This is a genomic window from Paenibacillus solani (genome assembly GCF_050475945.1).
Taxonomy (GTDB): Bacteria; Bacillota; Bacilli; order Paenibacillales; family Paenibacillaceae; genus Paenibacillus_AQ; species Paenibacillus_AQ solani_A.
The window spans coordinates 1-57,671 of the sequence record NZ_JBCMXJ010000021.1 but is presented as its reverse complement, the minus strand read 5'-3'; the positions used below and the strand labels follow the sequence as shown (position 1 = coordinate 57,671).

Below are 57,671 nucleotides of genomic sequence, written 5' to 3'. Positions count from 1 at the left end.
CTCGATCACAGCGGTGTGGATGCTGAAGTGAACTCGGATGTGGTTGAGCTTCTTGCAACCACCTTCATGGAGCTTCGAACCGGAATAACCCGCGAAGGCTACAAGCTGGAGAGTCCACAGGCGACACTCAGCACCGCTGAAGCGGTATCCGTGTATGTCCAAAGCGCCATGACTTCTTACTATTACGAGAATGAACATATAGCTCTGAGCAGGCTTGTCCAGAATATGCTCGGCACGATCGCCAAGGAGAATGACAAGGATCTGACGATTTTAAAGTCCTATTTCTCCAAGGTTGTCAAAGAACGTGCGAAGCAAGACGAGGTATGGCAGGCTTACTATGAGGAAAAACAATGGATCGGTTAGAGCAATTCGTGCCCGGGAATGCCTCCCAGAATGAAGGAGTTTCGGAATTCGAAAAAGCTAGTATACAGGATCGCGTTATGGGAATGAGCTCTGGTTGGAGCATGGATCCATCGGGGGAACTACGCCACATTTTTGAGGAAGAAGTCATGAACTTCAAGAAGGGCATCGTCTATTTTCCCGTGCGCCATCACAGCCCGGCTTGCTCCTATCATGTTATGAACGTGATAGAGACCTATAAACCGGAGATTATTTTAATAGAAGGACCTGAAAGTGCAACTCCGCTTATCGACATTCTGGCAGACCAAGCTACCGAGCCGCCTGTAAGTTTATACTGCACCTATGAACAGGGTGGAGAGCGATCGGCTTATTATTATCCGCTGCTAAGTTACTCTCCGGAGTATGCAGCTTTAAAGCTGGGAACAGAGCGGCAGATTCCCATTCGTTTCATTGACTTGGATTACCGTCACCATAGACGGATAGAAGAACGGCAAGGTGAAGCTTCTCTACAAGATGAAACCCTGCTGGCCGGATCTGAATTCATGAAGCGGTTATGCGATACATTTCATTGTCGCAGCTTTCATGAATTATGGGAGAAGTTGTTTGAGATCCCCGGGAGCATTTCAACAACCAAGGTATTCGCTCGGAACGTATTCACGTACTGCACATTATCCAGACTGTGCTACTCCCATCATGAGCTGGCGCTTTCCGGGGACGTTGAGCGTGAGGAGCACATGAGAATGCGAATCGCTGAAGCTTCCCGTGACTACAAAAGAGTGCTGGTTATTACAGGCGGATTTCACACCTATGCGCTTCTCCAAAAGATAGACTGGAAAGCCGATCCTTTAAGTCATCTGTCAATACCGAGGAAGCAGACCGCAACGCCACAACAACCGAATCCGTTACAAAAAGAGAACGTGATGACCAAAGAAACCGTGGAGAGCGATCCAGCCGTTACTGACCATCAAGTATATCCCATGGTATATACATTTGCTGAAGCCGATCGTTTAAACGGCTATGCCAGCGGCATGCCTTATGTGAATTATTATCAGATGGTCTGGAATGAAATACAGAAACGTAGCACTCATCCTTACCTTAGGGCAGGACTCTCTTTCCTGGCACAACTCACCCGGCGCCTGCGTAATCGGAATGAGGCAGTGTCAACAAGTGATGCAATCGAGGCTTACCGAATGATTCAAGGGCTTGCGGATCTGCGAGGCAAACGGGAAGGCGGCGTCTTCGAGCTGCTGGATGCTTCACTTTCATCGTTTGTCAAAGGGGAGCATACATTAGCCTCTGACGAGCCGCTCGAACAGCTTGCTCGGATGCTGACGGGTGACAAAATCGGGTCTGTAGCTCCTAACCGCCTCAGCATTCCGATTGTGGAGGACTTCAAGAAACGCAGTGCGGCGTTTAAATTGAATCTCAAGGTTACGGCCAAGCATCAAAAAACGCTGGATCTTTATGCCAAGCCGCAGCATCGGCGGCTCAGCCAGTGGTTTCACTGCGTAAGCTTTCTCGTTCCAGACTTCGCCGTCCGGCAAACGGGGCCGGATTGGGTAGCTTTTAAGGATATGAGTCTTGTCAGAGAATCGTGGAGCTACTCCTATTCCTCCCGCATTGAGGCTCGTTGGATCGAATGCTCGATTTATGGCGGCACGGTCCAGGAAGCAGCTGTGCGAAAAATCGAGCAAGCGGCTGCTGAAATTCCCGAGCATCACAGTGAGAAAATGGTGGAATTGCTGTTACAGGCATGCCTCATGGGTCTTGAAGACATGGTTCATCGGCTCTTTGACGGGGTAAAAGCCGCCTTGCTGCTGGATGGAAGCTTCTTGTCCCTATGCAGGACGCTGAATGTGCTGAACCGGATGCAGCAGCATACGCGACTTCTGGGTCTATCACCAGACATTCGTCTACCGGAGCTGATTCATGAAGCCTTCGATCAGGCCGTTCGCCAGATGCTGCAGCTTAGCCATACGCATCCGGATGAGCATGCTCTAATCACACAGTCACTCAAGCTGTTATTTATGCTATCGACGGCATCCGGCGGTGGATATGACCGGGACACTTTTCGCCTGCATCTGGATGAGCTTTTGGCAGATAACAGCTTGCCGGCCCAACTTGAAGGAAGCTGTACTGCCATCTCGGTAGGCCTTGGCAATCGAAGTAAAGAAGAGATCGTATTGCGAGCCAAGGGTTATATGCGTGGAACTCCCGAGAAGATGAGGAAGACGGCATCTTACCTGCACGGTGTCTTTGCGGTGGCGCGTGACGCCCTCCTGTATGATGACACGCTGTTAATGGAATTAAATCATCTAATCGCTGAGCTGCCCTATGAAGATTTCATCAGTATGGTGCCTGAGCTTCGGCTTGCTTTCACCTATTTCAGTCCAATGGAAGCAGATATGGTTGCAGAGCGGGTTGCGAAGATGCTTGAAACGGTTGTCGAAGAGCTCGATAGGCCGCCGGTGGATGAACAGCTTCTGCAGTCAGCGAGAAGAATGGACCAAGCTTTACGGGAGGAGTTTGCCAAGTGGAGCCTGACATGAATCGATCCGTCCAAGAAAATCTGAACCGTTGGCGCCTGATCCTGGGCAAGTCGGCTGATGAGGGCTTGTCCACAACAGGTCATTATTCCTCTGAGGGTTTTGAATATGCCGAAGCCGATGAGATTCTGGATTATTTATATAACCGGGAATATAGCGAAGAACAGGGATACCGGCAAAGAGCAGGAGGCCGTGGTGCCACACAGCTTACCGTACCGAAGTGGCTGCACCAAATGCGCACCTTGTTCCCTAAGCAAACCGCCGAGATACTGGAAAAGCAAGCGCTTGATCGTTATGGGCTGTCCGAGCTATTAACAGATAAGAAGCTGCTTGAATCGCTTGAGCCCAACATGAATCTGCTTAAAAACATCATGCAATTTAAAGGCCGAATGAAAGGTGCTGTGCTTAAGAGTGCCAAGGAGATCGTTCGGAAAGTGGTGGAAGATATACAAAGACAGCTGGAATCCAATGTTCGGATGACCATCAATGGCAAACGAAACCATTATTCCAGCAGTACCGTCAAGTCTCTGCGTAACCTGAATATCAAGAAAACCATCACCCGAAATTTGAAGCACTATGACAAGGCGAGATCACGATTTGTTATTGATCGGCTATATTTTGACGGCAATGTGCAGTCCTACAATCCATGGGAAGTTATTATCGGGGTAGATGAGAGCGGCAGTATGCTGGATTCTGTCATCTACAGCTCTGTGATGGCCAGCATTTTTTATAAAATTAACGCACTGCGTACCCGGCTGTTTATCTTTGACACCCAGGTCGTTGACCTCAGCGACAGACTGGATGATCCGGTTGATCTACTGATGAGTGTACAGCTCGGTGGCGGCACCCATATTACGAAGGCTCTTCGTTATGGAGAAACCATCATCGAGAACCCCGGGAGAACGATGTTTATTCTGGTGAGTGATTTGGAAGAAGGATATCCCATTCAGCAGATGTATCGAGCTTGTAAGGATATTATCGATTCGGGAGCCAAATTGTTCGTTCTAACGGCCTTGAACTTTGAAGGGGAAGCGGTATACAACCGGCAGGCTGCACAGACACTCGCTAATATGGGAGCTCACGTGGCAGCCATTACACCGAATGAACTGGCTGATTGGATCGCGGATACGATACGTTAAGAAACAAGATGCATGGCAGGTAAGTCCGCTTGAAACGATGGATGACAATGTATAGAAGAGAGAGGGATGTTTATGAACATGATTACAGAAGATCGCACATTAGAGACGCTGGTAGACCGCTTTGCCAATGCCTGTGCCGACGATTATTCCCTTGCGGAGAACCGGAGCCGGCAAATCACCGATTACGTCATGGGACGCACGGATCAGTTTCCTGAGCTCATGGCAAAATCTAATCATTATTCTTACCGTACGTTGGAGATGCTCACAAAGTTGTCTAAGAAGGACTCGGGAGATGTCTTTTTCCGGGCAGCGGCTGTAGTGTTGAGAACTCAGTTGGATTATAACCCTCGCCATTACTGGTATATGCGTCCATTCCCGGTCACGCTGGGGGAAGAAGCGAAAGCCTTCGGTTTGGGAGGTAAAAGCGTCCATGGACATCATCGAATTCCAGCTGCCGCATCTCGTCTTGAACAGATCCGGAAATTTGCAGGTGACGAACCAATTCTGGGGGAGATTCAGTATACACTTCGACTGTGCAAGTTTAACTCCAAAAATGTAGGTTCGGTGTACGAAATCGTAACAATGATGCTGTTGGTCAAATCGTATTCACTGATTGTTCCAAATGTGCTGGACGACATAAAGGATACAGCCAAAATGCCTGAGCTGCTGCAGGCTGTACTGGCTGGCGATGGAAGCCTGGTTCAAAGAATTCTTCCCAAGCTAGTGGAACCGCTAATCCGGCAAACAACATTATCACTCAAGGATCATAACTCCGCACTCGATTTAGATTCCGATTACATACAGAAACGACGGGAAGAGGTGATAACCAGACATTTCACGAAGCAGCCTGATGTTTCAGGCGAAAAGCTCACTAGAGAGCAATTTCAGGAGACCTTTCTTGCGATTCATGCGGCGTTCTTGTTCTCGGTCAATCAGCATGGCGGGAAGGCTCGTCTCCTTAGCGAACCCGATGAGATCGGAAGCGAGCTGCTGGAAGCTGTTAGAATGCTGCATGAAGTGTACCCGCTTGAGGTTCGCGAGTATCTGTTATCGATAGATGGACACACGAAGAAAAGGGATGAACTGCTTCGTGGCATCGTACCCGTGGAAGAGCCCTTCGAGCTGATTGAGCTGCTGCGGACGGAATTGAATATGCATCAAGTGTCATGGAGTACACTCCAGGCTGCTGTTCTGTCACAGCCAGCGGAAGCGGTTCGTGCCTTCGAACTGATTCAGAATCCATATATACGAGCTTATCTCCGCATAATGTTGGACGGTCAACAGTCTCTTCTGAAGGAAGGAACACCCTCAGTAGAGCAAACCGTCTTCGATGTACTCAGGGATAAGCGCTACGGCGGCCGGTACGGATTGATGTGGGCCCGGTACCTGGAGGGTGAACTGACGCTGCAGGCATTCTGGGAAGATGAGCAGAACAAGAAGTTATTTCAGCAGAACAATCAGGATCCTAAGCGGAAGCATCTACTGATTGCTACTAGTTTTCTTCCGGTTGAATCATCTGCATACCGGCGGCTTGCGATCCTGTTGACGGCCAAAGAGGAAATCACAACCGACCTCCTCTTTGTGCTATACAATGCAAATGTGTTCGACGGAATGGCGATGCTGAAGGCATACGAACAAGACTTTGAGGTGAATACGAAGCAGCTGCTGAATTCCTTATTCAAGCTGAATGGCATTCATTATTACTATACACATGTGATTCCGGAGGAAGCTTATCGCACATTAATCCGCAATTATATGCAAGATGCGTTAGCCCTGTACAAGGACCTGCCTCTTGAATCGCGTCTAACTATTTTGGAGGTGGCTTTCAAGGAAATAGAATCTGACTCTATCCAGCTATTATCCGATGCGATCCGGGCTGGACTACAGGATACATCCAAGAAAGCCCGCGCGGCGGCAACGGCGAAATTCAATGAGGATCCAGAGCGGAATACGGAGTTATACATGCATATCTACCGGACCGAGAAGAAAGCATCCATTAAAGAGCTTGTGCTGCACGCCATTCGCAGTCTGCCAAACAGCAAGGAGCTGTATCCGCAGCTTCTCACGAAGGAGAAGACAGCAAGCTTGAAGACGATGATCCAGGTGCTTCTCGATACGGCGGATCAGCGTCCGGAAGAAGCGCATGCTGCGATAGCTGATCTAACCGACGCGAAGACATTAGGGCGACTTGGCTGGTTATCCATGGATGACTTGCCTAACCTGATTGGTCATGACGGGGAGACACTCGATTCACGCATTAAGCTGTATATCCTGGTTCAGGCGATGGATTACAACTCTGGACCCAATGAGCGTCTGAACGAGGTTCGATCTTATGCAAATGATGAGTCTCTTGCCCAATTTGCTGCGGAATTGATCCAATTATGGATTCAAAGTGAGGCTCCTGCCAAGGAGAAGTGGGTACTTTATATCGGAGCGTTGTTCGGAGATCGGCGGCTGTTAGACCTGTTGGGACCGCAGATCAAGTATTGGACAGAGAATAGTCGCGGCGCTATTGCGGCAGAGACGGTAAAGATGCTGTCTTACCTGCGTGAGCCGGCTGCCTTGATGTTAATTGATAAAATGATGCGGACAATTAAGAATCGCCAAGTCAGAGGTGCAGCTGAGGAAGCACTCGAGCTCGCGGCAGAAACGCAGGGACTGACCTCCGAACAGTTGGCGGATAAGCTGATTACCACGCTTGGATTTAATGACCGTGGCGAGCAGACGTTTGATTATGGGGAACGCTCCTTCCTCGTCAAGGTAAAAGGAGATTTGCAGCTGATCGTGCTAAATGAAGAGACTGGGAAAACACTTAAAAGCCTTCCGGCTCCCGGTCAGAAGGATGATCCGGAATTGGCCGCGCAGTCAAAGGCGAGGTTTACTCAACTCAAAAAGGACTTGAAAACCATGGTTTCCCTGCAAGAGCAGCGTTTGGAAGAGTCATTGTCCAAACAGCGCTTATGGACGGCTGAAGAATGGAAGGAACTCTTCGTTAACAATGTCATTATGCAGAAATTTGCACTGGGACTGATCTGGGGCGTGTATAAGCAGGGGGAATTGGTAGACACTTTCCGATACATGGAAGACGGTACGTTCAATACCATGGATGAAGAGGAATTTACCTTGGAAGGTAATGCGATGGTCGGCTTAGTTCATCCCCTGGAGCTTGCACAACCGGCATTAGAAGGTTGGAAATCACAACTGGAGGATTACGAAATTGAGCAGCCTTTCCCTCAGTTGGATCGGGAAACTCATCTGATTACTGAACAAGATGAGAATACCAAAGTCTATGAAAGCTTGCCTGAGGGAGAATACTCACCAACCGCTTTCCCGAAAGCTCTGGAAAAATACGGATGGGTGAAGGGAATGGCGATGGATGCTGGATTCTATTATGAGTTATATAAAGATTACGGTGAACTGATTGCAGAATTGCGCTTTAGTGGAACGAGTATTTCTTACTACGAAGGCATGGAAGATATTACGCTCGAATCCTTGTCTTTCTATGTCAATAAAAAAAGTAAATATCATTATTATGACGTAAATCAGTCATTAACTCTTAAAGACGTGCCTAGCCGTGTGTTCAGTGAGACTCTCCATGATATTTTACGAGCAGCAGGTCGCTGACATGTCCATCCATAGGTCTGATGATGCCTTTCAAGATTTTATTGAAAAATGTACAGAGGATTACCTGATTCGGTTTGCCAACAAGGGGCTATATAAGCGAGCCCATAAAGAAATCGATCAGGGTATGGAGGTAGTCTACACTTTTAGTGAGCAATCGGTGGAGGCGGTTTTAAGTGAGGGAACGATATGCGTATTGGAAAATACGCTCGATCGCTTTTCTTGCTCCTGTCCCTCTGACAACCTCTGCAAGCATGTATTAATCGCGATCCTGTATTATCAGAAGAATAACTTGCAAAAGACAGCAGGCGAGAGGGTATCCACAACGGAATCTGAAGAAGACAGTCGGCAGCACCAAGGCTCGGATTCTTCGTCATTCACTCCAGGAGCTTCCCATCCTCATGAAGCTGAATTAGCGGGGAGCGGTGGAGGAAATGATAGACAAGAATCGGTAATCGAACCGTTCCCGGCTCGATTTGATTGGCTGTTAAATACGGATTTATCCATACTTCTTCGACCATTTGATTCGGCTGTCATCGAAGAAGCTCGGTTCCAGCTTCGATACCATGAGGAGCTGGAAATCAAGGAGGATACTTTGTTGACGGTACGTCTGGTCCGCAAGCAGGCAGAGGTATCGTTCTCGGAAGAGCCGGAAGTCGGAAGAGCATTATGCAATGTCAAGCAGCAGGCGGGTGATCTGCTAAGAGTCGAGGCTTTATTAAGATACCGCGCATACAAGGGGTTGCAGGATGAGATAATCCTTGCGGAAAGAGCGGCACAAGTCAAGTTTTCTTTGCCTGCTGTCAGGGAATGCCGAAAGCTGATCCGCGAGATATTGCGAATCGGGATCGCCCGTCTGCCTCAGTCGTATGCAACTCAGCTGGAGACCATGGCAGCAGCCGCACACAGCGGCAATCTTCCCGAGATTGAACGGAGCCTGCGCGGTATTCTTGGAGAATTGAATCTCTTCTGGGAGAGGCATGTCCGTTTCTCCATGTCGATGCTGCTGGATCGGCTGACCCGCCTGCTGTTAAGTCTGGAGCTATTGGCTAAGGAGAAGCTCCCTGTCGTCCAACAAGCACAGCTTATCGGCAAATTCCGTTCGAAGTTCTACAGAACCTCTCATCTCCATTTGTATGGGTTGGGCGCTGAACCTTGGGAAAGCCGCTCGGGATACCGCGGAATTACTTATTATTGCTATTGCTTCGACGATCAACAGATCTATACCTATAGTGATATTCGCCCGATGTATTATAACGACAACCAGTTCTCTTATTCTAGTCAATACACATCAACGTCTCCCTGGCTGTCCGGCCTTTCTTTGCGTCAATTCTCAGGTTCAGAAATGAATTTCGAGGGGATGAAAGTTAATGAAGAACGCCGTCTTTCTGCCAGCGAAGGAGCGAAGCTGATGCTGCTTTCTAGAAGAGCGGTAGAGGAGGTAGACTTCGGTAGTCTTATCCAACATGAAATCGACGCAGATCATAGGATTTTATGTCAGCCATCTCTATTCTCGGCTCCCTCGTCACCACTTGCGATGATTCGCCTATCTGAACTGATTGGCACGATGTATGATCAGCGTAATCAAAGTTTGCTGATATCAGCCCGTCTGGAACCAGACCGCACCATTGAGCTTACAGTTCCGTATAAGGCTGAGTGGGCAACCGCCGTTTCTAAGCTTGAGCAGGGCAGATTCCAGACGGGGGAGCGCCCCTTTTTCATGCTGGTTCGCGTGGAGAAGGATCATATGGAGCCGATCAGTTTCCTGCAGGGTCAGGATGTGATCAGTATAAAGCTGGATTTGTGATGCTAGGATAGATGAAGTTCGTGTACTCCAAAAACAGCTTTATTCGAGTCATTCGGTGGAAGGAGGTTGCGAGTGGATCAGGTGCAAGTATTGTTGAATCAGACGCATAGCTGGGCGGTCAAACACCTGCTTCGGGGATTACAGCAGCTTACGTTGGAAGATTTGGACGAACTGGAACATATAGCGGGCGAAGCCTTGCAGCTACAGTTAGCTTTTATGTCCGAGCTGATGGAACATTTTATCGAGGCTGCTCGCCAGGTTGTGCTTGGCGGGGATGAGGAGGAGGCTATGCTCTTCCACTATGCTCGTCTCGTTCAGTATTTGGAGCAAAGCGGCGCCTTAAAGAAAGAAGCATATGAGAACACATAAGATGAGTTATGGATAGGTTCACGGCTAAAGTGCGGTCAGATTTCTGGCACACAATCTTCAATACGACAATAAATCGGATAACCACAGCAGATCTAAAGATCGGTTGTGGTTATTTATGTTTGTTACGCCTATATGGTCAAAGTGATATTGACTTAACAACCATTGATTTTATGCCGATATATAAAATATTAGTAACAGATTGAATGAGGGACCATGAGGGTCCACTCTATACAGGTTGGAGGATACGGTCATGAGCAGCATAACGGAACAAAATACGCAGCAAGAATTGATAAGAGCCTTTGTACAGGTAGCGCCATTGTTAAAAAATCTGACGAATGATGATATCACTATTGGCATTTATGACACAGAGAAGCTGATCATTAACTTTCCGGGTAATACGTTCTCTTTGAATGTCAGTCCGGGTGACCCGCTAATGGAAGGAGATATCGTGACTGAGGCAATCCGGCATAATAAGACTCTATCGGCTGTCGTTCCGAAAGAGCTGTTCGGTTTTCCACTTGCTGCACGTGCGATCCCGCTCCATGATGAGCAAGGCAGAGTCATTGGCGGCGTAGGCATGGGGACGAGTCTTGAAAGAGCAAATAAGCTGTTCGAGATGGCTGAAGGTTTCTCTGCCATTGTCGAACAGACTACAGCGTCCGTCGGGGATATCAGTCAATCCATCACTCATCTTACAGAGCGTATGACTGAAGTAACCGACCAGATGAAGGATGTTAGCACGAGCGCACAGCAGATTGATCAGATTTCTATGGTTGTCAAAGAGATTTCCGAACAGAGCAACTTGCTAGGTCTTAATGCGGCCATTGAAGCGGCAAGAGCTGGTGAAGTGGGGAGAGGTTTCTCCGTTGTTGCTGATGAGATTCGGAAGCTGGCCACTGTCTCAAAAGAAAACGTGGATCGGATTAATGACGTCACGAAGAATATTCAGCAGCTGTTATTGCGTTTAAACCATACCTTTACCGATATTCACAAGCTGACGGATGTCCAATCAGGAACGATTGAGGAATTCTCTGCCACGATCCAAGAGATTAATGCAAAAGCAGAGGAATTAGCGCAGGTAGCTGAGCAAACCCTTTTATCAAAAGAACACGATAAACAGTAAGCGATCAGGCACAGACAAATCTACATAATTATATCTAAGCGAACAAGCAGGGGAGAAATACGTATATACGTATTTCTCTTTTTTATAGGCCATGATGACAATTTACCTTTCCTAGGTTTTGAGTATCGCGTTTTTCACCTGGTTCAAGAAGCCTGGCAACTTTCACGCTCGTTCCTCCCGTCTAAAAAATTCATGCGCGCCATATCATTTTTGTAGTAAAATAAAACTCGTGGCTTTTTATAATAGAATAGGGCCTGCGACTTTAGCGGAAGAGGAGTTAAGAAGCAAGTGAAAAAGTTATATTCAAAATGGTTCGGAAGCTATTGGAGTCCCTATCTGGTAATGGCCCTTGCGGGTATTCTCAGTGCTGTCTATTTCGGGATTACCCATACGGTATGGGCCGTTACCGGTGAGTTCACTCGTCTGGGAGGGCATATACTCGAATTCATGGGAGTAGATGTATCGGATTGGGCGTATTTTGGCCTTGTCCATATGGACGGCACGACCTGGACGCGGACAGACGGATGGATTGTGTGGGGCATGTTTATCGGAGCTCTCATCACCATTCTGCTGAGCAGCAATTTCAAAATCCGAAAGCCGAGACAGAAGCGCCGGTATGTCCAGGGTTTTGTCGGTGGCATCATTGCGGGCTTTGGAGCTCGGCTGGCTCTGGGCTGCAATCTGGCAGCCTTTTTTACCGGTGTGCCGCAGTTTTCCCTTCATGCCTGGATCTTCATCGTGGCTACGGGCGCAGGTACTTATCTGGGCGCGAAGCTGGTCAATACAAGATGGTGGAAAGGCAAGCCTGTACTAAAAATGGGCGGTACTCTGTCAGCTGTTAAGTCAGGCAAAAGTCGGCAGCCTCTCGTGGGAGCAATTCTAGGTCTCGCCTACATTGCACTGATTGTATATTTCTATATCACTGGTCATACGATGCTGGGAACAGCCGCCTTATTCGGAGCTGCATTCGGTATCTTGATCGAACGAGGGCAAATCTGTTTCACCTCAGCGTTTCGCGATCTGTGGATCAGCGGCCGCGCAACAATGACCAAAGCGATTATTCTCGGGATGGCCATCAGCTCTGTCGCTACACTGATCATTATTCTGGTGTACGGTCTGGATCCGATTACGAAAATAGCTGCACCGAGCACTTTTGTTGGCGGACTGCTGTTCGGACTGGGAATCGTCATGGCCGGGGGCTGCGAAACCGGTATGATGTACCGGCTGATGGAGGGGCAAATTGTCTTCTTGCCTGTGTTTATTGGAAACATCCTGGGCGCTACTGCTCTGGCATATGCATGGGATCACTTGGGCGTATATAATTTTCTTGTGAAGAGTGGATCGCCAATCAACCTGATTACCACCATGGGACCAGCAGCTGCTCTGATTGTTACACTACTTGTCCTTGGGGGCGGATTCGCTATTGCCGCTTACTGGCAAAAAAACTACCGCTTTGGCGTAGGATTCAAGAAGGGGGAAACAACCAATGTCCGTTGATTTTACACTGGATCTCCGGGGTGAATCTTGTCCATACCCGGTTATTTACACACTCGAAACACTGCGCGAACTGAAGAAGGGACAAACACTCCAGGTCATATCAGATTGTCCTTCTGCTTTTCGAAACGTACCTGAAGAAGTGGTTAAGCACGGCTATACCATGGCTCAAGAACCGTTCAAGGATGGCCAGGAATTTAGCCTGTTCATCCAGGTGTAACGACAAGAAGCCTTGCCGAAGTGTCTGAGAACTATAGTTATTGTTTATATCTGTATGAAGCCGCCATTATGGCGGCTTTTCTGTTTTATATAAGGATGTTATTTCGTCGCATGTTAGAATGACTGTGAATTGCTAAATTTTCATTTTCATGTGTGTAATGATGAGTAAACCTTTGAGTGATTTACTTCCCGGCAAGGTTCTTACCATAAACCCCATTATGCCTTCCTCGTTCTACTCCATGGCCTGCCGCATATATTTTTATGACTATGCATATGCGAGAGGAGGCCATCCTTGATGAGTGATCCCTTGTATGAACACCGATTTTGGCTGCAAATTCTTGGCGACCACTGTCGATTTATTTATACAGCACTGTCACCAAAGGAGAAAGAGGATATTGCCATAGTAGAACGATTAAAGGATCGATTTGATATGCTGCTTGATCAGTCCCGTCGGCCGGATGCAGCCGCTATACTCCCGGAGCTGAATAAAGAAGCCAATGAAGTTACACTTGAATTGCGACAATTCAAGCTAAGTCTGTTGGAACGTCAGCTTGTCGGCCAAATTGATCTGTTGTTGACACCATCCTTCGTGAATCATATGGTGAATGAACTGGAGGAGTACCTTCGTATTCTGAAGTCCTTGCTGGAAGGCAAGGGAGTTCCTGTGTTCCACTCATTGCATCATGATTTACTCTGGTTGCAGGATGCTTACGGTCATGCGGCATCTATTGCAGCTGATCTAGATTTTGCCGAAAAACCATTGGTTGCAAAGAGTATGGCATTCCAAAAGGATTTTGAAGGCTTTTATTTGAAAGCAGTGGAAATGACAGGTTACTTGCGGACTCAACTAAAAGACTTTCCTGCGCTGCACAAATTCCATGCTGACGTGGATTTGGAAATGAAGGTATTTATGCATTTCCTATCGGAGCTTGAGGAGTTTGATCTGCTGGGGGAGGTTCTGAGCCGGATTAATCCCCTAATGCCGGATCATATGTATCGTGAAGAATGCTATTATTTGTCCAAGTTGGCATCATTGGGGGAAGTCCAAAATCCGCAATGCGACCCGACAAAACCTAGAGTCATGGGGTAAAAAAAATATGTTGTACGGATTAATAGCATGATGTGTTTTTGATTAGATAAAGCAGGTGTCCGAACACCACAGACCCGATATTAGCTCACTTCATTCAACACTGTAACTACGTTAGAAAAGGTATAAAGAATCAGGATCTTGCTCCCAGTGGAGACAAGATCCTGATTCTTTATCGTTCAGCTAATACATTCGTGAATATAATATCTTTTAGTTAGTGTTTTGTTCCATCGATTTATCCGGTAAAATAACTCTGGGAATGAGACGAATGTAACTCGACTTCAACAATGGTCTGCGTGACAATGCTTATTTGGGGTGCTACGATTATTTATTATAGACTCGTATAGTTTTAAAAATTTAAGATTTATAATCTGATATCAATTTGTGGTAAATTATTTAATGTAGTGAAACAGAGGTGAATCATAGGTGAAGCAAGTGTTGGTAATTAAGAATGAACGGTCTTTAGCAAAGAAAATCGTAAGCGGTCTAAAGCAAGAAGGCAATTTCATTCTGACACTTCACAATGAAAACAAAAGTTTAAATATAGTATATGAGCAAGATTGGGATATTATCGTATTGGATTGGGATTCATTGAGTATATCTGGACCAGAAATATGCAGACAAATACGAACTGTTAAAACAACGCCGATCATCATTGTTACCGACAATGTGTCCAGTAAGGATTGTATAGCAGGATTACAAGCTGGAGCAGATGATTACATAAGAAAACCATTTGTGAAAGAAGAATTAGTAGCAAGGATCAAAGTAATTTTAAGAAGAGCGGATGGCATCCAGCCAAACGAGACTTATTTTTTTCGGTTTAAAGATCTTTTCGTTGATGCCTCCAGCGATACTGTGACAAAAGGCGGCGAAAATCTCTCACTCACTAAGCGCGAGTCTGACTTACTTATATTTTTAATCAAGAATAAAAATAAAATATTGAGCCGTGAAATGCTTTTGAACCAGGTTTGGGGATTTGACACAGCAGTAAATCCAAATGTTGTGGATTTGTATATTGGCTACCTAAGAAGAAAGCTAAAGTGCGAGGCGAAAGACAGGTATATCCAAACCGTACATGGCAGGGGCTATTCAATGATTGAATAGCAGAAATAAGATAATAGGTAAATCACAATTTGTCACAGTAATCCATATTAACATAATCAAAAAACACGAGTAAAACAATCTCATCCCGTTTTGCTCGTGTTTTTTTTGTTCTATTAAATCCGATAATCAAAAATGTAGGGGGGATATTCGACATCCCTCACAAGATTTTCACATAATTAATGACTATACTAATCCACAGAAGGTTCAAATGAAAATGATTATCATTAGCGATTGAGGTGGATAGCAATTACTATCAATGCAATCAATAGATTTCATCATTTTCGAAATAAAACAGATTATAAGGAGCTTAAGTATGAAAAAAACTAGGTTTTTAAAGTTAGTTGGTATTCTGGCAGTTTTGGCTTTGATGTTAGTAGCTTGTTCAGATTCAAGTAAGGAAAGTAATGAAACCAAGGGAAGTGAAGAGAGTGCTAAGCCTGCGACGGTTGAAATCACCGATGCCCATGGAACTGTTACTGTTCCTGTAAATCCAAAGAATGTAGTTTCTTTGGATAGTAGAACTTTTGAAACTTTAGCAGATTGGGATATTAAATTAGCAGCTGCTCCAAAGGATGTAATGCCTGCGGATTCACCCTATGTAAGTGATGATTCCGTTCAAAATATTGGAAATCACCGTGAACCCAATCTTGAAGTTTTGGCAGCAGCAGACCCTGAGCTTGTAATTATTGGTCAAAGATTTGCTAAGTATTATGATGAGGTAAAAAAATTAGTGCCAAATGCAGCTGTTATTGATCTGAATTTTGATGTCTCTGAGGAAGCAGATAAACCAGGGGAAAACTTAGTAAAAGGATTTAAGGATGCTACAATTACTTTAGGACAAATATTTGATAAAAATGAAGAAGCTAAACAATTGGTGGCTGATTTCGATAAAGCGATTGAAGATGCTAAGGCTGCCTACAATGGAACGGATACAATTATGGGTGTTGAAGTTTCTGGTGGAAATATTGGTTTCTCAGCTCCTCATTTTGGACGTGTTTGGGGACCTATGTATGACATTTTTGGATGGAAACCAGCTTTAGAAATTGAAAATGCTACTTCAGATCATAAAGGTGATGAAATTTCTGTTGAAGCTATTGCACAAAGTAATCCTGATTGGCTTCTCGTACTAGATCGTGATGCAGCAGTATCTTCTGAAACGGATGCCGTTCCTGCTCAGGATGTTATTGATAATTCACCTGCTCTTAAAAATGTAACTGCTGTTACTAAAGGACAGATTGTTTATGCACCAAATGACACTTACACAAATGAATCAATCCAAACTTTTATTGAGATATTTGAAAACCTTGCAAAAACTTTAGCTAAGTAGTTTAAAGGAGCATAACCATAGTGTCGAAAAATGTAATTGCCGGGGTTGAGAATAATTCTCAACCCCAGCTTTATAACCACAATAAGATATGGACAAAATCTTTTATATTAGCGATTATCGTTGTTTTTATTTTAGGCATTATATCCCTGTTTACTGGAGTTTATGATATACGCGGACAAGTGGATGGAATGGATATGTTTTTCATCACTCGCGTTCCAAGAACAGCTGCCCTAATGCTTACTGGAGCCGCTATGTCCATGGCTGGGCTTGTCATGCAACTTATTACACAGAATCGCTTAGTTGAACCTACGACAACAGGAACCATTGAATGGGCGGGTTTAGGACTACTTGTTGTTTACTTATTATTTCCTGCACCAACGTTAGTTCTAAGAATGACTGGGGCAATCATTTTTTCTTTTATAGGAACGATGATTTTCTTTTTGTTTCTAAGAAGAGTTAAACTTCGTTCGTCTTTAATTGTTCCGATTATTGGACTGATGCTTGGAGCAGTCATCTCTGCAGTTTCCACTTTTGTTGGGCTCCTCTTTCAAATGACGCAAAATATTGAAACTTGGTTTGTAGGTTCTTTTGCGGCAGTTCAAGTGGGAAGATATGAATATCTATGGTTTATCGTTATCGTTACTTTTCTTATTTTTATTTTTGCTAACAGATTAACTTTAGCTGGACTAGGGGAAGATGTGGCGACAAGTCTTGGTGTAAATTACAATAGGATTGTTCTTTTGGGTACAGGTCTTATTTCTATTGCCGTTGGAATTGTTGCTGCTGTTATTGGAAACTTACCTTTTCTAGGTTTAATCGTACCAAACATTGTTTCCATGTTTAGGGGAGATGATCTGAGAAGTAATCTGCCTTGGGTATGTGTGTTAGGAATGGGTACGATAACGGTTTGTGACATCATTTCTCGAACAATCATAATGCCTTTTGAAGTACCTGTTTCTTTAATACTTGGAACAGTGGGAGCAGTCGTATTTATTTCTATTTTATTGAGACGAAGAAAACCAAGGAGGCTAAGATGAGCGCGTTGGAATCTAGAGTTAATGAAAATGTCGAAATCGATTCTAGCCTCCAAAATAAAAAGAGATCAGCTAGAGCTTTTCGTTCTAAGAAAGATGAAAAACGATATTGGATTTTGCTGATAACATTGATTGTTTTGGGCATCTTTTCTTCATATGGACTCTTAGTTTATAACAATCCAGTTCCAATAGATTCACCTTCTTTTATTCCTGTAGTTAAGAGAAGGATAGTAGCTGTTGTTGCCATGATTATTGCTGCGATTTGTCAGAGCTTGTCAACCGTTGCTTTCCAATCGATTACAAGTAATAGGATTATAACACCTTCACTTTTAGGTTTTGAATCACTTTACTCTACAATACATACGAGTACAATATTTTTCTTTGGTGCTGGTGCATTGATCAATTTTACGGGTACTGGACCATTTCTATTTCAAGTTGCGGTTATGGTCTTAATGAGTTTGATCCTATATGGATGGTTGCTTTCCGGAAAGTATGGGAATTTGCAGCTTATGCTGCTGGTTGGAATTATTATTGGAACTGGGCTGAATTCGGTGTCAACTTTTATGAGAAGACTTCTTGCGCCTTCTGAGTTTGATATTTTACAGGCAAAATTGTTTGGTTCTGTGAATAATGCAGATCCTCAATATTTTCCTATTGTCATTCCAATGGTAATCATTGTAGCATTATTACTTCTTGCTTATTCTAAGAAATTAAATGCTTTATCACTTGGAAAGGATGTCTCTACTGCTTTTGGAGTTAAGTATCAATCTAGTATAATTTATACGCTTATATTAGTTGCTATTTTGATGTCAATTTCAACAGCGTTAATTGGACCACTAACTTTCTACGGATTTTTAGTTGCAACTTTGACTTATCAAGCAGCGCCAACTTATGATCACAGATTTATTTTTCCTATGGCCCTTGCTATAGGATTTTTGATCATAACGAGTGCATACTTTTTTATGTATCATGTATTCCATGCTCAAGGTGTAGTTTCTGTTATTATCGAACTATTCGGTGGAATCATATTCTTAATCGTAATTTTAAGGAAGAGGGCCTTATGATAAAGATTGATAATGTTAGAAAGTTGTATACGGATGAAGTAAAAATAGGACCTTTGAATATTGAAATACCAAAGGCTGGTCTTACTTCTTTAATTGGACCCAATGGTGCTGGAAAGTCTACAACACTTTTGATGATTGGAAGACTTTTGGATATGGATGAAGGCCAAATTAAGGTAGCAAATATGGATGTTTCTGAATCTAAATCAAAAGACTTAGCGAAAATTTTAACTATTTTGCGACAAGAAAATCATTTTGTAACGAGGCTTACGATTAGACAACTGGTTGGATTTGGACGTTTTCCTTATTCCAAGGGAAGATTAACCAAAGAGGATGAGACTATTATTTCTAAATATATCGATTTTTTAGAATTGACTGATTTAGAAAATAGATATTTAGATGAGCTTTCTGGTGGTCAAAGGCAAAGGGCATATGTAGCCATGGTGTTGTGCCAAGAGACTGAATATGTACTTTTGGATGAGCCTCTGAACAATCTGGATGTTGCTCGTTCTGTTCAAATGATGGAGCACTTAAGGCAAGCTGCAAATGAATTTGGAAGAACCATTCTGACGGTTATGCATGATATAAATTTTGCAGCTAAATATTCAGATAGAATCTGTGCTATGAAAGATGGACAAATCGCCGCTTTTGGAACAGTAGAAGAGGTTATGCAACCAGAAGTTTTGACAGATATTTTTGAAACAAAAATAGAAATTATCGAAGGTCCTTATGGGCCAATCGCTGTTTATTAGTTACAAAATATTTTTAAAAAGCATCTCAAAAAATGATTATGCAAAAAAACTAATAAATAATTAAATTCTTTACTGTAGCTTATAAAGATCATAATAGTTATTCTAGTTGAAGCTGCTGTTTGTATTTTACAGACAGCAGCTTTTCAAATGCCATTACCTTGGTAATGATTGAAAGTATGTCCCTAGCTCTTAATTCCGAGAATGAAGGCGACTTCTTTTAGGGAATCATACATGCTATAATAAGTACGCCAAACACGTATTTTGCGCCCTTTCTGTTTTAAACGATTTATATAGTGATACATAGGTCATTATTCATTAGATTTTTCGTGACAAATTACATTTTCATCCAATTAAAGATAGACGGCATCATAGAAAGACGAGGGATGGCATAAATGAATAAATATGATATTGATGAAATGTATTCTGAACCTATTCAAGCCTTCACGATATGGATGAAGCAGTCGGGTTATACTGAAGCAACAAGAAAAGAATATATGCGAGAGGTTTATGATTATCTCATGTCACTGGATGAACTGCCTGTTCAGCAGGCGGGGAAATTGCATGTGGTTGGTTTTCTTGTATCCAAGCAAGCATCGGCTGGCGATAAAACGAGGAATCGAACCTTATCCGCAATCCGCTCGTTTTATGCTTCGTTGATCGATTTTGAACTCGTGACCAGAAACCCTGCACTTGAAGTTAAGAAATCGAAGACAGAGAAGAATAAAATACCGGTCTATCTAGAAGAGCAGGAGCTTCAGAAAGCATTATCCTATGTAGAAGGACGTTATCGAAATCGGAATTTAGCCATTTTCCTCCTGATGGGATACTGTGGACTCAGGGTGGGTGAGGTTCACCGGTTAAACTTGTCTAATTTTAAGAAAGAGAAAGGTACGCTGGAAGTTTTGGGCAAAGGGCGAAAGTGGAACGAGATCCCGCTGCCGGCTTTAGTTGGAGAATATCTTGAGAAGGTGCAGGAAGAACGCATCCAACCGTACAGCTCGAAGGAAGAAGCTTTCTTCGTCTCCCAGAAAGGAAGAAGGCTCTCCATCCGTCAAATTCAAAAAATTACGGCTCAGGTCTTTGATGGATTCAAACAGGATCATCCCCATATGACCGACTTGAAGTTGTCTTGTCATAAGCTTCGCCATTCCTTCGCGACCATGCTGCTGAATAACAATGTCGATATCCGCGTAGCGAAGGAGCTGTTAGGCCATGCATCGATCGAAACCACGATGATCTATACGCATATCAACGATGAACAGAAGCGCAGCGCCATGACAACAATTGAGGTGCCGAGGATCTAACGGGATACTTATTCTGTTGAGAGATTAGCAGAAGAAATTCTTACTAAGATTTATCTTAGATATATTTATGCTCTCAGAAGAGAAACAGTATGGTTTCACGGAATAGTTACGTAATACTGGCACGTCCATTTGCTGCTTTGAATCGATACAAGTTTCTAGAGGTACATGAATTGGCTTTCAATATTGCAAGCTTTCAGATTGATAACTTGCTCGGTGGATGATATAAACCGAAACTGTAGACAGTAGATATTGATTTTATTGCAAATAAATACAAAAAAAACTAACTTTTTGTGCCTTATAGGTTTTTATAATATGAGAACCTAAATAAAGGACACAAGGAGATGGAATAACATGAAGGCCAAATTTATAGTTAGTATTATAGCCGTCGGCATGATAGCATCAGCTTTAAGTTACGCGAGTGCAAATAATGCATCAAAATTGCCCGAGAATCCAAGGAGCGAAGCAATTGCTGTAGTAGAAAGATATTTTACAGATTTACAAACCGGTAATTTTGAAGATGCAATAAAAATCTCTGATAATCATATATATAAAGATGAAAAAACTGCGTTGGAAAAAACAATCTTATATAATACTCATAATCATGTAAAAGATTTCGAGATTACTTCAGTAGATGACACCGACCCTAGAAGTGTCAAAGTCTCCGTGAAATTAGAAGAAACGGCAAATGGTGAGCTTCCCCCTGTAATATATGACGTGAATTTCAAAAACGGTAAATATAAATTGCAAATAAAAACTGTGATTATTGATATGAACCCTTCCTCCCCAACTTATAAACAAGTTGAATATAATAAGAATGTGAAATATGGGGACTAGGAATTATAGGATGGTATCGAGCAGTTAAAATTGTTAATAATATTCATAGCCAGAATCCGGGACCCTACTGGTCGGGCGATGGAGGGCATGGTTGTTTGAATAGCTAAATTATGATATGAATATGTATTCGCCATCAATATAAGCCGCCGTTTTCGGCGGCTTTTTGTGTGGGAGAAACCTATCAAATTCAGTATTTGTGCAGGAAAGTACATAGGTGCCGTTGAATATAACGGAATGCAGGTGAATAGAGATATACCAAAACCGCAGGAGGAGAACAACCATATGAAGTCGATTTCTGTTCAAAGTCTTACGGACATGTTTCATTTGGAAGTGCTCGCAGGAACCGATGGGATGGAACGCAAGATTACCCGCCATCAGACGCATAGGCCGGGACTTGAGTTCGTCGGGTACTTCGATTTCTTTCCTATGGAGCGAGTTCAAGTGCTTGGCCGTAAGGAGATTACCTATTTATTGACGCTCAGCGTGGAAGAACGCATGCTGCATATAGGAAATATCGTTAAATATCATCCGCCATGCTTCATCGTCACGTCGGGTCAGCAGGAAATACCCTATCTGACGCTGTTTTGTAATCAGGAGGGCATTCCACTTCTGCGCACAACGGAGACAACAACGGAGTTTATTGCCAAGCTAAACAGTTATTTAGTGAAGGCGTTGGCGCCCGAGATGTCGATTCATGCGGTATGTGTGAATGTATCCGGTATAGGGATCTTGCTTAGAGGCAAATCGGGTATTGGCAAAAGTGAGACAGCGCATACGCTCATCCGAAGAGGGCATCGGTTTGTTGCCGACGATATCGTCGTTCTCAAGAAACTGGGGCCGGCGACGCTTCTGGGAACTCATAATGAGATCACCCGTGAATTCCTGGCTCTGCGGAGCATTGGGCTGATCAATGTGGTTCGTCAATATGGACGAACAGCCTTTCAGGATGAAACACGCATTGTGCTGGATATCGAGTTATGCCCATGGAAAGAGGACTCACTCAACAATGAGCTGGAAGCAGTGCCGCAGTTTACAGAATATTTGGGCATTCAGATTCCGCATATCGAGGTACAGCTTCAGCCTGGACGGGATGTCGCCAGTCTGATCGAAGCAGCAGCGAACAATTGGTATCTTCGCCAACTGGGCTACAGCGCAGCCGAAGAGTTTATGAAACGAGTCGAGGATGAGATGCAATCGTGATACGCACAACATTCTGAGATTTACGCTTAACAATGTCATCAGGCAACATACATACCTTTTTTTATCGCCAAGTATATTTCAAAAGGTATAGACCCGAATAGGGTCTATTTTGTTATGCTAACACGCGCATCTTCATACATAATCGGGTTGCCAACATCTCATGGTGGAACAAAAGATACTAGCCAACTTAATTAAGTTTGCCAGAATTGGGTAATTACAATGAACTGTATGTTTAAACATACATATGGACTTCTCCTTGCTGATAGGTAGTATGGACGAAAGATTGGAGCGCGTCAACCAGGGGCTAATTGCAGCAAACACTAGGCATACCCCGAACCACGCATCGTAAGCATTCCCGAATTTCTGGCTGAATGCGGTTAACTTTACAGACATAAGTATATACACATCATCGTAAGGAGGATCATCTGAATGGGAGAATTGAAAAAAACTGAAAATTGGGTCGCGGGACTGCAGTGGTTATTTTTCATATTTGCCAACATCGTTATTATTCCGGTCACGGTAGGAAAGGCGTTCGAATTATCAGATAATGCGATTATGACAACGCTGCAGTTATCTTTTATTGTGACGGGATGCGCTTGCGTCTGCCAAGCATTTTGGGGACACCGAAGAGCTATTCTGGAAGGGCAGTCCGGCTTATGGTGGGGGATGATACTGACTACGGTCAGCATCGCTACCGCTCAAGGGATTTCCTTGGCTGAATTGGGAGGCAGTCTTGCCGTAGGGATTCTAATCTCTGCAGCCATTACGGTGGTCGTCGGCATATTCGGCTGGGGGACCGCGCTTGCTAAACTATTCAAGCCTGGCGTGATGGGCGTGTTCATGCTTCTATTTGGTTTCCAGTTAATTCAGATTTTTCTCAAAGGGATGTTGGGGATTCCTATGGGCAACACGCCTGATAACGTATCGATTGTAGGGAGTATTGCCATCCTGTCGATCGTCGTGATGCTGATCATGGTTGTTGTTAATGTGACCCTTCCAAACAAAATCAGTAAGTATTCTCTGCTCATCGGTATTGTCATTGGCTGGGCTGCATTTGCTATGTTCCTGGGCGAAGAGAAGACCGTAAAGAGTAACTCATCATTTGCGTTTGATTTCTTCCTGTTAGGGAAACCCGAATTCAATATCGGTATTATTATTGTGGCTGTCGTAACGGGCATTCTCAATTTGGCGAACACTTTTGGTGCCTTGAAGGGTACCGAAGATCTGTACGAAAGTGATACCAGCAAAAAACAGTTTAGCGCGAGCCTCATCATATCCGGCATATTCACGGGAATAAGCGGATTACTGGGGCTGGTTCCGTATGCTCCGTTCGTATCTTCGATTGGATTCTTAAAGCAATCCGGGATTATTCATCGAATGCCTTTTATTATTGGGGGGGTGTTATTCCTCTTGATGGGTGTATTCCCGCCCGTTGCTCATTTTTTCTCTAATACTCCGTTAAGTGTCGGCAGCACAGTGCTGTTCGTCTCTTATTTGCAGCTGCTGATGTCTTCGCTTGATTTCTTGAAAAAAGTGAAATTCAATAAACGCAATGTGTACCGGTCCGCCATACCGATCTTTGTAGCTGTCGTGATCATGACGTTCCCGGAGTCTTATTTTGCCAGCATTCCCACGTATATTCAGCCTTTTATTCATAATGGTCTGCTCGTTGGGATTACGTTGGCTTTGGTACTGGAAAACATCATTCCATGGGACAAGATCCAAGAAAAAGGAGATAAAAACCAAAATAAGAGTTTAATCACGAATAATTCGGTTAAATAGTACACTAATGTTTCCTATTCCACTGGAAGCAACTCTATATGAGGAAGGTGAGCAGATGAATACAAACACGTACAAGATAGGACGGGATATTGATCCCCGTTACGGAAGATCTTGTATAGCCAGAAAGTCAGCAGTAGCAACACCAAGCAATTTGGCATCAATGGCTGCTAATCGAATCCTTAATGAGGGTGGCAGCGCAGTGGATGCCATGGTTGCAGCAAACAGTGTACTTGGAGTGGTTTTCCCTCACATGACAGGTGCCGGCGGCGATGCATTTTGGCTGATCTACGATGCAAAAACAGGCAAGACACACTCTCTGAACGCATCAGGCAAATCAGCATCAAATGTCTCCATGTCCGATTTCTCCGGAAAGGATCAGATCGATATACGTGGCGCCAAGGCCGCTAATACGGTTCCGGGAGCCGTGAGTGGTTGGATTGAAGCACATCAAAGATTTGGCAAACTGCCATTATCCCGATGCCTCGAACCTGCTATCGATTATGCTAAGAATGGTTTTCCTGTTGGCGATTCTGTAGCTAGATTCTCAGAATTTGCTATCGACTTATTGAGGACCTACCCCACTACAGCCAAAACGTTCTTGAAAAATGGAGTAGCTCCATACGTGGCTAGTGACATTATGAGAAATCCGGATCTGGCTAAGACCCTGGAACAGATTGCGGAAGGTGGCTTCGATGCCTTCTATAAAGGCGACATAGCTAAACGCATATGCGACTTTCTGCAAGAGCAGGGTGGATTTCTGACACCGGAAGACTTTGCAAACCACAAGGCCGATTGGACGGAACCTGTGGAAGTGAGTTATCGGGATTGGAAGGTGCTTGCTCCACCGCCAAACTCCGCGGGGTTTTGTACCTTGCAGATTCTTGGCATGATGGAGAATATGGATGTGAAGAAAATGAAGGACAGTGAGAGTGATTTCATTGATCATTTCACTCGCGCAACGGCCTTCTCCTTCAAAGATCGGGATACCTACCTGGATGATCCTAATTTTAATCATATCCCGCTGGATACGTTACTGAGTAAGGATTATTTCCGTGATCGTTTCAAGCAGATGCACAATCCATCACTTGGACCGCCGGAAGCAGGCTTTGGCAAAAAAGGAGATACAACGTTCTCCTGTGCTGCTGATGAAGAAGGGAACGTAGTCGGTGTGATCCAGAGCTTATATTGGGAATGGGGCTCGGGATTGGTTGCAGGCGATACCGGAATTCTTCTGCAAAACCGGGGAACACATTTTTCCCTGGACCCGATGGCCAGAGACCGGTTAGAGCCCAATAAACGGCCTGCTCATACATTGACGTGCTCTATGGTTCTCAAGGACGATAAACCTGAAATGGTGGTCGGCGCCATGGGTGGTGATGGAGAACCTCAGACGCAAGCATTGATTATCATGCGTGTACTGGATCAGGGATATTCGGTTCAAGAAGCTATTGATGCACCGCGCTGGCTCCTGGGCAGAACTTGGGGTGAGCATGTCAGGGGCTTGAGGCTGGAAGGAAGATATGATGAGAAAATAGCGGATAAGCTGCGTGAGTTAGGGCATATCAATGTGGAGATTATTGAAAACTTCAGTGATTTAATGGGCCATGCCCAAGCCATTCGTATATGGCCGGATCATCTTGAGGCGGGGGCTGACCCACGAGCGGATGGACTAGCTATCGGCGACTAACAGGCAAACTGCGATATAATATCCTACTATTCCAATAAGAAAGGTGATAAAATATGAATAATAACATGAACAATAATGATAACAATATGAAGAATGATATGCACAACCCGATGAACCAGAATAACAAGAATCACGAGTGTATGGGCGAAAATACACCACAGCCGAAAAAGGGAGACCGGGGGGGAGATATCTGGGGTGCTCGGAATATTGACAGAGACTTGCAAAACCCTGATGTTCTGGTACCTCCGGATACGGACCATGGTACAATGCCGAACCTGAAATTCTCCTATGCGGACTCTCATATGCGTGTAGAGCATGGAGGTTGGTCCCGTGAAGTAACGGTTAGGGAATTGCCAGCGTCGACTGAAATTGCTGGCGTTAATATGCACTTGGAGCCAGGCGGAGTTCGTGAGCTTCATTGGCATAAAGAAGCAGAATGGTCCTTTATTATCAAAGGGAAAGCCCGGATCACAGCGATTAATCCAGATGGCAGCTACTTCGTCGATGATGTAGGGGAAGGTGACTTGTGGTATTTCCCTCCGGGAATCCCGCACTCCATCAAAGGCCTGAGCGAAGGCGTGGAATTCATACTGGTCTTTGATGACGGCAGCTTCTCCGAGAACAGCACGTTCTCCATTACGGACTGGTTCTCGCATACGCCTAAAGATGTACTAGCTGCAAACTTCGGAGTATGTGAAGAAACTTTTGATAAAATTCCTAAACAAGAAGTGTATATGTATCAAGGCGAAGTACCAGGTCCTATTATTCAAGAACTGCCGAAGGATCTCAATGATTCGGTGAAGGAATCCTTCAGCTACAAGCTGACAGAGCAAAAGCCGATTGAGACATGCGGTGGTAAGGTATGGATCGCCGATTCGAAAAACTTCCCTGTATCCAAAACCGTTGCGGCTGCTTTGGTAGAAGTAGAGCCAGGCGGTATGCGTGAACTGCATTGGCATCCTAACGCAGATGAGTGGCAATATTATCTCGAAGGACAAGGAAGAATGACGGTATTCGCTTCTGGCGGTAAGGCCCGCACGTATGATTATCAGGCTGGGGATGTAGGTTATGTGCCATTTGCCATGGGTCATTATATCCAGAATACGGGTGACAAGCCGCTCAAATTCCTGGAGATGTTCAGAAGTGATTATTTCGCGGATCTATCGCTTACGCAGTGGATGTCCCAGACGCCTCCAAATCTGCTGAAGGAACACCTGAACCTGGATGATTCCTTTATTGAGAACCTTCCGAAAGAGAAACATCCTAACGTAAAGCATAAAAAATAATATGGATAAGTTAAAAGCCTTGACCTCGCATCCTGCTGAGGTCAAGGCTTTTCATATCTGTTACAATAGAACCAAAACCGACAAGAAGTGAAGTGGATTATGAAAATTGATTTAGGATCTCAGCAGATTGAATGCCATGTCGAATATAGCTCACGCAAGAAAATCTCCATTGAGCTTCATGCTTCAGGCTTGCTTATCGTAAAAGCGCCCAATCGCACGGAAGATGAAGTAATCATACAGACGTTGAAGCAATATGAGAACAAGATTTTGAAGCAATTGCACGCCCTGGAAGCCGCTCGATCGGCGCCGAGAGTTAAGGAATATGACGAAGAGGGTCAAGGAAAATTCCTTCATTTGGGGAAATACTATTCCCTCCATGAATTAATCGAAACAAACGGACGAACCGAGGAAGAGCTCCAACAAGATCTGAAGAAGTTCTACTTCGCAAGTCTTAAGAAGGTGATCGGTGAACGGATTAAAATCTATCAGAAGCAGTTAAAGGTCCAGCCTAAATCCTATACCATTGAAGAATCTAATACGAAGTGGGGCAGCTGTAACTCGTCCAAGCATCTTACCTTCAATTACCGCCTCGCCATGGCACCGTTAGAGGTCATTGACTATGTCGTTATCCATGAGCTGTGCCATCTACTCCATATGAATCATGATCGGTCTTTCTGGCGGCGTGTCGGAAGCATCATGAAGGATTACAAGGAGAAAGAAACCTTTCTGGCAAGGTATGGGCAAGCCATGACATTGTAAACATGAGTAGTATGATGTGAATAGGGAGGCTGCGGCCATGGATAAGAACAAAATCACTTATGAATCGATTGACCATTATATATCCAACTTCCCGGCAGATATCCAAGAAATCTTGGAGTCGATCAGGCGAGTGATCCGAGAGGCGGCACCCGAGGCAAGCGAGACGATCAGTTACCAAATGCCGACGTTTTGGCAGCAGGGGAATGTTGTCCACTTTGCCGCATTCAAGAATCATATCGGCTTCTATCCGGCGCCAAGAGGCATATCAGAGTTTGAGCAGGAGTTGGCTCCTTACATCACAGGTAAAGGAACGATTCAATTTGCGCTTGGCCAGCCTATTCCATATGAGCTGATAACGAAAATAGTGAAGTTCAGGGTGGGCGAGAATATCGTTAAAGCCAAGAAGAAATCGTCGAAGAAGAAGTAAAGGGTATCGTTCAGGCGCGAAATGAATGGGAGAGTTCTTGTGTTTGGTTTAATAACAGCATACAACTTTTAAGTGCACAAACGGTTGCGAAACCGCCGCTGCTGCTGCACTATACTTTGATTGAAAGGAGGGGAAGAGATGGATTGGCTTGCGAGAATGAATAGGGCGCTGGATTACATTGAAATGAATCTGTGCGGAGAAATTGAATTGTCTGAGGTTGCTATGCAAGCTTGTTGTTCGTCATATCAATTTCAAAGGATGTTCTCATTCATTACGAATGTATCACTTTCGGAATATATTAGGCGCAGGCGGCTTACTTTGGCAGCCATTGATCTGCAAAACAGCGAGGATAAGGTAATCGATATCGCGATGAAGTATGGTTATGAATCTCCCGTATCTTTTGCGAGGGCTTTTCAATGGTTGCACGGTGTTAATCCTGCCATCGCTCGTCAAGAAGGAATTGCGCTCAAGGCCTATCCTCGGCTTTCTTTCCTTATTTCAATTAAAGGGGCAGAGGCGATGAATTATCGTATCGAAACAAAGGAATCCTTCGAGGTATTTGGAATGGAGCGGGTGTTTCATACCAATGTAAGCGATGGAGAACTTAAAACTCCGGCCGAGTTTTGGCAGCAATCCCATGCGAATGGCGAGGTTGAGAGGCTTGCCGGGAATGCGGGTGACTTGCCAGGGAATGTTAGCGGAGACTTGCATAAAGTACATGCATTATGCAGTTATAGAAAAACGGAGAAGGATACTTTTCCCTACATGATATGTGCTTTTAAGAGCGAGTCTAGCAAAACTCATGGATACTCCACGATCACGATACCTGCGTATACTTGGGCCATATTCTCCTCGGATCCATTTACATGGGATCAATTTGATGAGACGATCGAAACCATGTATCAGCGATTCTTCTCTGAATGGCTGCCTACAGCGGGGTATGAGCAAATTGATGGATTGGAATTTGAAATCTATGGAGCCAAGGATAATCTAAACTATCTCGAGCTATGGTTCGCTGTAAGAAGAATCAGTTGAGTTCTTCATAGGAAGTCTCATACATTTTAAAACGAGAGGGTCACTCCAATCAGGGGTGGCCTTACTTCTCGTTATATGAGTCTAGTGAATCATGCTGCATTCAAAACATATTGCACTTCATCAAAAATATGCTAATATGGTCTAATTGTATATTAGCAGTACAGACATTAATCAATACGTCGTTCAACAGGGGAGGCCGGTAGGTGAAATTCTCTTTACGATTGCAGATGATCGTCAGCTTTTCCATTGTGTTTATAGCCATGATTGTCATCTTCGGCAGCTTGATTCTGAATTACAATATCTCCAGCTACCAGAAGCAAAGTTATGATTCTATCAACAAGGTAGTCAAAGCGAATCTGTCCTTAATCGATAATTATCTGGATCAGCTGATAACCGTGTCCAAAATCGTAGCCAATGATCAGGACATTATTAAAGCGGTTACGTACCGTAACAGTGTCCAGGGGGAAATTGATTATGCCGTCGAGCTGTACAACCAGCGGGAGGTTGCCTCCAAGATCAAACAGCTAGATGTTTTGGGCAACATTACGAACGCCCTGATCATTGGAAACGACCATGAGTATTTATATTACTACGGCAGCTCGCCGGTACGCGGATACCGTTTTGACCAGCAAGACTGGTTTAATAAAGCCGCTTATATTGAAGATAAGTATATTCGCTTTACAAATTTTCATCCGACAGACTATCTTCTGAATCATCGTAGCCGGCAGACGGTCTCCGTCATCACGCCTATAATAAATGCTAATCAATACTATACAGCCGGGCGTACCTTTCTTATGAGTGATTTCAATCTGGATCCGATAATTTCAGATAAAAGCGGGCAAGGAAACATGCAAATTGCGATTTATGACGGAGTCAACCCGATTCATTTTGCGAATAACAGCAGTCTCTCGGACTCCCAGAAGGAGAGGATCAGTGAAGGACTCAGAAATGGGGACAAATCCTTTACAGTTGCCAAAAGCGGTGAGCATCTGGTATCGTATTTAGTCGTTAACGAGACCTCGCAAGTTTCTGGTTGGACTATTCTCGGCATTATGCCGCTAACGGAAATAGAGCAAATGCGTACCACCAATACCACGGTTGTTATGATCATGATTGTAATCGCTTGCATCCTGGTTGTCTTTTTGTCGGGACTGATATCGAAATCCATACTGAATCCAATGCAAAGTTTATTGCAGCGTTTCAATCAGATCGCCTCTGGACGAAGAGACATTTCATTTAAGGAATCCCGAAGCGTGGAAATTAACTTGATCGCGGAAACCGCCGATCATATGCTTAAGAACATTAACCAATTGACAGATGATGTTGTCGAGGAACAGAAACGTCTGGCTACCGAACAGCTTAAAGTGCTTCAGCACCAGATTAACCCGCATTTTTTGAATAATGTGCTGCAATCGATCAAGGCGATGGCTGTGACTGGGGATACCGAATCGATATCGAAGGCAACCACGCTGTTAGGTAAGATATTATCCTATTCCGTATATAATCCGTATGAGCTTGTCGAGCTGAAGCAAGAGCTGAGCTATACGGAGAATTACATTACACTGCAAAATATCCGTTTTAACGGTATGATTCATTACAGTATGAGTTGTGACGAGGAATTGGATCATCTCCCTGTTCCCAAGCTGATGATTCAGCCTCTGGTTGAAAATGCGATTGAGCATGGCTTTAAGGATCAGAAAGAAGGCAATCTATCGATTGTGGTGGAAGATGCTGGAGATGAAATCTATATAGCGGTTATGAATGACGGCTCCGTTGTTGATCCAGATGAGATGGAGTTGATTAATTGCATGCTGTCGGACCGGGATACATATAAGCAGAAGCAAAGCATTGGCCTGCTGAACCTGAATCAGAGGCTGAAGAGCTGTTATGGGGTGCAAGCCGGAGTCAAAATGCTATCCAGAGAAGGCATGAATACGAGTATTGTCATTACAATACCGAAGCGAAAAGAGGTTTAACATGCTATCAGTGATTATTGCAGATGATGAAGTATTATCAATTAAGATGATGGAGAATATTCTGGATTGGGATCGTCTTGGCATCCGTATCGTCGGTACGGCTCAGAATGGATGGGAAGCTCTGAACCTGTGCCATCAGGAAGACCCGAATATCATCATCACCGATATCAAAATGCCTAATTTAGACGGGCTGGAATTTATAAAGAAAGCAAGAGTTACGAATCCGGATGCAGAATTCATCCTAATCAGCGCTTACGCTGATTTCGATTACGTCAAGAAAGCGATTGAGCTTGGATGCTCCAACTATATTTTGAAGCCCGTGGATGAGTTCGAACTGGAGCAAACCTTGAAGAAAATGATCGCGAAAATCAGTGACAAGAGAACAGCTGAGAAAAATGCGGTAAAAAACCAGATGGAACATGACAGACAGGTCATTTACCGATATATGAGCACGGGAGCCAATCCGCTGGCTGCAGGGAAGAGCGCAGGAAACCTTGGCTTAAATCTAAAATCCTATACATTATTCAGTTTTAAACTTACAGACCAATCAATGAATGATTATATTGAGAATGGATTGCAGCTGGATGCACAGATGGCATTCATTATGGATCGGATGTCCTCGGTTATGAAAGAGTTTGGCCAGTGTGTGCTGTTTGATTATAAGGATTATGCCTGGACAGCTATTCTCAGCGGGGATTGTCCACAGGAATGGATGCCTGCGTCTGCCTCTAAAATGATTGCTCTGTTCAAGGATGAGATTCACATGGATATTACGGTGTGTTTCAGCTCACCGGGCTCTCGGTTAGATGAGCTGCCCCAGTTATATAAGCGGCTGGTCCATCTGAGCCGGTATAGTGCATATGTTGGTGAGGAACAGATTCTAGGCTATGGGTATAATCTCTTGGAAACACGGTTTCAGCAGGTGGATTTCTTAGCTTATACCAAGCAGTTTACGGAAGCCCTTCATCAGAATGAAGCGGAGGAAGCGGCGCGTATTATAGAGGAAGTACTGCTGGTGTCATGTAAATCCGATCCCGCTTCCCTGCATCTGTTTATCGATTTTAACTATAACGCTTTCTGTGCCATTCGGGATAAGTTGATCGCGGAGAATAGGCTCACGGAGGAGCATCAAGAGATTCTCACACTGAGCCATAAAGACATCTCTGATATTCCTACAATGGACGAATTGAGCCGATTTATGAACCGGTTATTGCAGCTTCTATCCTCTCATCATCCTCCGATAGCAAAGAGTCGATATAGTGCGCTTGTTGAGGCGGGCATACGCTATTTAGTAGAGAATTATGATCGGAATCTCTCTTTAGAAGAAATATGTATAGAGCTATCTGTTAGTAAAAATTACTTCAGTTATTTGTTCAAACGGGAAACCGGATCGAACTTGTGGGCTTATCTGACCGAGATTCGTCTGAACAAATCGAAAGAACTTTTGCGAACGACGAATTATAAAAGTTATGAGATTGCTTACATGGTGGGATATGATAATCCAAGCTATTTCTCCAAGCTGTTTAAGAAGAGTACGGGTCTGACCCCGAATGAGTACCGGGCGGCAACTCCGTAATAAAGTGCTATAAAAACAGAAGACGCTTCATTGTTTCAAGGCTTACCCTCCGGTAATCTAAGGTCAGAATGGGGGGTAAGCTTTTTATGTTAATTCAAATGCTTGAGAATGAATATTGGTATGGCGGTTGTGTGAGCGATGGAACACGGATGCCTGTAGGTCCAGAAGACAGCTTTGAGGTTCAGCTTGATCCGAATCCGACGCCGAACCAGGCCATGCCACTGTTTGTCTCGTCCAAAGGAAGATATCTATGGAGAGATACGGGTTTTGCAATTCGTTTTGAACGTGGGGTTATCCATGTTCCGGAAGATGTGACGTTAGAAGGGGGATTTAAGACACTTCAAGGCGCTTATCTGGCAGCGATGGAACGACATTTTCCATTCAAGCCGATAACCCTGTCTCCAGCCTTACTGGAGAAGCCGATCTTTAACAGCTGGATCGAGCTTACGTTTCATCAGAATGAGCGGGATTTGCTGGAATATGCGGGCAACATCATCAGTAACGGCTTTGAGCCTGGCGTGCTGATGATTGATGATGGCTGGAGTGAGTATTACGGCAACTGGAGCTTTCACTCTGGTAAATTTCCTAATGCCAAGGAGTTTATTGACAAGCTGCATGAAATGGGATTTCAGATGATGCTCTGGGTTTGTCCGTTCATTACGCCGGATACAGTGGCTTACCGGGAAGCTCGGAATCAGGATCTCTTAATCAAGACTGCAGAAGGCAAGCCATACATATGTGAGTGGTGGAATGGCTATTCAGCTGTGCTGGATTTCTCCAACCCGGAAGCCGTAGCTTGGTTTGACCGTCAGCTGCAGACACTTCAGGAGCTGGGCATAGATGGATTCAAGTTTGATGCCGGCGATAGCATTTACTATCGGGAGGATCTGGTTACTTACGGAAATGTGTTGCCAAACGAGCAATCCCGATTGTGGGCCGAATATGGGCAGAAGTATGCTTTGAATGAATACCGTGTGACCTTTCGGGCTGGCGGATACTCCTTATTTCAACGTTTATGCGATAAAGAGCATAGCTGGGGAGACAAAGGGATAGCGGCTCTTGTTCCGGACAGCCTACTGCAGGGAATTACAGGACATCCCTTCTCATGTCCCGATATGGTAGGGGGCGGAGAGTACCTGAATTTTCAGCAGCTTGAGGACAATGGTCTTGATGAAGAGCTGTTCTGCCGTCACAGCGAAATTGCCTGCCTTATGCCGTCCATCCAATTCTCGGCTGCGCCATGGCGGGTATTATCTTCGGAGCATCTTGCGATCATTCATCGCCATTTAGCGCTCCGCAGTCAATATGCAACATCGATTGAGGAAGGTTTTGAAGCTGCAGTGAACAGCGGGGAACCGATGATTCGCTATATGGAGTATCAGTTCCCAGGGGAAGGATTCGAGAGAGTCACGGATCAATTCATGCTTGGAGACCGTATACTTGTCGCACCTATATATGAAAAAGGACAGGTGAGCCGAGAGGTAAGCATTCCACGCGGACGCTGGTTATTTGATGGAAACATCATCGAAAGTAATGGAGAAACACAAATGTTATCTCCGGAACCAGGAATGCCGATCGTGCTTGAACTTCAGACCGAATCCTGAATCGTAATAAAGTAATATAAATTTCGCAGAAGTCGTAATATTGTGCAATCGCTTTCAATTTGGAAGACATCCTGATCAATATCCACTTGAAACTCCATAATTTTGTGTTATACAACCGGAATACAGTTTATTCGGTCACAGCAGCGTCACTGATAAGATAAAGACAGAAATCAGGTTTTACATTCAAAGGGGGATAACCACACATGAAAAAGAAATGGCTATCGATGCTGCTTGCGCTAACAATGGTCCCGGCCTTGATTGCAGGCTGTGGAAGCGGTTCAACTGCTAATGAAGATTCATCCAGCTCGGCTGGAACGGGTAAGGATGCGGACAAGCCAGTTGAGGTTCGTATTATGGCTTACAATGCCGAATCTTCACGGACGACCTATTTAAAAATGCTGGATGAGAAGCTGCCTAACATTAAGATCGTATTTGAATTTGTCGCTCTCGACAACTTTAACAATGTCTTAAACTCACAGCTTCAAGCAGGTCAAGGTCCTGACATTATCGAGGTAGGCGGCGAGACCCGTCTGCTGGCAAACGCAGGGTATCTCATGGATTTGACGAATGAGAGCTTCACTTCGAAATATGCTGATGCTGGTCTCGCGCCGTACTCGGTCGATGGCAAGGTATATGCCACACCTTTGCAAAGCTGGTATGAAGGAATTTTCTATAACAAAAAGATGTTCAAGGAAAATGGAATTGAAGTACCAAAAACCTTTGATCAATTCATTCAGATTCATAAAGAGCTAGCGGATAAAGGAATTAAGCCGCAGACGATGGGTGCTCAGTCCTGGGAGCCTATGATGAAACAGAGTATTGGCCTTGTAAATAATGATTTCTATTCCAAGCCTGAGAATAAGGATTTTGATGAGAAGTTTAACAACGGAGAGGCCAAACTTGCAGAAGCATGGCTGCCATATGTTGAGAACTGGTCACGGATGATTTCGGAAGGAATCTTGAAGCCAGACATGCTCGGACTGAGCTATGATCAGGCACTGGATGAGTTTGCTACAGGCAAAGCTGCCATGTGGGAAAGCGGCCCATGGGCAGTAGGAACGATTATGGAGAAGAGCCCGGATTTCGAGCTTGGCATGTTCCCGATTCCTGGATCTGAAGAAGGTCCTGGCTGGCTTGTAGGCGGACCTGGCTCTGCATTTGCCGTGAACGCTAAAACCCAGCATAAAGAGGAAGTCCTTCAGATTCTGGATCTAACGGCCACTCCTGAAGCACAGCAAGCTTTGATTAAAGATAACGCAGGGAGCTCTTTCCTTAAGGGAGTCGAGGTTGATTTAGGCGAAATTTATGCTGATTGCGAAGAAGCCTTCAAAGCGGGTAATGTCTATGCGCCGTGGACAGCAGCATGGGTTTCAGGTAATCCGGTTGTAGAAGGTTACGGAAAGGCATTGCAAGAGGTCGTTGCTGGAGTGAAAACAGTTAAGGAAGCTCTTGAAGATGCAGATCAGATCAATCAAACCATGCGTGATTCATTGAAATAAGAGAGAGAAGGATTCTTAGTGAAATAAAAACCGGCTGCTTGTTTGAAAGCTCCCCGGTTTTTATTTCTCTCTGGTCCATATAAGGGGAGGATAGACACCAGTGAATACAAAGCGAAGAGACAGGATTTTTCTATTGATGATACTCCCGGCCTTTATCGGTTTTCTATTACTGTTTATCGTACCAACGCTCATGAGCTTCGGTTACAGTGTTACGAATTGGTCTGTATATAAACCCGATTATAAATTTATCGGGATGGATAATTATATGAGTTTATTTGCAGATAAGAAGAATATAGCAGCTATTCAGCACTCGATCACCTATGCCCTCGTCATTACAGTGTTACAGAACGGGTTTGCTATCTTGTTTGCCGTGCTGCTCAATCGTAAAGGGATCATGGCTAACATGGTCAAATCGATATTCTTCTTGCCAGCTGTGCTCAGTATTCTAGTCGTAGGTTTCCTGTTTCAATATATTATGACTTCAGCCGATTACGGGTTGTTGAATAACATTATCCAGTTCTTCGGCGGCACTCCCGTCAATTGGCTGGGAGACGGCAAGATCGCACTCTTTTCCGTATTGGCCACGCAAGTATGGCAGTGGACGGGTTGGAGTATGGTCATCTATATGGCCAATCTCAAAAGCATCGACGGTTCGCTCTATGAAGCGGCTGAAATCGATGGTGCCAGCAAATCTCAGACGTTTGGCAGAATTACGCTCCCGCTGCTGTACCCAGCCGCATCATTCAATATTCTGATGAGTCTTATCGGCGGGTTGAAGGTGTTTGATGTTGTCTTCGCCATGACAAAAGGCGGCCCGGGTTATGCAACCGAGACCATCATGACCACGCTGATCCGCGAAGGCTTTAATTCCGGTCGAACCGCATATGCTTCGGCATTTGCCGTTGTCTTCTTCATTATCGTCTTTGCTCTGACGCAGCTCATCACCTTCTTCTTAAACAAATGGGAGGAGAGAATCGCATGATACAGACACGCCGATTTAACAATGTCGCTTTTAATATTTTCTATGCCATCATAGGAGCTGTAATGCTGCTCCCCATCTATTACTTGTTGGTAACTACATTCAAAACACCGGCAGAAGCTACTGCTAGTCCGTTAGGTCTGCCGCGAACTTTGAATTTCAGCAATTATATCGAAGCATTTCATGCCATGAATTATCCGAGAGCGATTACGAACAACCTCTTAATTACGGGGTTTGCCGTCATCATTCTCATATTGATATCTTCCATGGCTGCATACGTGATTGCCAGAAGCAAGAAACGAATGTTCAAGTGGATGTTCGCTATCTTTATGGTCGGGTTGATTATTCCATTCCAAATCGCGATCATTCCGCTGTATAAACTCATTGCAGGCATGCATTTGATGAATACGCTTCCCGGCGTTATCTTGATTGATGTATTCTGTATTAATCTGCCGTTATCTATATTTTTGTTTCGTGGATTTATCAACACCGTACCGATAGAACTTGAGGAAGCAGCGGCGATTGATGGGTACGGTACGTTCCGAACCTTCTTAAGCATTATTTTCCCGCTATTGAAGCCCATTGTTTCTACGGTCGCCATTCTGGATGCATTGGCCATCTGGAATGATTTCCTGACACCTCTTCTGTTTCTCCAAGATCCGAACAAAGCGGTCTTGCTTCAGGAGGTATATAAAAATGTCGGTCCGTTCTCCACGAATTGGACATCATTTTTCCCCATGTTGGTACTATCCACACTGCCACTCGTTATCTTCTTCCTGATCATGCAGAAGAGCATTATCGATGGTGTCGTAGCGGGTGCAGTGAAAGGTTAGCACTATATAAAAAAACGGTTGAAGGAGGAAGTGTAATGCGAACAATGTCGGTTAAGAATCTATTCAAAATCTCGGCGGGGCTATGTTTATTCATGGTGCTCCTTCCCGCTGCATGGGCTCATGGCGCTGATTGGTCACAGAAGGTAGAAGCGGAAAGCGGCACTAAAACAGGTACCGTGAGAGAAGAATTCGTTGCAGGAAATTCAGGGAAAACGGTGAGTTTTATTGACCGGGGAGAGGCGAATAGTCTGACCATTCGGGTAACACCTCCTTCGGGAACGACATTTGATATGAGCATCCGTTACCGCTCCGGGGAGCTCAGAAATTTAAAGTTTTCGGTAAATCAACAGGCACCAGAGCAGATATCGAAACTGAACAGCGGCGGATGGAGCACATTCGCTAATGAAAATCTTCCAGTCAAGCTGATTGCGGGGCAGGAAAACACGATTAAATTCTTTGCCCCTGATGGTGAGAATGGTCCTGGACTTGATTATATTGTGTTTCGGGAGAGCAACCAGAATCCCATTGAAAAGCCAGGCTACCGTTTAATCTTCCACGACGAGTTTGATGGAAATTCACTAGATAAGCAGAAATGGGTGGACAAGTATCTGTCCTCCTGGACCAAAACACCTGAGAGAGCACAACCGACGTATGCCATGGAGAATGGTCTCATGAAACTGCAGATCATGGGTGAAACTCAGCCATGGGCATCGGAGTTTGACGGACAGACCGTCGTATCCGGTTTTACAACAGGGAACCGTAATGCTCTTCATAATTGGAACGGAACCAATGTTGTCCGAAACCCTGTAGAGACCGAGCTGACGCATATTAACAAGTATGGTTATTATGAAATACGAGCGATGGGCCAGCCTGGGTCATCCCGACATGTAGCATGGTGGCTATTAGGCTTTGAAGATGTAGCTAAAGAATCGGCAGAGATCGATGTTTTCGAAATATTAGGTCTGAATGCACATCAGGTTCCGGTTGCTTTCCATCGCTGGAATGATCCCGACGGTCCGGAGGGCAACGGATTTACCTACACGAACAATAGCAAGGATTTCCATAACGAGTTTCACACCTTCGGCTTTAACTGGATTGAGGGTGGCGGATCCGGAAATCAGCCGGACAAGATGGAGTTTTATGTGGATGGTATAAAAACAGGCGAGCGAAACGTCAATATTAATTATCCATTGATTCAGCTGTTCTCCCTTTATGAAAAGAGAGCTGGTGGCTGGACAGGCCCATGGGTGAGCAAGCCTTATCCGAACACGTTCCGCCTGGATTATGTAAGAGTGTATAAGCCTATTCCACAAGGGTATCAGGCAGTGGCTCCTGAACAACTAGCTATTACGAATGTGCAGGATGCCACCTTGTCTGTTAGTCCGTCCGCGAAGCCTAAAACCTATACTTTTTCTGTAGCAGGAAGCGTAGGGCAGACCTATACGGAACCGAACATGCCGGGTACGAAGTCTTATACCAATGTAACTTATAACGATGGTATCGTTACCCAGGAGTTTGTCCGTTGGGAGCCGATCACTTCCCTGGATTTAGAGAAGCTGGCAAGAGGGGAGACGGTTACCAAACGTGGTACATTGCCAAATGTTTCTCCTTCCATGCCGGGATTGACCTCTCCAACCTTGACGATCAAGCCGGCACCTTGGGATACAAATCTGAATCCAGAGAACCTAGGCTTATTATTTGATCATGATACCGTGTCTACTTCTTCGGCTTGGACGGCGATCATGAATCCACTGCCAGCAGACGCGTATATCTCGTATCGCTTTGGGGAGCCAAAAAGAGTTTCGTCTATCTCCTTCTCAGGCAATTATGGTAACGGTCAGGGAATACGTACATTTACGCTGTCCGCTTGGGATGAGTCAACACAGAGCTGGATAGATCAAGGCGTGGAATATACGATTCCCTGGACAAGTGCGGGGGACCATGAAGCGGGTGAGACGGTAATGGTGAATCTGCAGCAGCCCCTGACCGGATCAGCTATCAAAATCAACATCAAATCCGCCAACACCGCATGGGGGAACAAAGTCGTTATGCGAGAGATTGCCTTCAACGAGTAGATGATCAAGCTTCATGTTTCGGTGATAGGCAAGTATTCATAGTAGAGCAAGTAGTAGCGCCGTTCAAGGGGAATATCCCTTGGGCGGTTTTTTTATGGCTAATAACTGCGTTGGAACCTATTAAAATGGGAGAAAGACAGCTTGTAAGGCGTTTCCATATTAATAAAAATTTTAGGATAAGTATCTGCGAGGAATAAATTGGATTTTGGACCCATATTTTCATGTGAAAACCATTTCAACGCGTCAGAAACCAAACCCAAGGAGGAATGATTAATGAATTTGGCTTCACCGAATCACCACTTGTTACACAAACTGTTAGGTGCTTGCGGCATCCTGATCATCTTCACGTTACTGATGATTTTGTTTCCCAGCACCAGCTCCGCTCATGGTTATTTAGATTCACCAGCAAGTCGTGGCCTATTATGCAAAAATAAAGTGAATACGGATTGTGGCGGAGCAGCATATGAGCCGCAAAGTGCGGAAGCGCCTAAAGGCTTCCCTAACGGTGGGCCGCCCGATGGCCATATTGCAAGCGCAAGCAATACCTTCCCGAAGCTGGATGAGCAGACTTCGACCCGTTGGAGTAAAGTGCCGATTCAAGCAGGTCCGCAGCCGTTTAGCTGGCAATTGAATGCAGCGCATGCGACGACGACCTTTAAATATTTCATCACGAAACCCGGTTGGGATTCAAATGCGCCCTTGACGAGAGCATCTTTTGATCTGACCCCGTTCTGCCAAGAAGATCTGAATGGATCAAGCCCCACGAACTACCACACCACGAATTGCAACGTTCCCGCTCGAACCGGTTATCATGTCATTCTGGCGATTTGGGAAGTTTCCGGAGCGCCTACCGCTTATGTTAACGTCGTTGATGTGGATTTCGGAGGAGGCAGCCCGCTCGCTGCACCAACGAATTTAACCTCAACAGCCATAACAGACAATAGCGTATCGCTAAGTTGGTCTGCGGTAAGTAATGCGGCAAGCTATCAAGTATTCCGCAATAATCTTGCGATAGGTACGACAACCTCGACGAGCTTCACGTCCACAGGCTTAGCGAGCGGTACATCGTATAATTTTACGGTGACAGCTATCGATGCCTCGGGTAACTCTTCTCCGGCATCCTCGGTCTATACCGTCAGTACGACGGGCACCAATACGACGACATATCCGGCTTGGAGTGCAACCACAGTTTATGTAGGCGGAAATAAGGTATCTTACAATGGAGTCAACTACGAAGCCAAGTGGTGGACCTTAGGCGAAACGCCAACCGGTACTAATGTTTGGAAGGTTATTCCTTAGAGTTTACGGCATGAGAAGCCCTGAAGGCTGAAACCTTCAGGGCTTCTTGCAGGTTAATTAGATAATGAGTCTACAATACATCATAAGGAAGCTTGTTATCTCCTGGGTGCCTATGTGGTAAATAGAATTGTACAGATATGCTATGATAAAAAGCGTCTTGACACTAAGAGGATGATCGGCTGTTTAAGCTATTTATATATTGGACCATCATTGAAGAAGGGAGATGGCATCATGTTAGAGGCGTTCGTATCCACCAGCAGCACATGTACAAATAACTGCCGGACGGTGGTTTGCTTTATAGCCGGTATCTTAACGTATCAGAACAACTTTGAGGCTGCTGCCAGCGAGATTGCTAGAAGATACCGGGATGCAAAAATCCTCGTGATCTTTCCCTACGGAATGGCGAACGGTATAGAGGGTTCCTCGCTTATCCGCTTATTATCCAGGCAGCTGACTCAAGCAGGCTATGATATGGCTCGGCAGCAATCCCGGAGAGTAATAAGTACGGCAGAGATTATTCGAGAACATGCAATGGATGCGAAGCATCTGATATTAATTGCGCATAGCGCAGGAGGTGTGATCGCCTACCGGACAGGCCTATATCTGGAGCAAAATTATGATTTTCAAGGAGTTCAAGTGTTCACTGTAGGCTGCCCCAAGTTTTATTTGAAGGACATTTCTTTTAATGATAGGTTTACATATATCACTGGCCAAAATCGGGACAGAATTACCCAAATCGGCGCCTGGCGGAAGCCCGGTTCCAGGGTGTATCGAGGAAGGCCGGGACGCGAAATACATATGGAGTTTAACCCGATTCATCAGGGATGGCGGTTTCATGCCTCGTACTTCCTGAAATCAGCGTGGACGGATTCTAATCAAGTATTGAATAACAATTCGGAAGCTTTGATCTCTAAGATTTATGAAATTTACCCGGATCCATGATTTGAGAATTGCTTTGGTGAAGAGAGAAAAGTACTATATCAGCGTCTATCGTTATAACAAGCTTTCTTTAGGTCCGCTATTAGCCTAAGAAAGCGATGGAACGCTTAACTTTTCTGGCAAATGCAATGGGATCATCGATGGATTCCCAGTGAATATACATGAGACGTGGGTTCTCAAACAACCAGTGATTGTGGACAGCTGTTACTTTAATCCCGTTCTTGCGAAGATTTGTAAGCAATTGATTGACTTGGCTTTGGAAGAGAGCTGTTTCTCCTAAACAGAGAGCACGACCTGAACTGTCCAGTGATTCAAACGAGAATAGTTGATAACGGACTAAAGGAGACGTGGTACGTCTTCCTAAAATAGAAGCTTTTATTACTCTGTTTCTGGAGACAAAACAGACCGGACCTTTTGTAATCTCATGCTCGGTTCCGCCTAGAATCGCTGAGAATTGATTACATAATCTTCTAAAGCGAGGACTCGCTTTTACTACCGCCATACGAAATCATCCTCTCATGAAATGATAGAAAGTCAGCATAGCTATCGGTATTATCCCAAGAATGCAATGGATTCTTTTGTTTTTCTGGCAAATGCAACAGGATTGTCAATGGATTCCCAGTGCATATACATTAAGCGAGGCTGTTCTTTTAACCAGTGATTATGAACGGCGGTTACTTTAATTCCACGTTTGCGAAGATTTGAGATCAATCGATTCACCTGGTTTTGATGTAAAGCAGTTTCACCCAAACAAAGTGCACGGCCCGATTTATCGAGCGATTCAAAAGAAAACATTTGCATCTGAACCAGTGGGGATCTCGTTCTTCTTCCCAGGATGGTCTCTCTTAGATTTGTCATGCGCGTGACAAAACAAACCGGACCTTCTTCAATTTCCGATTCGCCTCCTAGAATTCTTGCAAATTGATCGCAGAGTCTTTTAAACCGTGGGCTTACCTTCACTTGTTCCGCCATTTGTAATCCTCCTTTAATCAAATTCTATTTATCCTATGATTAGAGAAGAGTACTGGATTGGACCAAAAACTTAGATTACAAAGAATAGGTTTTTATTCCTAAGGTGCATTAACAGAACTCATTCATTGGAATTCAAGGTATTCGAAGGACCTTTAATAATTCGATCTAATTTTTGTTTTCCATATAGCGTAATGAAACAAGTTCTAACCATATACTCTGCTATCAAGTCAACACAAGTGGTTGTCTTTAAGTGCGCCGAAAGGAGGATATGGTTTGTCGGATTCTTTTGTAGTCAGATCATTAGACGAAATACGTTTTTGGTCACGCATTATGAAAGAACATTCCTTTTTTCTTCGACTAGGATTCAGGTGTGAAGACACGCAGTTAATTAATGAGGCTAATCAATTTTATGCAATCTTTGAGGATATTGAACGAAGAGCACATTCTTTTCAAGCCGATACTGATCCACAAACAATTCGACAGTTTAATTCAGAAGTTCACAATGCTGCCGCACAAATTTGGGCATTTAAGAGAAAGGTACTTGGACTTATACTTCGTTGCCAACTTCCTGGGGGAACAAATTTCCCTCTGCTTGTAGATCATATTAGCCGAGAAGCAAATTACTTTAGAAATCGGTTAGAGGAGCTCAATAACGGTACACTTGAACCTTTACCGGATGCGATTATCGATGAAAATGTCTTTTTTCTAAAAATCATAGCTGACCATGCAAAATTTATAGGTCATCTGCTTGATCCATCCGAGCGAAAATTAGTGGAACAAGCAAGGGAGTTTAGCCAGGACTTTGATACGTTGATGTATCAAGCCATTGACTTAAGTTCCATGCGTCCACAATCGCAAACCCAGCCATTGCTGAATCAATTTGTTGATGAAAACCGTGTTTCAGTCAAATCATTGCGAGATTTCAAGAAGACTGCGCGCGACTTAATTGAGGAGTGTCGAATTAAAAGTATCATTCACCCTTTATTAGCGGATCACGTTTTTCGTGAAGCTGAACGATTCTTATTTATTCTTGATATGTTCGATCGGTCGTTGTCTGGTATGAAGGTAAATAAGAAAGAAATCATGCATTAAAAAAGGGGAGGCTTATTTAATGGAAATACCAATAACCGGTTTTCTTGTTCATTCCAATGATTCCGATTCGGAACACTCACATCAACTCTTTCTTACATCTTGGGATGGAAGACCCGTTAACGTTCATGTTCATCCTTTTGAGGGAGATACCTCCTTTGATGTAGGACACTTCCATCATTATGCGGGTGTGACGGAACCGGCCCCAACTGGTGTTCCGCATGTCCATCAGTATCATGCCCAAACATCATTTAACGACCAACACAAGCACATGATCAGAGGAACCACTGGACCGGCCATTCCCTTAGCTGGCGGCGGACACTATCATTATTTTGAAGGTTATACCACTGTTGATGGCAGGATTCCTCATGCTCATCGATATAGTGGAAACACAGGTAATGAACAGGGGTAAATATTAACTTCTATGCCTGATTGAAGAGTCGTTCCTGTAGTTTCCTTTTCAGAACCAACGCTGTTCTCAACAAACTGGCATCGCTTCAATAAATAAAAATCCCATCATGACTTCATGATGGGATTTCTTTGAATGAAATGGTTTGTGTGGAAAGAGCCTCGGTTTATTTCGAATTGCCCTCTAATGGATCCGCATGACGGTTCGCGGTTTTATGAATTGCTCGGTCGAGTTTCGATTGCCCCTGTATTTCTTCAGCCGCTTCCATCTGATCATTTAACTGTTGTTCGATCTGTCCAATTCCATGAGCTTCCTGATGCTGTTTGCTCTTCGCCAAAACGATCCCTCCATGTTGTCTTAATAATCTCTGCATGACTACAGTTCGCCAAACCGCACCAATTTATACAATCGTCTGTACACTATGCTATACTTGATTCGTATTTAATTTCATCATTTCAGAGGCCATCCATATCGGGTGGCCTTTCTAGTAGAATAATGCAATTAAGATACATCGAATCAGTTACCAGAACTTAATTGCTCTCCGCAACCTTCTAGGGATGCAAGATCTATCCTGTGACATGGTTGTGGAGTTTTTTGTGCAAAAATGAACTTTTAATGCCTTTGACAGCTCTTATCTGTGGAAGGAGGAGGAACATGAACATAAGCCGTCTTGTCAACCAAGCGAAAAAAGGCAACAAGGAAGCTTTATTGCAGCTCATCATGGCCGATCAGGACGCTTATTATCGTCTAGCTTACTCATATATGGGAAACGAGCACGATGCAATGGATGTCATGGAAGACATGATTGTATCCATTTATGAAAAGATCGATCAGTTACATAATACTGAAGCCTTCTACAGCTGGAGCAAAACCATACTCGTCAATCGGTGTAAAACATTGCTTCACAAAGAGAAGCGATATTTACCTATGGAAGAGGTAGATGAAGCATTACTTACCGGGTTAACTGACGATAATCCATTTCGCTATACAGAGTCTGCAATGGACATGCTGGAGTTGTTGTCCCATCTGAATCCAAAGCAGAGAGAAGTAATCGAGCTTCGTTATGTTCACGATCTGCCTTATCAGACAATTGCGGACATAACGGGTGTACCCCTTGGCACAATTAAATCAAGATTGTCACAGGGAATTCAAAAGCTCAGAGTCTTGATTGGAGGTGATCGTTATGAGAACGATCGAGGAGAAATTACACGAGCACAAGCAGAGCTTTAATCGGGTGCAAGCCCCACCAGAACTTGAGGGAAGACTTCGGAATGCACTTCAGAATGTTCCCGTCAAACCGAGAAAAAGGAATAAAGCTCTGCTATGGGTTGCATCAGCTGCTGCAGCACTCATTCTGATTGCCGGTATGTATCAATATCCTGCATTCGCTTATTACGGTGCGAAGCTGCTTGATCGAAACGAGTTGATCTCGCTCAGCTTTTCAGAAGTGGCGGAGCAAGGTTACGGGCAAACGGTTAATAAAAGCAAAAAGTTTGACGACGGTTCGGTCATTACTATTAATGGTGTCATTGCGGACGATAATGCATTTCTAATATATTACACCATCGATTTCCCTGCAGGCTCTCGAATTGGTCCCGAGGATCGTTCATCTCATTACAACGTGGATAAATTACACGGATTCTTGACGGATTCGGATCCGAAAGCGGGATATGGTAATTATATCAATGACGGCTCCCAATACAAGGGGGTGTATAAGTATGAGCCTGTTAGTCCATTCTCCAGAACATTAACTGCGACTTTCAGTAAGTGGCAGGACAATGGGGAAAAGGCATCCAATACGATCTCCTTCAATTTTGAAGCGAATAAAGCGATGAAGAATATTGTAAAACAGAAAATTTCAAAATCTGTTGCTGTCGATCAGGGAACGGTTCACTATGACACAATTACGGCCTCGCCATCCTCAACTATCGTGAGAGGGCATTATGAACTGGAGAATAAGGGAAACCCATGGTTTTTTGCTAAAACAAAGCTTTTGGTTAATGGAACCGAAGTGAAGTTCTGGGGAATGAGCTCAAGTAGTTACGTAAAAACAGGATTCCCTGGATTTGAGCTTGAATTCGATGTGCTTCCAACCGACAAGATTGAAACTATCGAGCTTGTTCTCGAAAATTCCGATGGATATCAGAAAGTAGAGAAACCTATTTCGCTTGCCTCACCATCCGATCAATCCATCCGAATAGGTGGCGAAAAACTCTGGATTCGAAGCGTGACAAAAACCGACAGTGGCTATGACATCGTCATTGCCAGAAAGCAATTCACAATATTGGAAACCGACAGTTTATCCGTACAAGCAGGGGGGAACATAGTTCCTGTATCATCGATTTCCGCTTCACGTGCTTGGGATCTGAACAATGGTAACATCCTATGGGAGCAGACATATTCATTTGCCACAGCGAACAAACCGGAACAACTGCTATTAGAAGGATATAGATATATAAAAACCTATGATGAAAAGATAACGATTCCGATAGAAAGTAAAAAATCAAGTCATTGAATTGATTGCTACTCCGTTGCCTAATGTAGGTATCATGGATTGTTTAAGAAGTTATTATTTGCCCATACTTATGACTAAAAATGTAATTTGGAGTGTGGGAAATCGTGGTCGAAAATGTCATGATCTTGGTTCGCAGCTTTTCAGCATTCGTGTTTCTGTTGATTATTACTCGTATCCTAGGAAAACAGACATTATCCAACATGAATTTTCATGAATTTGTTACTGCTATAGTCATGGGTTCAATCGCTGCAAATTTAGCCTTTAATGAAAAGCTGCAAACCATACATTTAGTTATCTCTCTCGCGGTATTTACAGGTACATCGTATTTATTATCAAAAATTGTTGTGAAAAAACGTAAAATTCGCATGTGGGCTGAAGGCACACCTACAGTTATTATTGAGAATGGAAAAATTCTTGATGATAACTTGAGGAAAAATGATTTAACGATAGATACATTAAATCAGATGTTACGACAAAAGGATATTTTTGATTACAGTGAAATAGAGTATGCGTTGCTGGAGATAAACGGAAAAATATCCGTTATGAAAAAAAAGCAGCATCAAAATGTAACTTTAAAAGACTTGAGGAAAGGATCGAATGCGAGTCAAAAGATGCCTGTTGAACTAATCATGGATGGAAATCTGTTGGAGAAGAATATGAAAGTGAACAGTATACCACTAGATTGGATCTTAGAGAAATTAAAAGCTCGTGGTAAAAAAGTTAATGATGTCTTTTATGCTGTAAAGGGAACTGACGGGCAACTATATATTGATTTTTATAAGGATAAGATTCAACATCCAATTGATGTTGAGTAGTATGAATTGATGCCTTTAAATAAAGAACCCTCAGGAGTGTATTTTTGCGGCCCTGAGGATTTTCTTTTTGTGTTGGCGGAGAGAAGAAATATTTCATTACTGTATTGTTGCGATGACTTCCTTGATACAAAAATCATCTTTCGGAAAGTCCGACCGATTCAAAGCTAACACCTGCCAACCCTGCAACATTAGTTCCGAGTTAATCGTGTATCTGTCGAATGGATGTGTTTTTTGCGATTACCCAAGAAATAATTAGAGGTTTATATTTAGCTGTAAGTTAGCAAGACATCGAAAAATCGAGCTGGCTGATATGGTAGAAGAGAGGTGTTCTGGCTGCGGTTTACGTAGGGTGCGCCGAGATAATGGAGTTGTGGGTTTACTTGGCTCTTAGAAATTAGAAGGTTGACCTCTATTATGTAATATGATTAATTAAATTAATTAATTATATTAAATATTAGGGAGAAATATTGATCCTAGGTGCAATTAATTGAAAGAAGAAGTTTTATTTAATGTCATTAAATAATTTTACTAAACCCCGTAACCAGGAGCGGGACAGGTTCTATGTTACACCATAAAAGTATCGCAATCCATGTGTTATTGGACCTGTGATACCCTTTTACATCTAGCTTTTTAACGGCCATCTAATCCGAAAGTGCTCAAAATCATTTATTGCAAAATCAGCAACAGTGGTTTCACCATAACGTACCAAGCTTGATATTCTTCACTAAAACGATCTGACGGTTGAGTCGGATTTGTTTGCCGGATATCGGAAGACAGACTTTACCGCCGGCGAATTTCAAACATGAGCATCATTGGCCGCCTAGTCTATTTGGCATAAGCGGTAAGAGTACGCCGAAGGTTCTTCTGATGTTGTTCTATCAGGGGTTCGATTTAACAAGAATAGGAACATATGTTTGTTGTGGGTTGTGCAGGAGATTAAGGTCATTTTAATGGACATTGTCGCAGAACTTGTTTCGTGTGTAAAGCAAGGTATACTGTCGTAGTTGTAGAAGCAATTCGAAGATGCGGTTTTGGTCGAATCAGAACATTTGTTCGGTATCCCATTATTTTGTAGTTGATGTACTGGTAAGATAAGTCCATTTCCATGAACATGACTCAGGAAAGGCAAAGCGCTCAATCGAAGAAGGGGAGTTGGAAAGCGGGAATATACGTCGGTTATCGAGCGATTCCATTCTTATGTATCCCCCTGGAGAGTTGCAAGTTCTTTCAGATGTATATGAAGAGTGCCTATTTAACGAAAAGAGAACAAATGTTCGATAGGAACCAAGATTCCAAGGAGGCACTCGTTCTCGAAGATTTCTGGCGTTTCCAGACACTTGAACCGACGTTTTATGACTGTGGACCAATGGCAGATCACGCTAAATGCCGAAAGGTCCAGTATTAACGCAGCGTCTCCTGGACAAGTGAACATTGTATGGTGCAAAGAATAGCATGTCCCAGGATTGATCGAATAGCAATCAGGGAGTCGTCGCCTGTGTTTGTGATTGGATTCTTTGTAATAAAAGAAGAGATGAGGATTAATCCGATTTAGAACATACGTTTGGTTTCTGAGTATTTTCCGGTTATCTTTACTACACGGAAGCAGGAGAATACACGCAGCAAGTGGATTTGACCCAAGTCAGCTTGTAGCTTCAAACGAAGGAGAAGGATTATGGCTAAAACGGTTTACATAAAATATAATATGTAACCCTTAAAGGTGATCATGCTTTGTTGAGTCTTAAATCCGCAAATCCGGTATGTTTTACTACAAATGAACATCTGGTCCGCCTAATAGATGGCGGTTTTTTGCTGTTCTTTCATTGCTGCGAACGCAGAATGATCCATTGTTTACCTTGATGCATAAGTTTTGTGACAATTTCAATAATATAGGAGAACCGACTGCATATAAGAATTGGACTAGGTGGATTAGGGAAAAGGAGGCCTCATCGTTATGAATATAGCTGAACATAAACTGCTGGTCGCGGCACTAGGTGGCGTTAATGAAATTGGAAAGAACATGTACTTCATTCAGTACGATCAAGATATCGTGGTCATTGATTGCGGCTCCAAATTCCCAGACGAAAACCTGCCCGGCATCGATTTGATTGTGCCTGACTTCACCTATTTGCTGGACCATGCGGATAAAGTCAGAGCTCTTATTGTCACCCATGGACATGAAGACCATATCGGAGGGATTCCCTATTTATTGAAGCAGCTTCCCATACCTGTGTATGGAACGAAGCTCACAATTGAGCTGATTAAAATCAAGCTGAAAGAGCATCGCATTCTGCGTGAATCCGATCTTCACACGATCGATGCGAATTCCACCATTGAAGCGGGCGCTATCCATGCCTCTTTTTTTTCGACCAGCCACAGCATTCCGGACTGCGTGGGTATCGTCTTTCAGACCCCGGAAGGCAAGGTTGTCCATACGGGGGATTTTAAATTTGACATGTCTCCTGTGAAGGGGCCTTATCCGGATCTGCACCGAATGGCTGATATCGGCAAGCAGGGGGTCAAGGTGTTATTGTCCGAAAGCACAAACGCCGAGAGACCGGGATTTACGCCTTCGGAACGCCTTGTTGGCGGACATATTCTGGAAGCATTCGCCCAAGCAAAACAGCAGGTATTCATCTCTACGTTTGCTTCCAACGTGAACCGTGTTCAGCAGATCATCGATGCCGCGGTTGAAACAGGGCGAAAACTCATTCTGCTCGGCCGCAGCATGGTCAATGTCGTTACCGTTTCCAAGGAGCACGGCTATTTAAACATCCCTGATGACTTACTGATTGATGCAGGTGACAGCGAGCGTTATCCACCGGATAAAATCGCCGTGCTATGCACGGGAAGTCAAGGCGAGCCTATGGCTGCATTATCACGATTAGCCAGCTCCAAACATCCCCATATCGAGATTTTGCCTGGCGATACCGTCATCATTGCTGCAGGAGCGATACCGGGAAATGAACGGAACCTTGCTCTTGTGATCGATAATTTGTATGTGCTGGGCGCTCAGGTCATCTATGGTTCCGGTGCAACTTCTGGTATGCATGTATCCGGGCACGGTAGCCAAGAAGAGTTGAAATTAATGCTCACCTTGATGAAACCGGACTATTTGATTCCTGTTCATGGTGAATTCCGAATGCTGTATCAGCATCGTCAGCTGGCGGATTCCGTGGGGATCCCTAGTGAAAATGTGTTCATCATCCAGAATGGCGACACGATACAAATCCAGCAGGGAATGGCATCCTTAGGTCCCAAAATACCATCAGGCAACAGCTTGGTGGACGGATTGATGATCGGGAACGTAGGCAACATCGTTTTGCGTGACCGTAGGCAGCTGTCCTCCGATGGGATGCTTATTATCGTAACCACGCTCAGCAAAACGGAAAAGCAGATGGTAGCCAAACCCGAGCTCATATCCAGAGGTTTCATCTTCGTGAAGGATTCAGAGGAATTCATCGGCCAAATCCAAGATATCGTCATATCTTCAATGAAGGATTTAACGGAAACCGGGTCCACACAATGGAATCTTATCAAGCAGACCTTGAAAGATCATGTTGGCAAATTCATATATAGCGAGACGAAGAGAAGGCCAATGATTTTGCCCATCGTTATCGAAGTATAAGCCTTTTGAAATGTAAGAAGCACAGCCTAAAATAGGTTGTGCTTTTTACAGTGATATTCGAAGCGTAGTTCGATCTAGGCATACACTGCCGATGAGGTCGGTCGCTGGCCATCATGGGTTATGCAAGTGAATAACAAGTGAATTAAATGGATAGTGAAGCCGCTCATAAATAACAATAAATGGGAAATAATAAGAATGTAGAAGGGAGGCAATGTGAAAAATAGTAACGTTGCTAACTCAACAAAAACAAACAGGAAAGTGTAGTATTGATTATGATGTTAAGGGTTTTTAACTGTGTGTGAATGAATTATGGACAATCAAATGAAGTTAGGATTAATAACAAAGTGAAAATGTTAAAACAACCGACGCGACGTTATTCGTTATGATTGATTTAGACAGGATTCAAAAGTAATTCAAATGCGACTTGATCGAATATAATTGAAGTTACACAAAGCAGATAATGTGATTAAAGTGTACGATAATGTTGATAGTGGAAAAATTCTAAAAATAATAATAATTGTAGAATAAGCAATAAAATCAAAGCTCAGTTAGAAAAACTTTGTATCTATTTCACAAAACTCGTATTTTGTACATATGTCTATAGATTGAATTGAAACCCACACTCCGTAGTATCTGACTGTGATATTTTTTTAGGCTTCCCCGGTGAATGATTCAAACCCAAAGATCCAAGACCGCCATCGTGATATTTATGCAGATAGCCCCCTATTGTTTTTCAGGTGCGATGAAGGGTTTTAGCGATTTGTTCGAGGGTCTGTCCTTCCAAGCGAAGGCGTACAGCGAGATAACGCTCATACATCCGCTTGTCTGTTGTTTTGTTCATGGCTTATTCCACAATTTCTACTTCGCTCAAAGTTCCCATCTCATTCACTTCCTTTTTCAATCGTCTCACTCTTTATTACCTGATTATGGACATGATAGCTTATTTGGGTAAATATTTAAATCAGCTTATATAGCGGAAAATATAGAGAAGATGTCGCCAATGATTAGGAATGAACGGCAGAGTGATGAAAAAGATTGCAAAAAAAGAGTAACCCTAATCGGTTTTTACCGAATAGAAGGTACTCTTTTTGCTGCTCAATGTCAAAATACAATAAAAACATACGGAAATCCTCAGGTTAAGGCGTCTCCGAGCTCCAGTAGCTCTCCGGATCCACGTTTTCAAGGCCCGGAATTGGCTTGCCGATCGGCAGTTCAAAGGACCAGTTCACATTCGGATACCACTTGTCGGTGACTTTGCGGATCAAGGTGGCCTTCTCCGGCAGTTCGGTCATGCCCTGCACAACAAATCCGGGATCTCCGGAAGCCTCTTTGATCTTGCCCATACTGACTCCCCCTCTGAATTCCGCCGGATATTCCCTTCCATCCTGATCTCTGACGACCCAAACATCTTTGCTGAATTCATTGCGATATTGCCCTTTCATCTTAATTAGACCCGCAATTTTCGGATCATTCATCCTCGCATTCGGGTCATGGTCAACCGTAAAGCCGCTTAATGTAACGACGTCTCCCTGATCCTTGAATATGACCGGATGTTCTTTAAGCTCGCTTGGAATCAGTTCAAGCAAACCGCTGCTTTGAATGGGAATGGAGTATCCGTCAAATACGAAGCTCAGCTTTTCGCGGTCATACGGAAGATACCTGAAGGTATAGGTCCAGTGCCGCTTACCGCCCTGCAGCTCACTGTTCTGCGAAATGATCGTCTCCGGGTGTCCGCCCCTGTAATTGTTTACGCTCGATATGTCTTCTCCCTTTTCATTTTCAAAATGAAACATCAGCTGCTGCATGCTCTCCAGTTCTCCCGGCGAGCGCTTGGCGGCTTCAGGTGTCAAGGAAGTGCTCAGCTCCAATCTTACGCCGCTTGGCGTGCGTACCAGCTTTTCCATCTCAATCTGCATACCGTCAGGCGTCATGTACTTCTCGTGTAGGGGCGTCGTAATATTCAGCGCGTTCGCCTTTTTCATGTCGAGCTTGAAGTTGAAATCCCAGTTTCCTTTCACGACTTTCTTGGAAAATACATTTCCTATTTCGCTTACCTCTCCTACTACGCTCACTTGATCATTCTGAACTTCACGAGTAAAAACAAACGTCAATTTATCGATGAACTTCGATCCTCCTTGTTCCCTGAGCCGCGCCACCTCATTATCGTTAGCATCTAGGACAAGAATTTTACTCCAGTCAACCTGATTCACGGCAGGTTTCCCCCGCGGATCCGTCACCTTCACCCCCATCACAAGCCGGGTCGCATCGGCGACCACTTCGTTAATCTCAATCGTGTAGCCTTTATCCTTCACTTTGACATGGGGGTTCTGCACGAGTCCAAGGCTTTGGGCATCCATCATCCCGCTATCCGAGGTTTCCCTCGCAAAAATCGATCGGACCCAGTCGGCAATGGACGGCTGTGCGTACAAAGTCAATGCCATGGCTACAACGAGAAGCGAAGCAACCCACAAGGCGCTTTTTTTCAAGAAAGGCCGCGATTTCGGATGACTCTTCTTAGAAACAGCCATGGATTCTTCCCCTGCAGGCTCGATTTCCATCTGTTCAAGGGAAGCCATCACCTGCTCGGTAAAGCCTTCTGGAAGTCTCTCGGCATACAGCAGCTGCGTCCATACTTTTTCTTCCTCCTCTGCCGCGGCTACCGTACTCCGGCATTCCGGGCACATGCGAAGATGGAATTCCAGCTCTTCGTCCGTTTTATTTCCAGACCGAATGTACTCTTTTGTCTGAGCAAGCTTCCAGCATCTCATGTATCATCCCCTCCTTCTCCTTGAACTTTTTTCGCAGAGACTTCTTGGCCCGGTGCAGCCGATTGCGCACTTGATTCACCTCAATGCCGGCAATAGCGGCAATTTCGTCATAGCTTAGTTCATTCGTATATCGCAGCAGCAGCACGATCCGATATTTATCCGGCAGCTGCTGCAGTAATTGCTGTACTTCCCCGCCGGTTTCCTTGCGGAGATAAGCCGATTCCGGCGTTTCGGTGTGATGATGCTGCACCCGGATCAGCACATCAGCTTCTACCGGCTCAGGCTTTTTTCTCCGCCCCGCATCCTTCATCACATTCACGGCGATGGCGTACAGCCATGAGGCGAAGCTCGATTCCTCCCTGAAGCCCGCCAGCTTGCGGTAAGCTTTCAGAAAAGCCTCCTGCGTGTAGTCCTGGGCATCCTGCGGGCTAGCACCCAGGCCTCGTAATAGGCCGTATATTTTATTTTTGTGCGTATCCACCAGCTGTGTAAAGCTCCTCTTGTCGCCAGCCAGCACCTGCCTGACCAGCGTAACGTCCTGTGACGGGTCTGCCATAACGATCCTCCCTGCTCATCATCTGAACTTCATATATTATAGACGGATGTCCTTTGCCGTTTCTCTCACTAAAAAAAAAAAGAGCCCTCTTAGAATCTCTTCCTGTTTATTCCATTATACAGCCCGTTAGTTGAACAAAGGCAGCCGATCTCGTTATCGGCTGCCTACTTGTCTTTTATTGAACTAACGTGTCCCGTTAGTTTAATGAACCTCTATTATGCATTTGAATAATTAATCGAGACCACTCCTGGTTAACTACGGAACGAAGGAGTACCCCAAGTACCCGAAGAAGAACTTCGGCTCGTGCTCCTAGTTTGTATCCTCCCATAGTTGAACGGAAAAAAGTATCTTTATATACTAAAAGTGAGACCTTTACATCTAAAGTAATCTTCAACTTGTTTAATTATTTTCCAATATACTTAACAAAAAGTTCATAACGTCTCTTTAACCATTTAAATGACCTACTTATGATTTTTTAATTATATATGTATGAGTGATTCGGTAGGACGTCCAATTTTTTAAAAAATAATCCCAACCTTTATTTCTCCTGGCACACTATATAATTGTCAGGAATTACAGATGCAAATATGGAGGAAAAAATGGATTCAATTAGTAAAAACGGAAAAGAAGCCGCGGAAGCGATTCGGAGCTATGTCAAACCGATTTTCGGTTTTGCGTTAAACCGGGTCAAGCACCGGGCCGAGGCGGAGGATCTGGCTCAGGAGATTATGCTGCAGTTGTTGAAATCCTTCTCTGGGGTGCGGGACATTAGAAGCCTTGACGCTTACGTCTGGACGGTTGCTCGATACACTTGGGTGAATTGGTTGAAAAAGCGTGCGCACGCTCCCCAAGCGATCGAAATCAACGGCATGTCTGAACTGTCTGCCGCCCCTTCCCGGGAGCCGCTTGACCGACTGCTGGCAACCGAAGCTTCACGCGAGCTGCGCCGAGAAGTCGCGTTTCTGTCCGACATCCATCGCCGGATCGTGGTCATGCATTACTACGACGAGCTTAAAATCGGCGATATCGCAGTTGCTCTGAACATTCCTGTCAACACGGTGAAGTGGCATTTAAGCGAGGCTAAAAAGAAGTTACGGAAAGGGATGAAACGTATGCGTGCAACAGGAACTTTAAGTGTCAATCCGGTCAGCATGGGGGAAATGGGCCATTCGGGTTCGGCTGGCAGACTGGGCGAAACCAACGATTTTCTTGGACGCGCCTTGGCGCAAAATATCGTTTACGCGGCTTATCACAAGGCGCGTACCGTACATCAAATCGCGGAGGAACTGGGAATGCCGCCGTCTTTGTTGGAAGGCGAAGTCCAGCATCTGGCCGATTACAATTTTCTCATTCAAACCTCTCCCGGCAAATATCAAAGCAATACCATCGTCTGGGACCTCTTCGAGTTGGCCGTAGCCGGTCATCAATTTTGGCAAGATTGCGCTGCCGAAGTGGCCGATGTTCATTTTGACGCGTTAATGGAAGTTCGCCGTCAAGTCGAGGATAGCGGAGTGTACGTTCCAGACGGCGACTATAACTTCCTGCTCTGGACCCTGCTGCCCAAGAACATCGAGGAGCAATCTTGGCGGAGCATGCCAGCGGGCGAAAACTTCGATGCGATCGCACCAATGCGAAAGGACGGAGGTCAATATATTGCCTATGCAGCGTTAAATCGGAGCCACTATGCCGATCCGGGTTTTGATATGAGTAGTTACGTCACCTTCGGTCCGTCGCTCCGCTACGTCGAAGACTCTCCTTTATACTTGTGGCAATTCAATACGTACTGGAGCGACCGTCAGATGGATTGGCGTTCCCTGGAATATCGGAATATCGAGATTTGTCATGCATTTCAACAGGGGGAACTGCCCAACAACGAAGAGAATGTTGAGCAATATTCGTTCCTGCTGGAGAAAGGGTACATCCGCAAGACGAAGGAGGGGTACAACTTCAATGCGGTTTGGATTGACTCTCCTCAAACGTTGGATCGGTTGAACAAGGCAATGCCGGATTTGTCCGCTCTGTATGCGCCTGCTGTCGGCAAGCTCTATGACAAAATGCTCAACCTGTTCCTGCAAAATCAGCCGAAGCATTTGGAGCCGCAGCTTGCTTACATGGTGAGAGGCAACACCGGCGGAGGTCGGCTGGTCGCTTATATTTTGAAGCATTTGATCGATAACGGGAAGTTGAAACCGCCGTTGCCGCACCAGCAGAAGACGATTTCAACCTGGATGGGGCCGGTCAAGTAAGTCGGTTCGGAAATGTATACGAAGAATGGCCGTTCCCGGGCGGTGGCCATTTTTACACAAAACTCTGTCTGTCCAACGAAGTGATTAGGACATCGCTATTTCACCACGACCCCCTCCTGAACGTATGAAAATGATCAAAAACTACCCATGACGCATGTGCGTCATGGGTAGTTTTTGATCGCAATCGTATCCGCCGGATTTCTCCTTTACCTTACGATTTTTAATCTTTCTTGTCCGCAACCAACCGTGAGAGGCCAGATGCTCCACATACTCAGCAGATCTATTCAGCAAAACTGCCCGTTAGCTTAATGACGGCGGAGCCATTCTCGAGCGCTAACGTATCATTTTTGCTTGTTTTAATTTGAAAAGGTTGTACCCGAGCGCATTGGTTCAACATACGTACTGTTAGTCCCGCCAGAATGTAGGCATTTTTGTGTCATTATCCTACAATGTAGGCACATTTGTGCATTTTATCATGACACAATTTCTCCTACTTAAATAACAAAAAGCCTGATCCATGGTATTATCCCCTCAAAGTA

45 protein-coding genes (1 of these 45 running past the window's edge) are annotated in these 57,671 nt (G+C 44.4%); 40 read left to right on the top strand and 5 right to left on the bottom strand.

Annotation, left to right across the window (positions count from 1 at the left end):
• From ABEQ74_RS26250 to ABEQ74_RS26090, 33 genes are all read left to right on the top strand, one after another.
• Positions 1-363 carry the 3' portion of an ATP-binding protein gene (locus ABEQ74_RS26250; RefSeq protein ID WP_430125178.1) on the top strand. It extends 741 nt beyond the left edge of the window, so only the last 363 of its 1,104 coding nucleotides appear in the window; the start codon falls outside the window, past its left edge; it ends in the stop codon at positions 361-363.
• Entirely contained in the window at positions 351-2,909 is a 2,559-nt protein-coding gene (locus ABEQ74_RS26245) for a DUF5682 family protein (RefSeq protein WP_430125177.1), read from the top strand. Before ABEQ74_RS26250 ends, ABEQ74_RS26245 begins: the two co-directional genes overlap by 13 nt.
• The gene (locus ABEQ74_RS26240) at positions 2,906-4,045 is read left to right on the top strand and encodes a VWA domain-containing protein (protein ID WP_430125176.1); all 1,140 of its coding nucleotides are present in this window, start codon (positions 2,906-2,908) and stop codon (positions 4,043-4,045) included. Before ABEQ74_RS26245 ends, ABEQ74_RS26240 begins: the two co-directional genes overlap by 4 nt.
• A gap of 72 nt (positions 4,046-4,117) precedes the next feature.
• On the top strand, positions 4,118-7,669 hold the full coding sequence (locus ABEQ74_RS26235; RefSeq protein WP_430125175.1) for a DUF4132 domain-containing protein: 3,552 nt from the start codon (positions 4,118-4,120) through the stop codon (positions 7,667-7,669).
• Between the two features lies 1 nt (position 7,670).
• The gene (locus tag ABEQ74_RS26230) at positions 7,671-9,473 is read left to right on the top strand and encodes a hypothetical protein (protein ID WP_430125174.1); all 1,803 of its coding nucleotides are present in this window, start codon (positions 7,671-7,673) and stop codon (positions 9,471-9,473) included.
• Positions 9,474-9,545: 72 nt separating this feature from the next.
• On the top strand, positions 9,546-9,842 hold the full coding sequence (locus ABEQ74_RS26225; protein ID WP_430125173.1) for a hypothetical protein: 297 nt from the start codon (positions 9,546-9,548) through the stop codon (positions 9,840-9,842).
• 250 nt (positions 9,843-10,092) lie between these two features.
• Positions 10,093-10,965 carry a methyl-accepting chemotaxis protein gene (locus tag ABEQ74_RS26220; protein WP_430125172.1) on the top strand — a complete coding sequence of 291 codons (873 nt, stop codon included), beginning with the start codon at positions 10,093-10,095 and terminating at the stop codon, positions 10,963-10,965.
• A 288-nt stretch (positions 10,966-11,253) separates the two neighbouring features.
• Positions 11,254-12,462 (top strand): selenium metabolism membrane protein YedE/FdhT, encoded by a 1,209-nt coding sequence (yedE, locus tag ABEQ74_RS26215; RefSeq protein WP_430125171.1) that lies wholly within the window; start codon positions 11,254-11,256, stop codon positions 12,460-12,462.
• A complete protein-coding gene (gene yedF, locus ABEQ74_RS26210) occupies positions 12,452-12,679 on the top strand; it encodes a sulfurtransferase-like selenium metabolism protein YedF (RefSeq protein WP_430125170.1) in 228 nt (75 codons plus the stop codon). Before yedE ends, yedF begins: the two co-directional genes overlap by 11 nt.
• 294 nt (positions 12,680-12,973) lie before the next feature.
• Positions 12,974-13,768: a DUF2935 domain-containing protein gene (locus ABEQ74_RS26205; RefSeq protein WP_430125169.1), complete on the top strand. Its 795-nt coding sequence runs from the start codon at positions 12,974-12,976 to the stop codon at positions 13,766-13,768.
• A gap of 423 nt (positions 13,769-14,191) precedes the next feature.
• Entirely contained in the window at positions 14,192-14,869 is a 678-nt protein-coding gene (locus tag ABEQ74_RS26200) for a response regulator transcription factor (RefSeq protein ID WP_430125168.1), read from the top strand.
• A gap of 313 nt (positions 14,870-15,182) precedes the next feature.
• On the top strand, positions 15,183-16,196 hold the full coding sequence (locus ABEQ74_RS26195; RefSeq protein WP_430125167.1) for a siderophore ABC transporter substrate-binding protein: 1,014 nt from the start codon (positions 15,183-15,185) through the stop codon (positions 16,194-16,196).
• A gap of 20 nt (positions 16,197-16,216) precedes the next feature.
• The gene (locus ABEQ74_RS26190; RefSeq protein WP_430125166.1) at positions 16,217-17,233 is read left to right on the top strand and encodes an ABC transporter permease; all 1,017 of its coding nucleotides are present in this window, start codon (positions 16,217-16,219) and stop codon (positions 17,231-17,233) included.
• Positions 17,230-18,294 (top strand): iron chelate uptake ABC transporter family permease subunit, encoded by a 1,065-nt coding sequence (locus ABEQ74_RS26185; RefSeq protein WP_430125165.1) that lies wholly within the window; start codon positions 17,230-17,232, stop codon positions 18,292-18,294. Before ABEQ74_RS26190 ends, ABEQ74_RS26185 begins: the two co-directional genes overlap by 4 nt.
• A complete protein-coding gene (locus ABEQ74_RS26180) occupies positions 18,291-19,043 on the top strand; it encodes an ABC transporter ATP-binding protein (protein WP_430125164.1) in 753 nt (250 codons plus the stop codon). The genes ABEQ74_RS26185 and ABEQ74_RS26180 overlap by 4 nt, the downstream gene beginning before the upstream one ends.
• 392 nt (positions 19,044-19,435) lie before the next feature.
• A complete protein-coding gene (locus ABEQ74_RS26175; protein WP_430125163.1) occupies positions 19,436-20,347 on the top strand; it encodes a tyrosine-type recombinase/integrase in 912 nt (303 codons plus the stop codon).
• 351 nt (positions 20,348-20,698) lie between these two features.
• Positions 20,699-21,181, top strand: coding sequence for a hypothetical protein (locus tag ABEQ74_RS26170; RefSeq protein WP_430125162.1), 483 nt, complete (start codon positions 20,699-20,701; stop codon positions 21,179-21,181).
• 282 nt (positions 21,182-21,463) lie between these two features.
• Positions 21,464-22,381 carry an HPr(Ser) kinase/phosphatase gene (gene hprK / locus ABEQ74_RS26165; protein ID WP_430125161.1) on the top strand — a complete coding sequence of 306 codons (918 nt, stop codon included), beginning with the start codon at positions 21,464-21,466 and terminating at the stop codon, positions 22,379-22,381.
• Between the two features lie 429 nt (positions 22,382-22,810).
• A complete protein-coding gene (locus tag ABEQ74_RS26160; protein ID WP_430125160.1) occupies positions 22,811-24,163 on the top strand; it encodes a uracil/xanthine transporter in 1,353 nt (450 codons plus the stop codon).
• 55 nt (positions 24,164-24,218) lie between these two features.
• On the top strand, positions 24,219-25,850 hold the full coding sequence (ggt, locus tag ABEQ74_RS26155) for a gamma-glutamyltransferase (RefSeq protein ID WP_430125159.1): 1,632 nt from the start codon (positions 24,219-24,221) through the stop codon (positions 25,848-25,850).
• Between the two features lie 140 nt (positions 25,851-25,990).
• A complete protein-coding gene (locus tag ABEQ74_RS26150) occupies positions 25,991-27,136 on the top strand; it encodes an oxalate decarboxylase family bicupin (RefSeq protein ID WP_430125264.1) in 1,146 nt (381 codons plus the stop codon).
• A 99-nt stretch (positions 27,137-27,235) separates the two neighbouring features.
• Entirely contained in the window at positions 27,236-27,895 is a 660-nt protein-coding gene (locus ABEQ74_RS26145) for a M48 family metallopeptidase (protein ID WP_430125158.1), read from the top strand.
• A 37-nt stretch (positions 27,896-27,932) separates the two neighbouring features.
• Positions 27,933-28,322, top strand: a complete 390-nt coding sequence (locus tag ABEQ74_RS26140; protein WP_430125157.1) for an iron chaperone — start codon at positions 27,933-27,935, stop codon at positions 28,320-28,322.
• A gap of 138 nt (positions 28,323-28,460) precedes the next feature.
• Entirely contained in the window at positions 28,461-29,357 is an 897-nt protein-coding gene (locus ABEQ74_RS26135) for an AraC family transcriptional regulator (RefSeq protein ID WP_430125156.1), read from the top strand.
• Positions 29,358-29,560: 203 nt separating this feature from the next.
• The gene (locus tag ABEQ74_RS26130; protein ID WP_430125155.1) at positions 29,561-31,333 is read left to right on the top strand and encodes a sensor histidine kinase; all 1,773 of its coding nucleotides are present in this window, start codon (positions 29,561-29,563) and stop codon (positions 31,331-31,333) included.
• Between the two features lies 1 nt (position 31,334).
• The gene (locus ABEQ74_RS26125) at positions 31,335-32,909 is read left to right on the top strand and encodes a response regulator transcription factor (protein WP_430125154.1); all 1,575 of its coding nucleotides are present in this window, start codon (positions 31,335-31,337) and stop codon (positions 32,907-32,909) included.
• Between the two features lie 86 nt (positions 32,910-32,995).
• Positions 32,996-34,513, top strand: a complete 1,518-nt coding sequence (locus ABEQ74_RS26120; protein ID WP_430125153.1) for a glycoside hydrolase family 31 protein — start codon at positions 32,996-32,998, stop codon at positions 34,511-34,513.
• A gap of 203 nt (positions 34,514-34,716) precedes the next feature.
• Positions 34,717-36,012, top strand: a complete 1,296-nt coding sequence (locus tag ABEQ74_RS26115) for an ABC transporter substrate-binding protein (protein ID WP_430125152.1) — start codon at positions 34,717-34,719, stop codon at positions 36,010-36,012.
• A gap of 100 nt (positions 36,013-36,112) precedes the next feature.
• On the top strand, positions 36,113-36,994 hold the full coding sequence (locus ABEQ74_RS26110; protein WP_430125151.1) for a carbohydrate ABC transporter permease: 882 nt from the start codon (positions 36,113-36,115) through the stop codon (positions 36,992-36,994).
• Positions 36,991-37,824 (top strand): carbohydrate ABC transporter permease, encoded by an 834-nt coding sequence (locus ABEQ74_RS26105; RefSeq protein WP_430125150.1) that lies wholly within the window; start codon positions 36,991-36,993, stop codon positions 37,822-37,824. The genes ABEQ74_RS26110 and ABEQ74_RS26105 overlap by 4 nt, the downstream gene beginning before the upstream one ends.
• Before the next feature lie 35 nt (positions 37,825-37,859).
• Positions 37,860-39,899: a family 16 glycosylhydrolase gene (locus ABEQ74_RS26100; protein ID WP_430125149.1), complete on the top strand. Its 2,040-nt coding sequence runs from the start codon at positions 37,860-37,862 to the stop codon at positions 39,897-39,899.
• A 273-nt stretch (positions 39,900-40,172) separates the two neighbouring features.
• Positions 40,173-41,198, top strand: a complete 1,026-nt coding sequence (locus ABEQ74_RS26095; protein ID WP_430125148.1) for a lytic polysaccharide monooxygenase — start codon at positions 40,173-40,175, stop codon at positions 41,196-41,198.
• A gap of 231 nt (positions 41,199-41,429) precedes the next feature.
• Positions 41,430-42,140, top strand: coding sequence for an alpha/beta hydrolase (locus ABEQ74_RS26090; protein ID WP_430125147.1), 711 nt, complete (start codon positions 41,430-41,432; stop codon positions 42,138-42,140).
• 79 nt (positions 42,141-42,219) lie between these two features.
• On the opposite strand, the gene ABEQ74_RS26085 is transcribed toward ABEQ74_RS26090, so the two are convergent.
• Positions 42,220-42,639 (bottom strand): DUF1259 domain-containing protein, encoded by a 420-nt coding sequence (locus ABEQ74_RS26085; RefSeq protein WP_430125146.1) that lies wholly within the window; start codon positions 42,637-42,639, stop codon positions 42,220-42,222.
• A gap of 50 nt (positions 42,640-42,689) precedes the next feature.
• Positions 42,690-43,109 carry a DUF1259 domain-containing protein gene (locus ABEQ74_RS26080; RefSeq protein ID WP_430125145.1) on the bottom strand — a complete coding sequence of 140 codons (420 nt, stop codon included), beginning with the start codon at positions 43,107-43,109 and terminating at the stop codon, positions 42,690-42,692.
• Between the two features lie 273 nt (positions 43,110-43,382).
• Between ABEQ74_RS26080 and ABEQ74_RS26075 the strand changes: the two genes are divergently transcribed.
• Positions 43,383-44,201, top strand: a complete 819-nt coding sequence (locus ABEQ74_RS26075; protein WP_430125144.1) for a DUF2935 domain-containing protein — start codon at positions 43,383-43,385, stop codon at positions 44,199-44,201.
• 19 nt (positions 44,202-44,220) lie between these two features.
• Entirely contained in the window at positions 44,221-44,610 is a 390-nt protein-coding gene (locus ABEQ74_RS26070; RefSeq protein ID WP_430125143.1) for a YmaF family protein, read from the top strand.
• Between the two features lie 163 nt (positions 44,611-44,773).
• Here ABEQ74_RS26070 and ABEQ74_RS26065 read toward each other — a convergent pair whose 3' ends face one another.
• The gene (locus ABEQ74_RS26065; RefSeq protein WP_165593381.1) at positions 44,774-44,944 is read right to left on the bottom strand and encodes a hypothetical protein; all 171 of its coding nucleotides are present in this window, start codon (positions 44,942-44,944) and stop codon (positions 44,774-44,776) included.
• Positions 44,945-45,261: 317 nt separating this feature from the next.
• Between ABEQ74_RS26065 and ABEQ74_RS26060 the strand changes: the two genes are divergently transcribed.
• From ABEQ74_RS26060 to ABEQ74_RS26045, 4 genes are all read left to right on the top strand, one after another.
• A complete protein-coding gene (locus ABEQ74_RS26060) occupies positions 45,262-45,837 on the top strand; it encodes an RNA polymerase sigma factor (RefSeq protein WP_430125142.1) in 576 nt (191 codons plus the stop codon).
• The gene (locus tag ABEQ74_RS26055) at positions 45,791-47,122 is read left to right on the top strand and encodes a DUF4179 domain-containing protein (protein ID WP_430125141.1); all 1,332 of its coding nucleotides are present in this window, start codon (positions 45,791-45,793) and stop codon (positions 47,120-47,122) included. Before ABEQ74_RS26060 ends, ABEQ74_RS26055 begins: the two co-directional genes overlap by 47 nt.
• A gap of 104 nt (positions 47,123-47,226) precedes the next feature.
• Positions 47,227-47,937, top strand: coding sequence for a DUF421 domain-containing protein (locus tag ABEQ74_RS26050; protein WP_430125140.1), 711 nt, complete (start codon positions 47,227-47,229; stop codon positions 47,935-47,937).
• Between the two features lie 1,951 nt (positions 47,938-49,888).
• The gene (locus ABEQ74_RS26045) at positions 49,889-51,562 is read left to right on the top strand and encodes a ribonuclease J (protein WP_430125139.1); all 1,674 of its coding nucleotides are present in this window, start codon (positions 49,889-49,891) and stop codon (positions 51,560-51,562) included.
• Between the two features lie 1,136 nt (positions 51,563-52,698).
• Here ABEQ74_RS26045 and ABEQ74_RS26040 read toward each other — a convergent pair.
• The gene (locus ABEQ74_RS26040; protein ID WP_430125138.1) at positions 52,699-54,330 is read right to left on the bottom strand and encodes a DUF4179 domain-containing protein; all 1,632 of its coding nucleotides are present in this window, start codon (positions 54,328-54,330) and stop codon (positions 52,699-52,701) included.
• Positions 54,278-54,886: an RNA polymerase sigma factor gene (locus tag ABEQ74_RS26035; protein WP_051425358.1), complete on the bottom strand. Its 609-nt coding sequence runs from the start codon at positions 54,884-54,886 to the stop codon at positions 54,278-54,280. Before ABEQ74_RS26035 ends, ABEQ74_RS26040 begins: the two co-directional genes overlap by 53 nt.
• 599 nt (positions 54,887-55,485) lie before the next feature.
• On the opposite strand from ABEQ74_RS26035, the gene ABEQ74_RS26030 reads away from it, so the two are divergent.
• Positions 55,486-57,132 carry an RNA polymerase sigma factor gene (locus ABEQ74_RS26030; RefSeq protein WP_430125137.1) on the top strand — a complete coding sequence of 549 codons (1,647 nt, stop codon included), beginning with the start codon at positions 55,486-55,488 and terminating at the stop codon, positions 57,130-57,132.
• Positions 57,133-57,671: the final 539 nt, after the last annotated feature.

Coding starts and splice junctions, on each gene's coding strand:
- ABEQ74_RS26160 (WP_430125160.1), top strand. CDS start 22,811: ATGGGAGAATTGAAAAAAACTGAAAATTGGGTCGCGGGACTGCAGTGG.
- ABEQ74_RS26095 (WP_430125148.1), top strand. CDS start 40,173: ATGAATTTGGCTTCACCGAATCACCACTTGTTACACAAACTGTTAGGT.
- ABEQ74_RS26145 (WP_430125158.1), top strand. CDS start 27,236: ATGAAAATTGATTTAGGATCTCAGCAGATTGAATGCCATGTCGAATAT.
- ABEQ74_RS26070 (WP_430125143.1), top strand. CDS start 44,221: ATGGAAATACCAATAACCGGTTTTCTTGTTCATTCCAATGATTCCGAT.
- ABEQ74_RS26035 (WP_051425358.1), bottom strand. CDS start 54,886: ATGGCAGACCCGTCACAGGACGTTACGCTGGTCAGGCAGGTGCTGGCT.
- ABEQ74_RS26055 (WP_430125141.1), top strand. CDS start 45,791: ATGAGAACGATCGAGGAGAAATTACACGAGCACAAGCAGAGCTTTAAT.
- ABEQ74_RS26220 (WP_430125172.1), top strand. CDS start 10,093: ATGAGCAGCATAACGGAACAAAATACGCAGCAAGAATTGATAAGAGCC.
- ABEQ74_RS26140 (WP_430125157.1), top strand. CDS start 27,933: ATGGATAAGAACAAAATCACTTATGAATCGATTGACCATTATATATCC.
- ABEQ74_RS26205 (WP_430125169.1), top strand. CDS start 12,974: ATGAGTGATCCCTTGTATGAACACCGATTTTGGCTGCAAATTCTTGGC.
- ABEQ74_RS26180 (WP_430125164.1), top strand. CDS start 18,291: ATGATAAAGATTGATAATGTTAGAAAGTTGTATACGGATGAAGTAAAA.
- ABEQ74_RS26045 (WP_430125139.1), top strand. CDS start 49,889: ATGAATATAGCTGAACATAAACTGCTGGTCGCGGCACTAGGTGGCGTT.
- ABEQ74_RS26060 (WP_430125142.1), top strand. CDS start 45,262: ATGAACATAAGCCGTCTTGTCAACCAAGCGAAAAAAGGCAACAAGGAA.
- ABEQ74_RS26240 (WP_430125176.1), top strand. CDS start 2,906: ATGAATCGATCCGTCCAAGAAAATCTGAACCGTTGGCGCCTGATCCTG.
- ABEQ74_RS26175 (WP_430125163.1), top strand. CDS start 19,436: ATGAATAAATATGATATTGATGAAATGTATTCTGAACCTATTCAAGCC.
- hprK (WP_430125161.1), top strand. CDS start 21,464: ATGAAGTCGATTTCTGTTCAAAGTCTTACGGACATGTTTCATTTGGAA.
- ABEQ74_RS26085 (WP_430125146.1), bottom strand. CDS start 42,639: ATGGCGGTAGTAAAAGCGAGTCCTCGCTTTAGAAGATTATGTAATCAA.
- ABEQ74_RS26185 (WP_430125165.1), top strand. CDS start 17,230: ATGAGCGCGTTGGAATCTAGAGTTAATGAAAATGTCGAAATCGATTCT.
- ABEQ74_RS26195 (WP_430125167.1), top strand. CDS start 15,183: ATGAAAAAAACTAGGTTTTTAAAGTTAGTTGGTATTCTGGCAGTTTTG.
- ABEQ74_RS26105 (WP_430125150.1), top strand. CDS start 36,991: ATGATACAGACACGCCGATTTAACAATGTCGCTTTTAATATTTTCTAT.
- ABEQ74_RS26030 (WP_430125137.1), top strand. CDS start 55,486: ATGGATTCAATTAGTAAAAACGGAAAAGAAGCCGCGGAAGCGATTCGG.
- ABEQ74_RS26125 (WP_430125154.1), top strand. CDS start 31,335: ATGCTATCAGTGATTATTGCAGATGATGAAGTATTATCAATTAAGATG.
- ABEQ74_RS26230 (WP_430125174.1), top strand. CDS start 7,671: ATGTCCATCCATAGGTCTGATGATGCCTTTCAAGATTTTATTGAAAAA.
- yedF (WP_430125170.1), top strand. CDS start 12,452: ATGTCCGTTGATTTTACACTGGATCTCCGGGGTGAATCTTGTCCATAC.
- ABEQ74_RS26235 (WP_430125175.1), top strand. CDS start 4,118: ATGAACATGATTACAGAAGATCGCACATTAGAGACGCTGGTAGACCGC.
- ABEQ74_RS26100 (WP_430125149.1), top strand. CDS start 37,860: ATGCGAACAATGTCGGTTAAGAATCTATTCAAAATCTCGGCGGGGCTA.
- ABEQ74_RS26080 (WP_430125145.1), bottom strand. CDS start 43,109: ATGGCGGAACAAGTGAAGGTAAGCCCACGGTTTAAAAGACTCTGCGAT.
- ggt (WP_430125159.1), top strand. CDS start 24,219: ATGAATACAAACACGTACAAGATAGGACGGGATATTGATCCCCGTTAC.
- ABEQ74_RS26170 (WP_430125162.1), top strand. CDS start 20,699: ATGAAGGCCAAATTTATAGTTAGTATTATAGCCGTCGGCATGATAGCA.
- ABEQ74_RS26135 (WP_430125156.1), top strand. CDS start 28,461: ATGGATTGGCTTGCGAGAATGAATAGGGCGCTGGATTACATTGAAATG.
- ABEQ74_RS26150 (WP_430125264.1), top strand. CDS start 25,991: ATGGGCGAAAATACACCACAGCCGAAAAAGGGAGACCGGGGGGGAGAT.
- ABEQ74_RS26120 (WP_430125153.1), top strand. CDS start 32,996: ATGTTAATTCAAATGCTTGAGAATGAATATTGGTATGGCGGTTGTGTG.
- ABEQ74_RS26115 (WP_430125152.1), top strand. CDS start 34,717: ATGAAAAAGAAATGGCTATCGATGCTGCTTGCGCTAACAATGGTCCCG.
- ABEQ74_RS26040 (WP_430125138.1), bottom strand. CDS start 54,330: ATGAGATGCTGGAAGCTTGCTCAGACAAAAGAGTACATTCGGTCTGGA.
- ABEQ74_RS26245 (WP_430125177.1), top strand. CDS start 351: ATGGATCGGTTAGAGCAATTCGTGCCCGGGAATGCCTCCCAGAATGAA.
- ABEQ74_RS26090 (WP_430125147.1), top strand. CDS start 41,430: ATGTTAGAGGCGTTCGTATCCACCAGCAGCACATGTACAAATAACTGC.